Origin of the sequence: Herbidospora solisilvae (genome assembly GCF_009901565.1) — a bacterium.
Classification (GTDB): Bacteria; Actinomycetota; Actinomycetes; order Streptosporangiales; family Streptosporangiaceae; genus Herbidospora; species Herbidospora solisilvae.
This window is the reverse complement of sequence record NZ_WXEW01000013.1, coordinates 57672-112073: the sequence shown is the minus strand read 5'-3', so window position 1 is coordinate 112073 and position 54402 is coordinate 57672. Positions and strand designations below refer to the sequence as shown.

The 54402-nt window shown below is 69.2% G+C and carries 59 protein-coding genes, 5 tRNA genes and 1 pseudogene (2 of these 65 running past the window's edge); 27 read left to right on the top strand and 38 right to left on the bottom strand.

The features are described 5' to 3' along the window. The 3 genes in view from GT755_RS35955 to dusB are tightly spaced (at most 36 nt apart) and all read right to left on the bottom strand, a layout consistent with a single transcriptional unit that may run on beyond the window. Positions 1-939, bottom strand: partial view of a hypothetical protein gene (locus GT755_RS35955; protein WP_161484028.1) — the 5' portion only. Its footprint begins 51 nt before the window's first position; 939 of the gene's 990 nt are visible here — the first part of the coding sequence; the start codon lies at positions 937-939; its stop codon lies off the left edge, out of view. Between the two features lie 2 nt (positions 940-941). Then, positions 942-1274 carry a hypothetical protein gene (locus tag GT755_RS35950; RefSeq protein ID WP_161484027.1) on the bottom strand — a complete coding sequence of 111 codons (333 nt, stop codon included), beginning with the start codon at positions 1272-1274 and terminating at the stop codon, positions 942-944. A 36-nt stretch (positions 1275-1310) separates the two neighbouring features. Further along, entirely contained in the window at positions 1311-2423 is a 1113-nt protein-coding gene (gene dusB, locus GT755_RS35945) for a tRNA dihydrouridine synthase DusB (RefSeq protein WP_202610932.1), read from the bottom strand. Between the two features lie 51 nt (positions 2424-2474). Between dusB and GT755_RS35940 the strand changes: the two genes are divergently transcribed. Continuing rightward, positions 2475-3131 (top strand): ACT domain-containing protein, encoded by a 657-nt coding sequence (locus GT755_RS35940; RefSeq protein WP_202610931.1) that lies wholly within the window; start codon positions 2475-2477, stop codon positions 3129-3131. Here GT755_RS35940 and GT755_RS35935 read toward each other — a convergent pair. The 3 genes from GT755_RS35935 to GT755_RS35925 are packed head-to-tail and all read right to left on the bottom strand — an operon-like array spanning position 3119 to position 5242. Beyond that, entirely contained in the window at positions 3119-3937 is an 819-nt protein-coding gene (locus GT755_RS35935; protein WP_161484024.1) for an NAD-dependent epimerase/dehydratase family protein, read from the bottom strand. The genes GT755_RS35940 and GT755_RS35935 overlap by 13 nt on opposite strands. A gap of 14 nt (positions 3938-3951) precedes the next feature. After that, positions 3952-4599 carry an NAD-dependent epimerase/dehydratase family protein gene (locus GT755_RS35930; RefSeq protein WP_161484023.1) on the bottom strand — a complete coding sequence of 216 codons (648 nt, stop codon included), beginning with the start codon at positions 4597-4599 and terminating at the stop codon, positions 3952-3954. 10 nt (positions 4600-4609) lie between these two features. Continuing rightward, positions 4610-5242, bottom strand: a complete 633-nt coding sequence (locus tag GT755_RS35925; RefSeq protein ID WP_161484022.1) for a 4'-phosphopantetheinyl transferase family protein — start codon at positions 5240-5242, stop codon at positions 4610-4612. A 68-nt stretch (positions 5243-5310) separates the two neighbouring features. On the opposite strand from GT755_RS35925, the gene GT755_RS35920 reads away from it, so the two are divergent. Further along, positions 5311-5553: a DUF5302 domain-containing protein gene (locus tag GT755_RS35920; RefSeq protein WP_161484021.1), complete on the top strand. Its 243-nt coding sequence runs from the start codon at positions 5311-5313 to the stop codon at positions 5551-5553. Between the two features lie 102 nt (positions 5554-5655). After that, positions 5656-6321, top strand: coding sequence for a hypothetical protein (locus GT755_RS35915; RefSeq protein WP_161484020.1), 666 nt, complete (start codon positions 5656-5658; stop codon positions 6319-6321). On the opposite strand, the gene GT755_RS35910 is transcribed toward GT755_RS35915, so the two are convergent. The 5 genes from GT755_RS35910 to GT755_RS35890 form a co-directional block, all read right to left on the bottom strand. Next, the gene (locus GT755_RS35910) at positions 6279-7019 is read right to left on the bottom strand and encodes a phosphatase PAP2 family protein (RefSeq protein WP_161484019.1); all 741 of its coding nucleotides are present in this window, start codon (positions 7017-7019) and stop codon (positions 6279-6281) included. The genes GT755_RS35915 and GT755_RS35910 overlap by 43 nt on opposite strands. 34 nt (positions 7020-7053) lie before the next feature. Then, complete coding sequence (locus GT755_RS35905; RefSeq protein WP_235968150.1) at positions 7054-7812, bottom strand: phosphatase PAP2 family protein; 759 nt, start codon at positions 7810-7812, stop codon at positions 7054-7056. A gap of 37 nt (positions 7813-7849) precedes the next feature. Next, positions 7850-8449: a hypothetical protein gene (locus GT755_RS35900; RefSeq protein ID WP_161484018.1), complete on the bottom strand. Its 600-nt coding sequence runs from the start codon at positions 8447-8449 to the stop codon at positions 7850-7852. A gap of 100 nt (positions 8450-8549) precedes the next feature. After that, positions 8550-10268, bottom strand: coding sequence for an ABC transporter ATP-binding protein (locus GT755_RS35895; protein ID WP_161484017.1), 1719 nt, complete (start codon positions 10266-10268; stop codon positions 8550-8552). Between the two features lie 64 nt (positions 10269-10332). Beyond that, on the bottom strand, positions 10333-10821 hold the full coding sequence (locus tag GT755_RS35890; RefSeq protein ID WP_161484016.1) for a hypothetical protein: 489 nt from the start codon (positions 10819-10821) through the stop codon (positions 10333-10335). An 81-nt stretch (positions 10822-10902) separates the two neighbouring features. Between GT755_RS35890 and GT755_RS35885 the strand changes: the two genes are divergently transcribed. The 3 genes from GT755_RS35885 to GT755_RS35875 are packed head-to-tail and all read left to right on the top strand — an operon-like array spanning position 10903 to position 12689. Next, the gene (locus tag GT755_RS35885; protein ID WP_161484015.1) at positions 10903-11193 is read left to right on the top strand and encodes a hypothetical protein; all 291 of its coding nucleotides are present in this window, start codon (positions 10903-10905) and stop codon (positions 11191-11193) included. A 9-nt stretch (positions 11194-11202) separates the two neighbouring features. Next, entirely contained in the window at positions 11203-11682 is a 480-nt protein-coding gene (locus GT755_RS35880; protein WP_161484014.1) for a GNAT family N-acetyltransferase, read from the top strand. Further along, positions 11679-12689 carry a zinc-dependent alcohol dehydrogenase family protein gene (locus GT755_RS35875; protein ID WP_161484013.1) on the top strand — a complete coding sequence of 337 codons (1011 nt, stop codon included), beginning with the start codon at positions 11679-11681 and terminating at the stop codon, positions 12687-12689. Before GT755_RS35880 ends, GT755_RS35875 begins: the two co-directional genes overlap by 4 nt. Here the strand turns inward: GT755_RS35875 and GT755_RS35870 are convergent. The 4 genes from GT755_RS35870 to GT755_RS35855 are packed head-to-tail and all read right to left on the bottom strand — an operon-like array spanning position 12679 to position 16170. Next, complete coding sequence (locus tag GT755_RS35870; RefSeq protein WP_161484012.1) at positions 12679-14784, bottom strand: heavy metal translocating P-type ATPase; 2106 nt, start codon at positions 14782-14784, stop codon at positions 12679-12681. The two genes, GT755_RS35875 and GT755_RS35870, sit on opposite strands and share 11 nt — an antisense overlap. A 1-nt stretch (position 14785) precedes the next feature. Next, a complete protein-coding gene (locus tag GT755_RS35865) occupies positions 14786-15643 on the bottom strand; it encodes a hypothetical protein (protein ID WP_161484124.1) in 858 nt (285 codons plus the stop codon). A gap of 5 nt (positions 15644-15648) precedes the next feature. Beyond that, positions 15649-15861, bottom strand: coding sequence for a heavy-metal-associated domain-containing protein (locus tag GT755_RS35860; RefSeq protein WP_062349663.1), 213 nt, complete (start codon positions 15859-15861; stop codon positions 15649-15651). Between the two features lie 27 nt (positions 15862-15888). Beyond that, positions 15889-16170, bottom strand: coding sequence for a metal-sensitive transcriptional regulator (locus GT755_RS35855; RefSeq protein ID WP_161484011.1), 282 nt, complete (start codon positions 16168-16170; stop codon positions 15889-15891). Positions 16171-16267: 97 nt separating this feature from the next. Between GT755_RS35855 and GT755_RS35850 the strand changes: the two are divergent. Further along, a pseudogene (locus tag GT755_RS35850) lies at positions 16268-16813 on the top strand (HAD-IC family P-type ATPase); the annotation flags it as partial. Here the strand turns inward: GT755_RS35850 and glgA are convergent. Next, entirely contained in the window at positions 16783-17964 is a 1182-nt protein-coding gene (glgA, locus tag GT755_RS35845; protein ID WP_161484010.1) for a glycogen synthase, read from the bottom strand. The pseudogene GT755_RS35850 and the gene glgA overlap by 31 nt on opposite strands. Before the next feature lie 49 nt (positions 17965-18013). Here glgA and glgC point away from each other — a divergent pair, with 49 nt between their 5' ends. Further along, positions 18014-19240 (top strand): glucose-1-phosphate adenylyltransferase, encoded by a 1227-nt coding sequence (glgC, locus tag GT755_RS35840; RefSeq protein WP_161484009.1) that lies wholly within the window; start codon positions 18014-18016, stop codon positions 19238-19240. A gap of 54 nt (positions 19241-19294) precedes the next feature. Here glgC and GT755_RS35835 read toward each other — a convergent pair whose 3' ends face one another. Continuing rightward, the gene (locus tag GT755_RS35835) at positions 19295-20647 is read right to left on the bottom strand and encodes a DNRLRE domain-containing protein (protein ID WP_161484008.1); all 1353 of its coding nucleotides are present in this window, start codon (positions 20645-20647) and stop codon (positions 19295-19297) included. Positions 20648-21201: 554 nt separating this feature from the next. Here GT755_RS35835 and GT755_RS35830 point away from each other — a divergent pair. Then, on the top strand, positions 21202-21837 hold the full coding sequence (locus GT755_RS35830; RefSeq protein WP_161484007.1) for a GOLPH3/VPS74 family protein: 636 nt from the start codon (positions 21202-21204) through the stop codon (positions 21835-21837). Here the strand turns inward: GT755_RS35830 and GT755_RS35825 are convergent. After that, a complete protein-coding gene (locus GT755_RS35825) occupies positions 21834-22421 on the bottom strand; it encodes an Rv1733c family protein (RefSeq protein WP_161484006.1) in 588 nt (195 codons plus the stop codon). The genes GT755_RS35830 and GT755_RS35825 overlap by 4 nt on opposite strands. Positions 22422-22521: 100 nt before the next feature. Between GT755_RS35825 and GT755_RS35820 the strand changes: the two genes are divergently transcribed. Next, positions 22522-23148: a hypothetical protein gene (locus GT755_RS35820; protein WP_161484005.1), complete on the top strand. Its 627-nt coding sequence runs from the start codon at positions 22522-22524 to the stop codon at positions 23146-23148. Here GT755_RS35820 and GT755_RS35815 read toward each other — a convergent pair. Continuing rightward, entirely contained in the window at positions 23135-24163 is a 1029-nt protein-coding gene (locus GT755_RS35815; protein ID WP_285582382.1) for a mechanosensitive ion channel family protein, read from the bottom strand. The two genes, GT755_RS35820 and GT755_RS35815, sit on opposite strands and share 14 nt — an antisense overlap. A gap of 36 nt (positions 24164-24199) precedes the next feature. Then, complete coding sequence (locus GT755_RS40280; protein ID WP_161484003.1) at positions 24200-25126, bottom strand: Bug family tripartite tricarboxylate transporter substrate binding protein; 927 nt, start codon at positions 25124-25126, stop codon at positions 24200-24202. A gap of 129 nt (positions 25127-25255) precedes the next feature. On the opposite strand from GT755_RS40280, the gene GT755_RS35805 reads away from it, so the two are divergent. Genes GT755_RS35805 through GT755_RS35795 form a run of 3 tightly spaced genes read left to right on the top strand, consistent with a single transcriptional unit; the run spans position 25256 to position 27137 of the window. Further along, positions 25256-25642 (top strand): GntR family transcriptional regulator, encoded by a 387-nt coding sequence (locus tag GT755_RS35805; protein WP_235968148.1) that lies wholly within the window; start codon positions 25256-25258, stop codon positions 25640-25642. Further along, a complete protein-coding gene (locus tag GT755_RS35800; protein WP_161484001.1) occupies positions 25639-26517 on the top strand; it encodes an ABC transporter ATP-binding protein in 879 nt (292 codons plus the stop codon). The genes GT755_RS35805 and GT755_RS35800 overlap by 4 nt, the downstream gene beginning before the upstream one ends. Further along, on the top strand, positions 26514-27137 hold the full coding sequence (locus GT755_RS35795; RefSeq protein ID WP_202610929.1) for an ABC transporter permease: 624 nt from the start codon (positions 26514-26516) through the stop codon (positions 27135-27137). The genes GT755_RS35800 and GT755_RS35795 overlap by 4 nt, the downstream gene beginning before the upstream one ends. Here the strand turns inward: GT755_RS35795 and GT755_RS35790 are convergent. The 3 genes from GT755_RS35790 to GT755_RS35780 all read right to left on the bottom strand — a co-directional run bounded on the left by GT755_RS35790 (position 27134) and on the right by GT755_RS35780 (position 30027). Further along, positions 27134-28039 (bottom strand): aldo/keto reductase, encoded by a 906-nt coding sequence (locus GT755_RS35790; RefSeq protein WP_235968146.1) that lies wholly within the window; start codon positions 28037-28039, stop codon positions 27134-27136. The genes GT755_RS35795 and GT755_RS35790 overlap by 4 nt on opposite strands. A 34-nt stretch (positions 28040-28073) precedes the next feature. Continuing rightward, positions 28074-29411, bottom strand: a complete 1338-nt coding sequence (locus GT755_RS35785; protein WP_161483999.1) for a GH12 family glycosyl hydrolase domain-containing protein — start codon at positions 29409-29411, stop codon at positions 28074-28076. Between the two features lie 82 nt (positions 29412-29493). After that, a complete protein-coding gene (locus GT755_RS35780) occupies positions 29494-30027 on the bottom strand; it encodes a TetR/AcrR family transcriptional regulator (protein WP_161483998.1) in 534 nt (177 codons plus the stop codon). Positions 30028-30113: 86 nt separating this feature from the next. Between GT755_RS35780 and GT755_RS35775 the strand changes: the two genes are divergently transcribed. Beyond that, positions 30114-31487: an MFS transporter gene (locus GT755_RS35775; RefSeq protein WP_161483997.1), complete on the top strand. Its 1374-nt coding sequence runs from the start codon at positions 30114-30116 to the stop codon at positions 31485-31487. Here GT755_RS35775 and glmS read toward each other — a convergent pair. From glmS to GT755_RS35760, 3 genes are read right to left on the bottom strand one after another with little or no spacing between them, the layout of a single operon-like run. Further along, complete coding sequence (gene glmS, locus GT755_RS35770; protein ID WP_161483996.1) at positions 31474-33291, bottom strand: glutamine--fructose-6-phosphate transaminase (isomerizing); 1818 nt, start codon at positions 33289-33291, stop codon at positions 31474-31476. The two genes, GT755_RS35775 and glmS, sit on opposite strands and share 14 nt — an antisense overlap. A 5-nt stretch (positions 33292-33296) precedes the next feature. Further along, positions 33297-33560, bottom strand: a complete 264-nt coding sequence (locus GT755_RS35765) for a hypothetical protein (RefSeq protein WP_285582401.1) — start codon at positions 33558-33560, stop codon at positions 33297-33299. A gap of 60 nt (positions 33561-33620) precedes the next feature. After that, entirely contained in the window at positions 33621-35009 is a 1389-nt protein-coding gene (locus GT755_RS35760; protein WP_161483995.1) for an amidohydrolase, read from the bottom strand. A gap of 67 nt (positions 35010-35076) precedes the next feature. Between GT755_RS35760 and GT755_RS35755 the strand changes: the two genes are divergently transcribed. From GT755_RS35755 to GT755_RS35735, 5 genes are all read left to right on the top strand, one after another. Continuing rightward, on the top strand, positions 35077-36465 hold the full coding sequence (locus tag GT755_RS35755) for a M14 family zinc carboxypeptidase (protein ID WP_161483994.1): 1389 nt from the start codon (positions 35077-35079) through the stop codon (positions 36463-36465). Positions 36466-36494: 29 nt separating this feature from the next. Further along, positions 36495-36566: transfer RNA gene (locus tag GT755_RS35750), tRNA-Gly, on the top strand. Between the two features lies 1 nt (position 36567). Continuing rightward, positions 36568-36638, top strand: a tRNA-Cys gene (locus GT755_RS35745). A gap of 74 nt (positions 36639-36712) precedes the next feature. After that, a tRNA-Gly gene (locus GT755_RS35740) sits at positions 36713-36784 on the top strand. Between the two features lie 13 nt (positions 36785-36797). Beyond that, positions 36798-36872, top strand: a tRNA-Val gene (locus GT755_RS35735). A gap of 89 nt (positions 36873-36961) precedes the next feature. Here GT755_RS35735 and GT755_RS35730 read toward each other — a convergent pair. The 8 genes from GT755_RS35730 to GT755_RS35695 form a co-directional block, all read right to left on the bottom strand. Next, positions 36962-38143, bottom strand: coding sequence for a site-specific integrase (locus GT755_RS35730; protein WP_161483993.1), 1182 nt, complete (start codon positions 38141-38143; stop codon positions 36962-36964). After that, positions 38121-38297 (bottom strand): ribbon-helix-helix protein, CopG family, encoded by a 177-nt coding sequence (locus tag GT755_RS35725; protein ID WP_161483992.1) that lies wholly within the window; start codon positions 38295-38297, stop codon positions 38121-38123. Before GT755_RS35725 ends, GT755_RS35730 begins: the two co-directional genes overlap by 23 nt. Before the next feature lie 159 nt (positions 38298-38456). Further along, positions 38457-38621, bottom strand: a complete 165-nt coding sequence (locus GT755_RS35720) for a helix-turn-helix domain-containing protein (protein ID WP_161484121.1) — start codon at positions 38619-38621, stop codon at positions 38457-38459. Between the two features lie 169 nt (positions 38622-38790). Continuing rightward, positions 38791-40575 (bottom strand): helix-turn-helix domain-containing protein, encoded by a 1785-nt coding sequence (locus GT755_RS35715; protein WP_161483991.1) that lies wholly within the window; start codon positions 40573-40575, stop codon positions 38791-38793. Further along, positions 40572-40919 (bottom strand): hypothetical protein, encoded by a 348-nt coding sequence (locus GT755_RS35710; protein ID WP_161483990.1) that lies wholly within the window; start codon positions 40917-40919, stop codon positions 40572-40574. Before GT755_RS35710 ends, GT755_RS35715 begins: the two co-directional genes overlap by 4 nt. A gap of 51 nt (positions 40920-40970) precedes the next feature. Further along, positions 40971-41162, bottom strand: coding sequence for a hypothetical protein (locus GT755_RS35705; protein WP_161483989.1), 192 nt, complete (start codon positions 41160-41162; stop codon positions 40971-40973). A 9-nt stretch (positions 41163-41171) separates the two neighbouring features. Next, entirely contained in the window at positions 41172-41378 is a 207-nt protein-coding gene (locus GT755_RS35700) for a hypothetical protein (protein WP_137247584.1), read from the bottom strand. Positions 41379-41526: 148 nt separating this feature from the next. Beyond that, positions 41527-41883: a hypothetical protein gene (locus GT755_RS35695; protein WP_161483988.1), complete on the bottom strand. Its 357-nt coding sequence runs from the start codon at positions 41881-41883 to the stop codon at positions 41527-41529. A gap of 243 nt (positions 41884-42126) precedes the next feature. Between GT755_RS35695 and GT755_RS35690 the strand changes: the two genes are divergently transcribed. Both GT755_RS35690 and GT755_RS35685 read left to right on the top strand, forming a co-directional pair. Next, positions 42127-43158 carry an AAA family ATPase gene (locus GT755_RS35690; protein ID WP_161483987.1) on the top strand — a complete coding sequence of 344 codons (1032 nt, stop codon included), beginning with the start codon at positions 42127-42129 and terminating at the stop codon, positions 43156-43158. Beyond that, positions 43155-43718, top strand: a complete 564-nt coding sequence (locus GT755_RS35685) for an ATP-binding protein (RefSeq protein ID WP_161483986.1) — start codon at positions 43155-43157, stop codon at positions 43716-43718. The genes GT755_RS35690 and GT755_RS35685 overlap by 4 nt, the downstream gene beginning before the upstream one ends. Positions 43719-43778: 60 nt before the next feature. Here GT755_RS35685 and GT755_RS35680 read toward each other — a convergent pair whose 3' ends face one another. Next, a complete protein-coding gene (locus GT755_RS35680; RefSeq protein ID WP_161483985.1) occupies positions 43779-44414 on the bottom strand; it encodes a hypothetical protein in 636 nt (211 codons plus the stop codon). Positions 44415-44802: 388 nt separating this feature from the next. Between GT755_RS35680 and GT755_RS35675 the strand changes: the two genes are divergently transcribed. Further along, positions 44803-45084 carry a winged helix-turn-helix domain-containing protein gene (locus GT755_RS35675; protein WP_161483984.1) on the top strand — a complete coding sequence of 94 codons (282 nt, stop codon included), beginning with the start codon at positions 44803-44805 and terminating at the stop codon, positions 45082-45084. Between the two features lie 9 nt (positions 45085-45093). Further along, on the top strand, positions 45094-45693 hold the full coding sequence (locus tag GT755_RS35670; RefSeq protein WP_161483983.1) for a hypothetical protein: 600 nt from the start codon (positions 45094-45096) through the stop codon (positions 45691-45693). A gap of 167 nt (positions 45694-45860) precedes the next feature. Here GT755_RS35670 and GT755_RS35665 read toward each other — a convergent pair whose 3' ends face one another. Then, on the bottom strand, positions 45861-46508 hold the full coding sequence (locus tag GT755_RS35665; protein ID WP_161483982.1) for a hypothetical protein: 648 nt from the start codon (positions 46506-46508) through the stop codon (positions 45861-45863). Between the two features lie 402 nt (positions 46509-46910). Between GT755_RS35665 and GT755_RS35660 the strand changes: the two genes are divergently transcribed. The 3 genes from GT755_RS35660 to GT755_RS35650 all read left to right on the top strand — a co-directional run bounded on the left by GT755_RS35660 (position 46911) and on the right by GT755_RS35650 (position 52725). Beyond that, a complete protein-coding gene (locus tag GT755_RS35660; RefSeq protein WP_161483981.1) occupies positions 46911-48434 on the top strand; it encodes an ATP-dependent nuclease in 1524 nt (507 codons plus the stop codon). A 183-nt stretch (positions 48435-48617) separates the two neighbouring features. Next, positions 48618-48702, top strand: a tRNA-Leu gene (locus GT755_RS35655). 546 nt (positions 48703-49248) lie between these two features. Continuing rightward, positions 49249-52725, top strand: a complete 3477-nt coding sequence (locus tag GT755_RS35650) for a phosphodiester glycosidase family protein (protein WP_161483980.1) — start codon at positions 49249-49251, stop codon at positions 52723-52725. Between the two features lie 125 nt (positions 52726-52850). On the opposite strand, the gene GT755_RS35645 is transcribed toward GT755_RS35650, so the two are convergent. Beyond that, a complete protein-coding gene (locus tag GT755_RS35645; RefSeq protein ID WP_161483979.1) occupies positions 52851-53192 on the bottom strand; it encodes a hypothetical protein in 342 nt (113 codons plus the stop codon). A gap of 36 nt (positions 53193-53228) precedes the next feature. Here GT755_RS35645 and GT755_RS35640 point away from each other — a divergent pair, with 36 nt between their 5' ends. Beyond that, positions 53229-54281: an STM4015 family protein gene (locus GT755_RS35640; RefSeq protein WP_235968144.1), complete on the top strand. Its 1053-nt coding sequence runs from the start codon at positions 53229-53231 to the stop codon at positions 54279-54281. A 5-nt stretch (positions 54282-54286) separates the two neighbouring features. Here GT755_RS35640 and GT755_RS35635 read toward each other — a convergent pair whose 3' ends face one another. Then, positions 54287-54402, bottom strand: the 3' portion of a protein-coding gene (locus tag GT755_RS35635; protein WP_161483978.1) for an SRPBCC family protein. It continues 313 nt past the right edge of the window; 116 of the gene's 429 nt are visible here — the last part of the coding sequence; its start codon lies off the right edge, out of view; its stop codon occupies positions 54287-54289.

Here is a 54402-nt window from a genome sequence, read left to right as displayed (position 1 = left end):
GTAGCTCAGCAGCCGGTCGTCGGAGGCGGGCACCGGGATCGCGATCCCCCCGGCCTGCACCCCCTTGGCGGGCAGCGGCTTCACCCCCAGGTCGGCCACCTGCCCCGACACGAGGTCGTAGAGCCCCGCCCACAGCTCCCCCGGTCCCGCCAGGGTGCTGGAGGTGACGAAGCGGTCGCGGGCGGGGCGGGACACCGGCGGGTCGGTCAGCTTGGTCGCCCGCAGCCCGGCCCCCGAGCGCGCCGACGCCAGCCGGTCGGCCGACACGCACAGGTTCACCCCGCACAACGAGCCGGGACGGGTCTCCCGCCGCTCCCCCGTCTCGGCGTTGACGGCCGTGGTGAACGCGCGGGCGGGCGAGCCCACCCACGGCCACTTCAGCACGTGTTGCCCCTGCGTCCCGGCCACCTCGGACGGCCTGCCGCCCGCATAGGGCACCCGCCACACGCCCCCGGCGTCGGTCGACCACACGACCCCCTGCGGAGTCGGCTCCAGGCCGGTGACCGTCCCGGTCAGCGCGAAGGCGGCGACGGCGACCGGGTCGCCGCCCTCCACGGGGACGGTCCAGATCTCGCCGACGCGTCCGGCGCCGTCGCGGCGGGCCGTCCACCACACGACGTGGCCCGACCCCGCGGCCACGCCCGAAGGATGGACCACGGTCCGGGGCGGCACGGGGAGCTCGGCCAGTTCGGCGGTCTCTCCGTTCGCCAGCCGGTACGACACCAGCGCCTCCGACCGCTCGAAGCCCTTGGCCGCGGTCGCCAGGAGGGTGTCGTCGTCGAGGAACAGGCGCGGGGTGATCGTGCGGCCGTCGGGGAGCACGGCGGGGATGACGTGGACGGCCTGCGGCCAGACGGTCTGCACGAGCGGGGGGCGTTCCACGAGGGTGGTGCCGTTCAGGGTGCCGGTGAGGGCGAGGGCGGCGAGCAGGACGCGCACGATCAGCCCCCTACCGCGCCGCAGTCGGACACGAGGGAGCCCTGGCGGCGGCAGGTCTGGAGGGCCACGCCGGGGACCGTCAGGTAGTGCCTGACCACGGTGCCGGCGCCGCCGGTGTTCTCGTCGTAGCCCTGGCCGACGCCGCCGACGCCGATGTAGGTCCGGACCGCCTGGCCGTCGGCCTCGGTGTCCCACACGTCGAGCACGCCCTGGTCGTGGATCGCCTGTCCGCCGGTCGGGGTCAGGGTCGTCACCGGGCCGCCCGCCGCCGCGCTCGCGGGCGCCGCGAACAGGGCCACCGTGAAGACGGCGGCGACAGCCGATCTGCGACGCATGCAAGCACGATAAGTCACGAATCCATAAAGTGCCCGTCAACCGCCGGAAAGCGCGTCTTCGACCTCGGGGACCGCGAAGTCGTCGGGGTCGTCGAGCCAGCCGTGCGGCAGCAGGACCTTCTGCCGTTCGCCGCTCTTGCCGCGCGGGCCGTCGGCGGCCTCGCCGGGCCACGGCTGGTCGAGGTCGAGGCCCGACAGGCGCTCGCGCAGCTCGTCGAGCGAGGCGGCCTGGGCGGTCAGCCGCCGGGTCTCGGCGCCGACCGAGAACGCCTTCAGATACCACCCGACGTGCTTGCGGAAGTCGGAGACGCCGTGCTTCTCGTCGCCCATCACCTCGACCAGGAGCTCGGCGTGGCGCAGCAACATGGTCACCACCTCGCCGAGGCGGGGCTCGGCGCGCTCGGGCGAGCCGTTGAACGCGTTCTCCAGGTCGCGGAACAACCACGGGCGGCCGAGGCAACCACGCCCGATCACCACGCCGTCGCAGCCGGTCTGGGCGACCATGCGCAGGGCGTCGTCGGCCGTCCAGATGTCGCCGTTGCCCAGGACCGGCACCGAGTCGGGCACCGCGTCGCGCAGGCGGGCGATGGCGTCCCAGTCGGCGAAGCCGCCGTAGTGCTGGATGGCGGTGCGGGCGTGGAGGGCCACGGCCTGCACGCCCTCCTCGGCGGCGATCAGGCCGGCGTCGAGGTAGGTCAGGTGGTCGTCGTCGATGCCCTTGCGCATCTTCACGGTCACCGGCAGGGGGCCCGCGTTCGCCACGACCTCGCGGATGATCGACCGGAGCAGCCGCCGCTTGTAGGGCACCGCCGCGCCCCCGCCGCGCCGGGTCACCTTGGGCACCGGGCAGCCGAAGTTGAGGTCGATGTGGTCGGCCAGGTCCTCATCCGCGATGATCTTCGCCGCGCGGCCCATGACCACCGGGTCGACCCCGTAGAGCTGGATGCTGCGCGGCGACTCGGTGGGCCCGAAGCGGATCATCTCGTAGGTGAGCGGGTTGCGTTCGACCAGCGCCCGCGAGGTGATCATCTCGCACACGAACAACCCGCCGCCCTGCTCGCGGCAGAGCGTGCGGTAGGCGCGGTTGGTGATGCCGGCCATCGGGGCGAGCACCACGGGGGGCCAGACGTCGAGCGACCCGATTTTCATCCACTCATTGTCGTCCACGGCCGGGAGTGACCGGTGCACTAGCCTGGTCGCATGCTGCTGCGGTTGCGGATCGCGCTGCCCGACCGTCCCGGCGCCCTGGGCGCCGTCACGCAGGCCCTCGGTGTCGCGGGGGCCGACATCATCCAGGTCGTCGTGCTCGACCGGGGCGAGGAGCGCGCGGTCGACGACTTCACCGTCTCCTGGCCCGACGCCGCGCCACGCGAGCATCTCCTCCGGACGCTCGACGAGATCCCCGACATCAAGGTCGAGGGGGTCTGGGCGACCCGGGAGGCGCCGGGCACCTACCCGGAGCTGGAGGTGCTCAAGTTCCTGACCACCGCCGGAGACCGCGCGCTGGCGACCCTCGTCGACGCGATGCCGGTGATCTTCAGCGCCGACTGGGCCGCCTGCGCGGCCGACGGCAGTCACGACGTGGTCTGCGCGAGCTGGCGGGCGCCCGAGTCGATCAGGTTCCCCGACCTCGTGCCGGCCCGGCCGGTGGCCGCGACGCTGGAGTCGGGGGTCCACGTCGTCAACGCGCCGCTGCCGCCGCTGGCGCTGACGCTGGTGCTGGCCCGGGTCGAGGGGCCCGCCTTCCACCGGATCGAGGTGGCCAGGCTGACCCGGATCCTCGACATCTTCCTGCTGCTGCCGGCGATCGAGCAGAGCGCGGAGAAGGCCTTCCGGTCGGCCTCTCAGCCCACGTGATCGCGCCAGGAGTGCCGGGGGTCGTAGCCCAGCACCTTCCTGGCCTTGTCGATCGACAGCAGCGTGCCGAACTCCCCCACGTCGTGGGTGAGCTCGACGCCGGGGAACTCCTCGCGCAGCAGGTCGGCGGAGGGCCGGTTCATGATGGTGTCGGCCGCCGCGATTACGAAGCTCTCGGCCCCGGTGACCTCGGCGGTCAGGCCCAGGCGGCAGCTCTGGGCGACGTCGCGCACGTCGACGTAGCCCCACAGGTTCCAGCGCCGCGAGGCGGCGTCGGCCCAGTACGACGGAACGTTCGCGTAGTCCTCGGGCAGGTGGATGTTGGACAGGCGCAGGGCCACGAACGGGATGCCCGACCACGCGGCGACGTGCTCGGCGGTCGTCTCGGTGACGACCTTCGACAGGGCGTAGGTCGAGGTCGGCACCGGGTAGTGGGCCTCGTCGACGGGGGCGTAGCGGGGGGCGTCGTCGAAGGGCAGGCCCAGGGTGGTCTCGCTGGAGGCCCAGACGACGCGGCGCAGCTTCAGGGTGGCCGCCGCCAGGAACACGTTGGCGTTCATGGTCACGTTGCGCTGGAAGGTGACCGCCGGGGTGGCCAGGCCGGGGGCGGGGATGTTGGCCAGGTGGACGACGGCCGAGCAGCCTTCGAGGACCTCGATCGCCTGGCCGTGGTCGGTCAGGTCGGCGGCCAGCACGCCGGGCCCGCCGAGGTCGGTGGCGACCACGTCGTAGCCGTGTTCCCGCAGGTCGGCGACGACGGCCCGGCCGGCCTTCCCGGCGGCGCCGGTGACACAGATGCGTTCCATGGCACGGAAGCCTTTCACATCCGGGCGAGCCGGTTGATACCGGTCGCATATAGGATTTTCGGGGCTTTTGCTCCGCGCGCGAGGGCGAGCATGGCCCGGCCGATCGCCTCGGTGGTGGTGACCATCCGGGGGAACAGCCGGGTGAAGACCGGCCAGATCGGCGTGCCGATCATGTAGAGCACCCGGTAGGACCGGGTCTTGCTGGTCGCGCCGTGCATGGCCCGGATGAAGCCGGGGCGCAGCGCGAAGGCCCGGTCGAACCGCTCGAACAGCGCGTTCTCGGTCTCGCCCTTGACCCGGGCCCACATCCGGCGCCCTCCGGCGTCGGCGCCCTGGCCCGAGACGTACACGAACGTCACGTCGCGCCGCAGCGTGCGGGCGACGTCCATGGTCATCGTGTACGTCACCCTCCGGTAGTCGGCCTCCGACATCCCGGCCGAACTGACCCCGACGCAGAAGAAACACGCGTCGAAGCCCTGGAGGAACGCGGTGTACTCGGCCGGTTGCCCGAGGTCGGCGATCACCTCGGTGAGTTTGGGGTCGGTGACGCCGGTGGGCGTGCGCCCGACGACGAGCACCTCGGACACGTCGGGGGCGAGCAGGCACTCCCGCAGGACGCCCTGCCCGATCATCCCGGTCGCCCCGAACACGATCACGCGCACATAACCGACATTACGCCTGCACGACCACAGAGGTGACGAGGAGTCCGCCCTCGGCCGCCCAGCGGCCCTCGAACACCGGTAACGGCGAGTCGACGAGGATCCGGGCGCTGAACACACCGTCCCCGAAGGTCACATGGGCGTCCTCGAACCCCAGCCAGCGCCCCGTGATCGGGAACCACGCCTTGTACACCGACTCCTTCGCGGAGAACAGCAGCCGGTCCCAGGCCACCACCGGACGGTCAGCCAGCAGCCGCCCGACCGCCAGCTGCTCCTCGGGCGAGGCGACGGCGCCGAGCACCCCGTCGGGCACGGGCTGGTCGGGCTCGGCGTCGATGCCGATCGAGACGACCACGTCGCCGGAGGCCACGGCGGCGGCCCGGTAGCCGTCGCAGTGGGTCATGCTGCCCACGATGCCCTCGGGCCACAGGGGTTCGCGCTTCGGGCCGGACAGGATGGGCGTGTCGGCGTGCCCGAAGGACGAGAGCGCCTGGCGGGCGCACCAGCGGGCGGTCGCGAACTCGGCGCGGCGGCGCGGCACGGCCCGGGCGACCAGAGACTCCTCCTCGGGGAGGGGCCGCACGCCGGGCGGGTCGCTGAAGCTCTCGTGCCACACGACACCCGGAGGAAGCACCGATCCCAGCATGAAAGCCCCTTTCCGGCTGGACCTTACCGCGTGAACGGGAGCGGTAAAGTGACAGCCCAGGAGGTCCGATGTCTGACAGCACACCCGATTCCGCCGTCGAGGCGGAGCCGACCGACGAGTCGACCGACGGGGTCGCCGAAGAGGCGAGCGCGGAAGACGAGCTCAAGCGGAAGTTCCGCGAGGCACTCGACCGTAAGCGCCAGGCGCAGTCCGACCGCAACGGGAAGGGTGCCCGGGGGTCGTCGAAGATCCACGGCACGCATGAGGCCGCCGGCGGCAAACGTTCGTTTCGCCGCAAGAGCGGGGGCTGACATCCGCTGAAAGGGGCCGCCGTCGGAGGGGGGCCTTCCGATCCGCGTGATCCGGGCGCACTATGGAAAGTGACATCCTGGGCGAAATCGCATGGAGCGGCTGTGCAAGGTCACCTTCCGGCGGCGGTCCCGCTGCTGTCCCGAGGCAAGCACCGCAACCCGCGCAAGGGTGCGTGTTTCATGGAGTTCGCGTCCTACCTGGCCGGTGAGCGCTGGAGCGACCACCCGGCCTGCACCCACCCGCTTTTGGCGGCGATGGCGCGGCTCGTCAACGACTACACGACCGACGCCAACCGGCAGCGGCTCGCGCCGCTGATCCCGTCGGTGATCGGACTCACCACCAACGATCCACGGGCCGACGTCCGGATCGCGCTGCGCGCGGCCACGACGGCGCTGCCGGTGGTCGCGGCCGAACGGCAACTGGCCCTCGCGGTCTCGGTGCTGGCGGCCGAGCACGTCCTGGCCGACCTCGAAGGCCGCGAACCCGGCCTCGAACCGGCCAGCCAGGAGGCGCTCGACCTGGTGCCCGACGCCGCCCGCTGGGCCTACGGCTTCCGCAGCGGGGTCAAGGTGTCCCGCCGCGGCTTCCGCCGCTACGCGGCGCCGAACACGGTCCAGCTCGCCGTACGGGGCGTCTCGCAGGCCTGCGTCGACGATCCCGACCTGATCCTGCGGGAGCTGCTCACCTCGTCCATCGACGAGGTCAGGGCGCTGGTCGGCGACGGTCAGGTGGAGACCCGGCCGCTGGCCTTCAGAGCGGGCCGGTAGAGGGCTCCACCGGCGAGGATCGCCACACAGGCCGCGCCGAGCATGAAGCCCCAGCTCACGTCGGTCAGGTGGTGCATGCCCCGGTAGAGGCGCGCCCCCGCGATGGCGAGCGGGACGGCCAGGCCGATCGCCAGCAGCACCCAGCGCAGGATCGCGTGCCGGTGCGTGTGCAGGGTGAGCACGGTGGCGAGCCCGAAGTAGAAGGCGACCCCGGCGCTGGTGTGCCCGGAGGGCCAGCTGGAGGTGGGCGGCGCCGGGTCGAGGTGGGCGACCTCGGGCCGGGGCCGCTGCGACACGACCGTGGACGCCAGGAAGATCAGCGACTGCGACCACACGGCGAAGATCAGGAAGACCGACTCGCGCCAGCGCTTGTAGGCGATCCGGAACCCGATCGCGAAGATCGCCGTGGCGACGACGATCACCGGCGTGTCCGAGAACGACGACACGACGTCGGTCACCCCGTTCCAGAACGGCGACCGCTCCCCCGCGACCTCCCGGCTGACCGCCTCGTCCCGCTCGATCAGCCAGGTGTCCCCCAGCACGTTGACCAGCAGCAGACCGGTGCCGAGCGTGGCGATCAGCAGGGCCAGGAGGGGTAGCAGCACCCGCCGCCCGACTTCCTTGTAGTCGACCCGCTGCCAGGGCCGCTGATGACCGCGGACCGTCACGGGGGTCTCGGCGGGACGTGTCGTCACCATTGGGGGCTCCAATCTTGGGCTTTCATCGAAGCCGTCATCGGGGTTCGCCATTGCCGTTCGGGGCGGCGAACTCGGGTTCGACGCCCTCGATGTGGGGTTCGACCGGCCGCCGGCCCATCCGCCGCCGCCACGCCTCGAATCCGGCGGCCGTGGCGGCCACCACCGCCAGCGCGAGGATCAGCCCGGCCACGACGTCGCTGAGCCAGTGCACGCCGAGGGCGACCCGGGTGAACGCGACCGTCAGCGAGGCCAGCGCGGCCAGCACCCAGGCGACCACGCGCCAGACGCCGTGCAGCACCGGCAGCAGCAGGAGGACCAGCGTGACCGCCCCCAGCGCCGCATTGAGGGCGTGGCCCGAGGGGAACGACCAGCCGGGGGCCCAGGAGACCGGGTCGGGCAACATCGGCCGGGCCCGCTCGACGGCGATCTTCACGGCCAGCCCGATCAGCCCGCCCGCGGCCACGGTCGTGATCGCCCAGATGGCGAGCCGGGGCGCGCCGCGCAGCAGCGTGTAGACGGCCGCCGCGCCGACCAGCACCCGCCAGGTCTCCGGGGCGAGCGCGTCGGTGATGAACTCCATCGCGCGGGCGAACCCGGGATTGCTCAGGGCGTAGGAGTGCAGATCGGCGGCCACCCCCTGGTCGAACCGGTTCAGGGGCGGGAAGGCGCTCTTCACGAGGACCAGCAGCAACATGAACGGGACCAGGAGGATCGCGGCCGCCAGGGTCGCGGCGGTCAGCCGCGCGCCCAGGGCGCCGTCGGGTCCCAGCAACCATCGGCGCATCTCCGTCATGCGCCGCCGTGCTACCCCGGCGAGGGCCCGATGAACATCAACAGCCGGTGCGCAGCGGCACCTTCGCCGACCATCGGCCGGACGTCACGTCCTGGGCGCGGGCGTAGGCGTCGGGGGCGCCGGAGCAGTGCGGCAGGCCGGTCTTCTTGCCCCAGCTCCCGCCGGGGTAGCCGGGGAACTCGGCGGCGGCGATCACGCCGCTCCAGACCAGGTCGCCGCCGGAGCGGCGGACGTACAGCTTGACCTGGCCGACGTTGTAGTGGGAGCCGTTCAGCTTGACCACGTGGCCCTCGGTGGTGATCCACAGTTTGGCCAGCATGCGGCGCGACTCGGCCGCCGCGTTGTCGGCCCTGGCCTGGGCGCGGACCGAGGGGATCACGCAGACGTCGTCCTCGTGGAAGGCCTCGCGCCAGACGTAGCCGTCGACGCAGGCGTGGTCGTCGTCTGCCCAGCGGGTGGCCTTGAGGGCGTTGTCGGCCAGGGTGCGGGCCCGCGTCGCCGGGGTCACGCAGACCTTGTCGGCGGGGCGGGCGGCGCGGAAGACGAAGCCCTCACGGCAGAGCTGCGGGGCGGCGGAGGCGGGGGCGGCCGTGGCGCCGAGCAGGAGGGCAGCGGCCGTGAGGGTGCGCAGGATCATCGGTGGAGCTCCAGAAAGGCGCGGGTGTTGCCCTCCCTTATGCACCGGGCCGCCTGCAGGATCCTTGCAAACCCGTGTCAGACACGCGATCAGGCCTGGATCAGGCCGACTGGAGCAGGGCGTAGGCGCCGCCCGCGCGGACCAGGTCGTCGTGGGAGCCGGTCTCGGCGACGCGGCCGTGCTCCATGACCACGATGCGGTCGGCGTTGCGGATCGTGGACAGCCGGTGGGCCACCACGAGGACCGTCCGGCCGGCCACCAGGCGGGCCATGGCCTGCTGGATCAGCTTCTCCGAGCGGGTGTCGAGGGCCTCGTCGAGGATCAGGATGCGAGGGTCCCTGATCAGCGCGCGGGCGATGGCCAGGCGCTGCTTCTGGCCGCCCGACAGGCGGGCGCCGCGCTCGCCGACCACGGTGTCCCAGCCGTCGGGGAGCCGGTCGACGAACTCGGCGGCGTTGGCGTCCTCCAGGGCGCGGCGCACCACCTCGCCGGGGACGTCGCCCAGGCCGTAGGTGACGTTCTCCCTGACGCTGCCCTCGAACAGGATCGACTCCTGCGGCACGACCGACACGAACCTCCGGTAGGTGCGCAGGTCGAGGGTCTCCATGTCGACGCCGTCGAGCAGGATGCGGCCCTCGGTCGGGCGGAGGAAGCCGATGACGAGGTTGAGGACGGTGGACTTGCCCGCGCCGGAGGCGCCGACGAGGGCCACGGTCTCCCCGGGGCGTACCGACAGGGAGATGCCCCTGACCCCGTAGGTGTAGGCGACGTCCTGGAAGTCGAGGCGGCCCGTCACCTTCGTGACCTCGGCCTTGCCGTCGTTGTGCTCCAGGTCGGGGGCCTGGAGGACCTCGCCGATCGAGCGGACCGACTCCAGGCCCTTGCTGATGATCGGGGTCAGGCTCATCAGCGAGGTGACCGCGGTGGTCAGGGTGGTGAAGAAGGTGCTGAGCATGACGACGTCGCCGGGGGTCAGCGCGAACACGCGGTAGTACGACACCAGCGCGGCCCCCGCCAGGCACACCACGCCGAGCGTGTTGAGCAGGATCCAGGCGAGCGAGCCGAACCTGCCGTTGACGAGGTCGAGCCGCAGCCCGGTGCGCAGGACGTTGCGCAGGGTGCCGTCGACGCGGTGCAGGGCGTCCTTCTCCAGGCCGTGGGCGCGGGTGATCGGGATCAGGTGCGTCATCTCGGTCACCCGGGACGACAGCCGCTCGACCTCCAGGCGGAAGTTCTCGTTGTCGGTGCGCAGCCGATCGCGCATCTTCATCACCAGGATCGCGGCGGCCGGGACGACGACCAGGAAGACCGGCAGCGCCTGGGGCACCTTGACCGCGATGACGGTCACCCCGCCGGCCAGCATCACGATCGCCGACAGGCCGATGTCGCCGGCCTGCTGCGACATCGTCTCGACGCTCTCGACGTCGCGGATGACCTTGGTCTGCAGCACCCCGGCGCTGACCCGGGCGTGGTAACCGATCGACAACTGCTGCATCCGGGCGCAGAGCGAGGAGCGCAATCCCGTGCTCACCTTGCGGATGGTGCCGCTGAGGTGGCGTACGTAGAGCAGGTGGAAGGGGTAGTTCAGGGTGAGCAGCACGCAGAGCACCCCGGCGTTGAGCCAGATGCCCGAGACCGGTCCCCCGTCGACCAGGACGTCGATGATGTTGGCGGTGACCAGCGGCAGCACCCACGTGGGGCTGTGCTTGAACACGAAGGCGACCACCGCGATCAGGAGCGATGCGCGGTGGTCGCGATAGAGGTAGGCGAGCGTCCGGATCGGATGTTCGCCCCGGTAGCGGTGGTCCAGTTCACCCATCGATGTCCTCAGCGCAAAATATCTACAGATTCAGGGTAGATCTTCGCACCCCAGGATTAACGGGTCATATCGTGGCGTAAACCACCTTCCACACACCGCCGTAGAGGCACTGGTCGGACACCTTCGTGTGCTTGGCCTCGGAGCAGACCTTGAGCTCGACCAGGGTGGCCTTCTTGTACGTGAAGCTGTAGGACGCCGGCGTCTTGTAGGTGCAGTCGCGGAACGTCTTGTGCGTGAAGGGCTGGGTGCCGCCCTTCTGGTAGGTGATCCGGAAGATCGCGTAGCCGCAGGCGGAGCCCTTGGTCAGGTCGCTGATCCGGCCGCTGACCTTGATGTCGGCGTTCTCGATGACGGCGCCGGGGTTGGTGATCACCCCGGAGACGGAGCCCTTGGTGTAGGCCCGCTTGCCCGAGCTGTAGCGCTCGAACTTCTTGGCGGGGGCCTGCTGGGCGAGGTCGGTCTTGGAGGCGACCGGGGGGTTGTCGGCGAAGGCGGGGGCGGAGGGGACGAGGACGATTGCGAGAGCTGCGACGAGGCCGCCAAGGAGGCGCACGGCTGGTTCCCTTCGGGGGGTTTTCGCGGTTTGTGGTATTACCATCTCGGAATCGCCTTGCACGACGCTTACGATCCGGTTATGAAGGCCCTGAACGCCCGGCGAGTCGCCTGGGAAGCCGCGCGTGTCCTCGTCGAGGCGTCGACGGCGGAGACCTACTGGTGGCTCAGCGACATGGTCAGCCGCTACTTAGGCGTCATGTACCAGCTGAAGCTGGCCGAGACGCGGCTGCGTCTCATGGAGAACGACGAGCTCACCGTCGCCGAGACCGGCACCTGGCGGGCCCGCCTCGACGAGCTGCTCGGCGACCGGCCCGACCTGGCGCCGATGCTGGCCGATCTGACCAGGGAGACCGCCGCCCGGCTTCCCTAGGCTGACCGCATGACCATCCGCGCCGTCCGCCCCGACGACCTCCCGTCGGTCGCCGCCATCTACGAGCACTACGCGCTCACCACCGTCATCACCTTCGACGAGGCCGGGCTCGACCCGGCGGCGTGGGAGGCCAAGGCCGGCACCGGGTGGCCCTTCCTGGTGGCCGAGGTCGGCGGGGTCGTGGCGGGGTTCGGGTACGCGGGGCCGTACCGGCCGAAACCGGCCTATCGCCACACGGTGGAGGATTCCCTCTATATTTCCCCCGAGCACACCGGACGGGGGCTCGGGCGGGCACTGCTGCGCGAGCTGATCGTCCGGTCGAGGGAAGCGGGGGCCAGACAGATGATCGCGGTGATCGCCGACGCGCAGCCCGCGTCGGTGGGCCTGCACGTCGCCGAGGGGTTCACGGAGGCCGGGCGGCTGCGGGACGTGGGGTTCAAACTCGGCCGCTGGGTCGACACGGCCCTCTACCAGAGGACGCTGGCATGAGGGCGGTCGTGTACGACGCCTTCAAGGCGACGCCGCAGGTCCGCGAGGTGCCCGACCCGGTCGCCGGTCCCGGCGAGGTGGTCGTAAGGGTCATGGCCACCGGCCTGTGCCGGAGCGACTGGCACGGATGGCAGGGCCACGACGCCGACATCCAGACCTTCCCGCACGTCCCCGGGCACGAGTTCGCCGGCGTGATCGCCGAGGTCGGGCCGGGCGTCACCGGCTGGGCGGCGGGCGACCGGGTCACCGCGCCGTTCATCCTGGCCTGCGGCGAGTGCGGCGAGTGCCGGTCGGGCAACCAGCAGGTCTGCCCGGCACAGACCCAGCCGGGCTTCTCCCACTGGGGCTCCTACGCCGAGTACGTCGTCGTGCGGAACGCGGCGGTGAACCTCATCGCGCTGCCCGGCGACCTGTCGTTCGGGGCCGCCGCCGCACTCGGCTGCCGGTTCGCGACCGCCTTCCGCGCCGTCGTCCACCAGGGCCGGGTGCGCCCCGGCGAATGGGTTGCCGTGCACGGTTGCGGCGGGGTCGGGCTGTCGGCGGTGATGATCGCGGCGGCGGCCGGGGCGCGGGTGGCCGCGGTCGACGTCCACCCCGACGCCCTGGCGCTGGCCGCCGCGGCCGGGGCCACCGAGACGCTGCCCCCGGGCCGCCTCGACCGGCTGCACCAGGTCACCGGCGGCGGCGCGCACCTGTCGATGGACGCCTTCGGCAGCGCCGCGACCTGCCGGAACTCCATCGCCAGCCTGCGCAGGCGGGGGCGGCACGTGCAGATCGGGCTGCTGCCCGGCGACACCGAGCTCCCGATGGGCCGGGTCATCGCCTGGGAGCTGGAGCTCCTCGGCAGCCACGGCATGCCCGCCCACGCCTATCCCGAGATGCTCGCCCTCATCGAGAACGGCTCGCTGGCGCCCGAACTGCTGATCACCCGGACCCTCTCCCTGGACGAGGCGGCCGACGCGCTCGTCCAGGGCGGGAAACCGGGTGTGACGCTGATCAGCCCTTGAAGCCGCGCAGCCGCAGGCTGTTGGTGACCACGAACACCGACGACAACGCCATCGCGGCCCCGGCGATCATCGGGCTGAGCAGGCCGAGCGCGGCCAGCGGCAGGGCGGCCACGTTGTAGGCGAAGGCCCAGAACAGGTTGCCCTTGATCGTGCGCAGCGTCCGGCGCGACAACCGGATCGCCGCGGCGGCCACCCGCAGGTCGCCCCGCACGAGCGTCAGGTCGGCGGCCTGGATGGCGGCGTCGGTGCCGGTGCCCATGGCCAGCCCGAGGTCGGCCTGGGCCAGCGCGGCGGCGTCGTTGACGCCGTCGCCCACCATGGCGACCACGCGGCCCTCCGCCTGGAGCCGTTTGACGGCCTCGACCTTGCCCGCCGGGAGCACCCCGGCGATGACCTCGTCGATGCCGACCTGATCGGCGATGTCGCGGGCGACCGCCTCGTCGTCACCGGTCAGCAGGACCGGCCGCAGCCCGAGGGCGCGCAGCTCGGTGATCGCCGCGGCCGACGACGGCTTCAGCACGTCGCTGACCGTCATGACGGCGGCCCGCGCGCCGTCGATCGTGACCGTGACGCCCGCCTCGCCCCGGCCGACGGCGACCTCGTGTCCTTCGACGACGCCCCGCACGCCCTCACCGGCCGTCGCGACGAAATCGGTGACCGGCGGGAGGTCGGTGTGGCCCTTGACCAGGGCGCGGGCGATGGGGTGTTCGGAGGCGTGCTCGACGGCGGCGGCCAGGCGGCGGACCTGCTGCTCGTCGAAGCCGTCTTCGGCGCGCACCTCGACCAGCGTCATCCGGCCCTCGGTGACCGTGCCCGTCTTGTCGAGCACGACGGTGTCGACGCGCCGGGTCGACTCCAGGGCCTCCGGGCCCTTGATCAGGATGCCGAGCTGCGCGCCCCGGCCGGTGCCGACCAGCAGCGCGGTCGGGGTGGCCAGGCCCAGGGCGCACGGGCAGGCGATGATCAACACCGCGACGGCGGCGGTGAAGGCCGCCACCGGGCCCGCGACCGGCAACCAGAAGCCGAGCGTCGCCACCGCCAGGGCGATCACGACCGGCACGAACACGCCGGAGATCCGGTCGGCGAGCCGCTGCACGCGGGCCTTGCCGGTCTGGGCCTCCTCGACCATGCGGGCCATCTGGGCCAGCGTGGTGTCGGCCCCGACGCGGGTGGCCCTCACGACCAGCCGCCCGCCGGCGTTGACGGTCGCGCCGGTGACCGCGTCGCCGGCCCGCACCTCGACCGGCATCGACTCGCCGGTCAGCATCGACGCGTCGACCGCCGAGGCGCCCTCGTGGACGACGCCGTCGGTGGCGATCTTCTCGCCGGGCCGGACCACGAACAGGTCGCCCGCCTTGAGCAGCTCGGCCGGGAGCCGGGTCTCCCTGCCCTCGCGCAGCACCGCGACGTCCTTGGCGCCGAGCTCCATCAGGCTGCGCAGGGCGTCTCCGGCGCGGCGCTTGGCGCGGGCCTCGAAGTAGCGCCCGGCCAGCAGGAACGCCGTCACGCCCGCGGCGGTCTCCAGGTAGATGTTGCCCGAGCCGTCGCTGCGCTCGATCGCGAACGAGAAGGGGTGGACCATGCCGGGCTCCCCGGCCGTGCCGAGGAACAGCGCCCAGAGCGACCAGCCGAAGGCGGCCAGGGTGCCCAACGACACCAGCGTGTCCATGGTCGCCGCGCCGTGGCGGAGGTTGGTCCAGGCGGCCTTGTGGAAGGGCCACCCGGCGTAGACGACCACCGGGGCGGCCAGGGTCAGCGAGAGCCACTGCCAGTAGGTGAACTGGAGGGCCGGGATCATGGCCATCGCGATCACGGGGACCGCGAGCACGACGGCGGTGATCAGCCGGTTCCGCAGCGGGTCGCTCTCGGCGGCCTCCGTGGTCTCCTCGGGCAGCGTCGCGCTGTATCCGGCCTTCTCCACCTCTTCGACCAGGGCGCGCACCGACACGCCGGGCGCGAAGACGACGTTGGCCTTCTCGGTGGCGTAGTTGACCGTGGCGGTCACGCCGTCGAGCCGGTTGAGCTTGCGCTCGATCCGGTTGGCGCACGAGGCGCAGGTCATGCCGCCGATGGAGAGCTGGATCAGGTTCGACATGTCATCCCTCCAGCGTGAACGACGCCGTGCGGACGGCGCCGCCGTGGTTGAAGTCGAAGAACAACCGGTAGGCGCCGCCCTCGCGGGGCGCCTGGGCCATGAAGATCAACCCGGTCATCGGGTGGACGTGGAGGTAGGCCAAGTCACCCGCGCGCAGCATCACCAGATGGCCCTGGGCGCCCAGATAGGGCTCCGGGTCGACCTTCTCGCCGTCTTTGGTGACCGCGAGGGAGAGCGGCGAGGGCTGGCCCGGGTTCATCTCGCCCTGGAGCGTGACGGTGTAGCCGTCGACCGTGGACGTCCGGCTCGTCGTGGGGAACGGGTCGGGATCGAAGTCGCCCGGGGCGGTCAGGTCGGCGCCGAGGGTGAGGGCCGGGCCGCCTTCGGGGGCGAAGTCGGCGTACACGCGGTAGGTGCCGGGCTCGGGCAGGGTGAGCGGGGTGGTCCAGGTGCCGTCGGAGGCCAGCTCGGGGTGCAGGTGCTGGAAGCCGCCCAGGTCGCGGGGGGCCACGATCAGGTGGAGCCTCTTCTCGTGGGCGACCTGGTAGGCGGTGACCGGTTTCCCGTCGGGGCCGACCACGTGGAAGGCGAAGTCGTGGCGCTCGCCCGGTTCGAGCGTGGTGGTCTCCGGACGGAGGCGGTAGCCGTCCTGGGAGATCTGCAGGCCGCCCGGCACGCTCGCGGCGGTCTCGCCGGTCTCCTCGTGGGCGTGGCCGCCGTGGGCGGGCTCTTCCTGGTCGCCGGTGGCCGTGTAGTCGGCGTAGCGGCGCGGAAGGTCCTCCTCCTGGGTGACGCCGACCGCATAGGCCCCGCCGAAGACGACGGCGAGGCCCGCGGCGAAGACGCCCAGCCTGGTCATGGCGTTCACGCCGGGCCCACCAAGGTGTAGCCGGCCTCCTCGACGGCGGCCTTGACGGCGCTCTCGTCGACCGGGCTCTCGCTGGTCACGGTCACCGTGCCGGTGGGCACGTCGACCTTGACGTCGTTGACGCCCGCGATGGCGCCGACCTCCTCGGAGACGGAGCTCGCGCAGTGTCCGCAGGTCATGCCGGTGACGGTGTATGCGGTGACGGTCATGGCGGTCTCTCTTTCAGGGTCGAGTCGTCAGGAACGGACGAGCCGGGCGATCGCGTCGGAGGCTTCCTTGATCTTGGCGTCGGCCTCGGGGCCGCCCTTGGCGGTGGCCTCGGCGACGCAGTGGGCCAGGTGCTCTTCGAGGAGCGCGAGGGCGAACGACTGCAGCGCACGGTTGGCGGCCGACACCTGGGTCAGCACGTCGATGCAGTACTTGTCTTCTTCGACCATGCGCTGCAGGCCCCTGACCTGCCCCTCGATCCGGCGGAGCCGCTTCAGATGGTCTTGCTTTCGATCGGTGTAACCGTGCATCGCGACCTCCCCGGGCCTTCGTCCTTGCTAAATAGTACCCCTAGGGGGTAGTGGTATGAAAGATAGCATACCCCCCGGGGGTTTCGACAAGGGAGGGCGCCACGGTTCTGCGCAGGCCGTCCGGGACCTCGAGGCGCGGGGCGCCGAGGTGGTGATGATCACCGGAGACGCCGGGACGGTGGCCGCCTCGGTCGCCCGGGAGCTGGGGATAGCGCGCTACCACGCCGGGGTCCGGCCCGAGGAGAAGGCGGGAGCCGTAAAGGAACCGAAGGACGAAGGACGGCGCGTCGCGATGGTCGGCGACGGGGTGAACGACGCGCCCGCGCCGGCGCGGGCGGACGTCGGGATCGCCATCGGGGCGGGCACCGACGTCGCCGTCGCGTCGGCCGGGGTCATCCTCGCCGGAGACGACCCCCGGGCCGTGTCGTCGGTCATGGAGCTGGCGCGGGCCACCTACCGGAAGATGAAGCAGAACCTCTGGTGGGCGGCGGGTTACAACCTTATTTCGGTCCCCCTGGCGGCCGGGGTGCCGGCGCCGTGGGGGTTCGTGCTGCCGATGTCGGTCGGCGCGATCCTGAGGTCGGCCTCCACGGTCGTGGTGGCCGCCAACGCTCAGCCGCTGCGGCGGCTGAGGCTCTCGTAGAGGTCCCTGGTCCGTTCGGCGATGGCCGGCCAGGAGAACTCCGCCACCGCGCGGGCCCGGCCCGCGCGGCCCATGCGGGCGGCGAGATCGGGGTCGGCGAGCAGCCGGTTCACGTCGGCGGCGATGGCGTGCGCGAAGACCTCCGGGTCGCGCGGCTCGCCGTGCTCGCCCGCCTCGATGGGCACCAGCAGGCCGGTCTCGTCGTGGGCGACCACCTCGGGGATGCCGCCGGTCGCGGTCGCCACGACGGCCGTCTCGCAGGCCATCGCCTCCAGGTTCACGATGCCCATGGGCTCGTAGACCGACGGGCAGACGAAGACGGTCGCGTGGGTGAGGATCTCGATGATCTCCGGGCGCGGGCGCATCTCGGTGATCCAGACGACCCCCTCGCGGGTGGCCTGGAGCTCCTCGACCAGGGCGGTGACCTCGGCGGCGATCTCGGGCGTGTCGGGCGCCCCGGCGCAGAGCACGAGCTGGGCGGCCGGGTCGAAGTCGCGGGCGGCCCGCAGCAGGTGGGTCAGGCCCTTCTGGCGGGTGATCCGGCCGACGAAGACGACGTAGGGCTTGCCGGGGTCGATGCCGTGCCTGGTCAGGGCCTCGGTCGACCGGGCGGGGGCGTACTCGTCGGTGTCGATGCCGTTGTGGATCACGGTGACCCGGTCCGGGTCGATCTCCGGGTAGCAGGTCAGCACGTCGCGGCGCATGCCGCCGGAGACCGCGATGATCGCGTCGGCGGCGGCCAGGGCGGTGCGCTCGGCCCACGACGACAACACGTAGCCGCCCCCGAGCTGCTCGGCCTTCCAGGGGCGGAGCGGTTCGAGGCTGTGGGTGGTGGCGACGTGCGGGATGCCGTAGAGCATCTTGGCGACGTGGCCCGCAAAGTTGGCGTACCAGGTGTGGGAGTGCACGAGGTCGGCCCCGGCGCAGCCCGCCGCCATCTCCAGATCGGTCCCGAGCACCTGGAGCGCGGCGTTCGCCGAGGTCAGGCCGGGTGGGGTGGAGTAGGCGTCGGCGCCCTCGCGGGGCGCGCCGAAGCAGCGGACCCGCGCGTCGAGGAGCCGTCGCAGCTCCCGCGAGAGGTATTCGATGTGCACGCCCGCGCCCCCGTAAACGTCCGGCGGGAACTCACGGCTCAAAAGATCGACACGCATATGCGCAGCCTAGTGTTTGCGACCGTTTTGACGGGTTAAGGTCTGCGTCATGAGGGTCATGGCAATTGTGCTCGCCGGTGGTGAGGGGAAGCGGCTGATGCCGCTGACCGCGGACCGGGCCAAACCGGCGGTGCCGTTCGGCGGCATCTACCGGCTGATCGACTTCGTCCTGTCGAACCTGGCCAACGGGCACTATCTCCAGATCGTGGTCTTGACCCAGTACAAGAACCACAGTCTGGACCGGCACATCTCGCGCACCTGGCGGTTGTCGGCGATGCTCGGCAACTACGTGACGCCGGTGCCCGCCCAGCAGCGGCTGGGGCCGCGCTGGTTCTCGGGGTCGGCCGACGCCCTCTTCCAGAACCTGAACCTGGTCTACGACGAGCTGCCCGACCACGTGATCGTCTTCGGCGCCGACCACATCTACCGGATGGACCCGCGCCAGATGGTCGAGCAGCACATCGACTCGGGCGCCGACGTGACCGTGGCGGCGATCCGCCAGCCGCTGGCGCTGTCCGACCAGTTCGGCGTGATCGAGACCGACCCGACCGGCCGCCGCATCACCGCGTTCCGCGAGAAGCCGAAGGACGCCGTCGGCCTGCCCGACTCCCCCGGCGAGATCTACGCCTCGATGGGCAACTACGTCTTCCGCACCCAGGCCATGATCGAGGCCCTGCGCGAGGACGCCATCGACCCCGCCAGCAAGCACGACCTGGGCGGCAACATCATCCCGATGATGGTCAAGGCCGGCAGCGCCGAGGTGTACGACTTCAAGGACAACAAGGTGCCCGGCTCGACCGAGCGCGACCGGGGCTACTGGCGCGACGTGGGCACGCTCGACGCCTACTACGACGCCCACATGGACCTGATCTCGGCCCACCCGGTCTTCAACCTCTACAACGACCGGTGGCCGATCTACACCGGCCACGACCCGCTGCCCCCGGCCAAGTTCGTGCACAACGACGGCGACCGGGTCGGCCGCGCGGTCGACTCGCTGGTCTCGGCCGGCGTGATCATCTCGGGCGGTCTGGCGCTGCGCTCGGTGCTGTCGCCCGGGGTGATCCTGCACAGCCACGCCCAGGTCGAGGACTCGGTGCTGATGGGCAACGTCAAGGTGGGCCGGGGCGCGATCGTGCGCCGCGCCATCGTCGACAAGAACGTCGTCATCCCCGACGGCGCCCGCATCGGCTTCGACCTCGAAGAGGACCGCGAGCGGTTCGCGGTGACCAACGACGGGGTCGTGGTGATCGGCAAGAACGAGATCATCGACCGCTGACGCGCCGTTCCCCGGCGTCGCCCGGCCTTGGGCGACGCCGGGGCTCCGGGCCGTCTACATGTCGAGGGTGAGCTTCTGCCATTCCGACCAGCCCGACTGGAACGGCCCGCCGTAGGCGCCCACCCGCCAGCGGACCTGCAGGCCGCCCTCCACGAGGCCGTCGGGCACGGTCACCACCGCCTGGCCGCCCGAGGGAACGTCCAGGACGGTCTTCTCCCAGATCAGGCCGGTTCCCTGTAGTGGCGCGTCCGGGTCGTAGGCCATCTGGAACACCACCCGCGTGGAGTCGAGGAGCGGGTGCGTCACCGTGGCCCGCAGTTCGGGGGTCAGGCCCATGCTCACCGTCGAGTACTCGCTCTCGTACGACGGGACGACCTGGCGGGCGGTGATCTGGGCGACGTCGGCGGCCACGGTGCCGGGGTTCCACGCCGACCAGGCGGAGACCGTGCCCGCCGTCAGGTTGTGGGCGCGGACCCGCCAGCGGATACGCCAGCCGTCCTCCAGCAGCCCTGAGGGCACCACCACCGACGGCCTGCCGAAGCTGGACACCGGGGCGGAGGTGGCGGTCCAGATCTGCCCGCCGCCCTGACCTGGGGCGGCGGGATCGTGCTCGACCTCGAACTCGGCGGTCAGGCTGCCGCCGGCGGGGTCGGCCACCTGCGACTGGATGCGGGGCGTCAGCCCCGCCACCCAGGTGTCGGGGCCGTCCTCATGAGTCGCGATGGACGACGCTCGGGTGTACGGAGCGGAGGGCACGTCCATGGTGACCGTGAGCACGGGCACGACGTCGAGCGGGTTGATCCACGAGGAGAAGGTCCAGAGACCGTCATCGGTGCTTTCGTCCGGGGACTGGAGCACCAGGCCGTGGTTCTCCGCTCCGGCGGCCCAGGCGTTGACGATGTCCGTGACCGGCCACTCCACCTTGTCGGGGTGGACCGCGCACTGCTGGGTGACCCCCTTGGTGGCGATCTGGGCGCCTTCGCCGGTCGAGGCGGGCTTGTTGCCCCAATGGAGGAAGTCGTCGGACCAGGGTTCGGTGACGCGGCGCACCTGGACGCCCTCCCCGACCTCGGGGCCGCAGGCCGGCGCGTCCAGCCCGGTGAGCCGCAGGGTGGCCGACCGGATGACGCCCTGCGGCAGATAGGACATGTCGAACCGGAGATAGCTCCGGGCCGTCACACCGTCCTTGGTGCCCGACAGGAGGGTCTCGTCGAGCCACGACGCGGGGGACTGCTTGTCGTGCGCGGAGGTGACGGGGATGGTGGTCCGCTGCAGGAGATCCTGCACGACGACGAGCGTCGGCACGTCGGCCGAGGCGGTGGACGGGACGGCGGCCGGCCCGGCCGCCGTCACGACGGCGGTCATCAGGGACAGGGCCCTCCTGCGCAGCAGGGGCGGCACGGACATCATCGAATTCCCTCGGACGTGGAGATGATCACGAAGGGACGTTAACAAATCATCCGGCAAATCGAAATATTGACAATTTCGATATGACTTTTGATATGACCGACAAAATCCGCCCATTGCCGACAAAGACCGTCTATTCATCACCCAGACCGCTCTCCCGCCATGAGGACAGGTCACTGACCTGGGCGGCAGCCAGCCGGAATGAAATGCCGCCGCACTCTTCCGGTGACGTTCTTCCGAAACCGAGACGGGCATTCTGTTGACGGCCGGTGCCCGCCGGGTGGCCTCAGCCGGAAATCGCCCTGAAGGATAATCCGTTCCGTCCATCCGCAAGATCGCGGACCGGGATATGGACCCGTACTGCCCGTGGCGGGCCGGCCCCGACGACGTCCGCCCACACGTCGGTCGATGGCCACCGTCAGCCGGCCCGCACCTGGATCCGCAGGCCCACGAAGACAACCCGGTCACCTCTCCGGCCTCAACGGCCCGTGAAGGCGGGTCGAGGAGCGCCTGAACCCCGCCACGCGCGGCCGGCCGGACGTCAGACTTGAGCCATGGACCTGCTGTTAGCGGAAGAGCTCCTCCTGCTCGCCTACAAGTCCAACGGCTCGCCTCTCGTCGAGCTGGAGAGCCTGGACTACCTGCTCAGCGCGGCCGTGCTCGCCGAGCTGGCCGTCCGGGGGCGACTGGTGTTCCGGGACGGCCGCCTGGAGGTGACCGACCCCACGCCGGTGGAGGAGGACGAGCTCGACCGGACGCTCGGACGGCTGGCGGCCTTCGAGGAGGCGCCGGGGTTCGGCGACTTCTGGACCGCGATGTACACGCCCGACCGGCGGGCGCGGCTGCTGCGCAGACTCGCCGAGCGGGGTGCGATCACCCATGAGAGACGCCGCCTGCTCAAGCTGATCAGGTACGAGGTGTTCCCCGAGGCGGATGCCGCCCTGCGGACGTCGGTCCGCGAACGGGTGCGTGACGTGCTGGGCGGCGCGGAGCCCGACGCGCGCACGGTGGCGCTCATCTCACTGGGCCACGCCGGCAAGGTGATCCAGAGGGCGTTCCCCGGCACCGGCCGCAAGCGGGCCGCCGAGATCGCGGCGCGGGACCCGATCGGGGTCACCGTGGCGGCGGCGTTCAAGGCCGCCGTCTCCGAGCACATCGCCAAGGTCGCGACCGGAGGGGCGGCCTCCTAGCGCCCGTTGATGCGCCAGGTCGGCTCGACGACCGTCCAGGCGTCGGCCCACTCCCGGCGGACGCGGCGCCACACCAGCATCCGGGTCACGCCCAGCAGGGCGCAGCTCGCCACGATCATGGCCAGCGGCACCCCGGTGCCCACGGTCAGCGCGGCGACGACGGTGGTCTCCCGGTCGCGTGGGCGCTGCACGGGCTCGCCCTTGGCGTCGGTGTAGATCGTGATCTTCTGGCCCTTCACCGACAACACCGGGGCCTGGACCAGCCCTTGGTGATCTCTGCCGTCGGAGCCCTTCCAGGCGGCCATGACGGTCGCGGTGGCCGGGCCGTTCACGGTCGCGTGCACGCGCGCGTCGTCGAGCAGCGTCGCCTCGGTGGCGTGCCGGGCACGTGCCTGTTCTTGCTCTGCGCGCACCCCCTCGCCGTAGGCCTTCATGCCCAGCATCAGCCCGCACACCACGGCGGCGAGCGTGACGAGGACGACCAGCCGGCGGACCGCCGCCTCGACGCGGTCGCACGGGCGGCGCAACGGGTTCCGGTCGAATCCCAGCCAGCGCCGGAACCGGACCAGAGGATTTGCAGCCATCTCCCCACCTCTAGGGATCCCTACCACTTCACATCCGGTTTATGCCTATTTCCGGACATGTGACCTGGGAGTTCGGCCGCCGGGCGTTACGCTCGGGGGCGTGCGTTCAGCCCTCATCGCGCTCTCGGCCCTGCTCTTACTCGCGGCCTGCACCAAGCCGGTGCCCAAGCCCATCCCCGGCACCGAGGTGCCCGAGGGTTTCCACCGTGTCGGCGGGGTGGCCACCGGCGTCTCGATCGGCGTGCCGACCGCCTGGAAGGTCGTCGACCTGTCGAAGTCGGGCTTCGAGGAGCAGCTCGCGGCCACCGGCCTCACCGGCGCGGCCCTCGACCAGGCCAGGCAGGGCCTGAAGGCCCTGCAGAGCGCCAAGGCGGTGTACGCCCTCGACCCCGCCAGCCAGAAGGAGTCGAAGCAGGGCTTCGTCACCAACCTCAACGGCTTCTGCCAGCCCAGTGTGGGCGGCTCCAACGAGGCCCTCCAGCAGCAGGCCGAGCAGCAGCTCGCGACCGTCGGCGCCACGGTCTCCGACGCGGGCGTGGTCAAGATCGGGCCCGCCCAGGGGGTGCGCATCCGCTACACCCTGAAGATGCCGGCCGGGCCGGTCCAGGGCACCCAGTACTACGCCCATTCGGGCAAGGGCACGACCTGCGTGGTGACCCTGACGACCGACCTGCCCGGCAAGGAGACCCTGTTCGAGCAGATCGGCTCGACGATCAGGCCTCTGTGACCCGCAGCCGCGGCAGGCTCTCCGGGTAGTTCTCCCTGATCCAGGTGACCAGGTGTTCCCGCACGTCGCACCGCAGGTCCCAGGCGCTGGCCGAGTCGGCGGCCGACATGAGGGCGCGCACCTCGACCAGGCCGCCCGGGGTGATGTCGGTGACCTGGAGGGTCCAGTCCTTCTGGTCCCAGAGCGGGTTGTCCTTGATCGCCCGGTGCAGCTCGGCGCGCAGCTCGGGGATCGGCACCGTCCAGTCGACGCGGAGGAAGACGGTGCCGAGGATCCGGCTCTCGTGCCGGGTCCAGTTCTCGAACGGGTTGTTGGCGAAGTGGGAGACGGGCAGGATCAGCCGCCGCTCGTCCCAGAGCCGCAGCGACACGTAGGTGAGGGTGAGCTCCTCGACCCGCCCCCACTCGCCCTGCACCACCACGACGTCGTCGAGCCTTATGGCGTCGGAGAAGGCGAGCTGGAGCCCGGCCAGCAGGTTCCCCAGGGTCGACTGGGCCGCGATCCCGACCAGCACCCCGGCGATGCCCGCCGACGCGAGCAGCCCCGCTCCCAGCGCTCTGACCTGCGGGAAGGTGAACAACATGGCGCCCAGGGCGAGCACGATCACGACGGCGGCGCAGACCCGCCGCACCAGCTCGATCTGGGTCCTGATCCGACGCGCCCGCCGGTTGGCGTCTCCCTCGACGCGCACCAGCCGTTCGAGCACGACGTCGGTCACCGCGTAGGCGGTCTGGATGACGAGCCAGGTGGCGCAGAAGATCAGCGCGATGGTGGTCAGGTGGCCGACCCAGCCTTCGGCCTCGGGCGGGATCAGGCCCCGGTCGTAGACGGCGGCGGCGGTGGCGAGCGCGGCGGTCACGAACCCGGGCCAGGTGCAGCGCCGGACCAGCGGCCCGGCCAGGGCCCAGCGTTCCCCGACGAGCCGTGAGCGCAGGATGCGGCGGACCAGCTCGACCGCGATGAGGGCGGCGAGCACGGCGATGGCGAGGGAGATCCAGTTCCATGCTTCCGTCACGGACTGAGACCACCACATTTAGGGCTTTTTGTCAGATTATTGCTTGAGGCCCAGGTCAGTGAGGACGTCGCGGGCGCGCGTCGACTCGACGCGGAGCCAGTCGTCGAAGTCGGGGCCGTCGAGGTAGAGCTGCGCCCAGCCGTGGCGGCGGCAGGTGGCCGACCACTCGGCCGAGGCGCCGACGCCCCGGCAGACGTCGAGCAGGTGGTCGCGGTCGTCCTCCCGAAGGGACTCGGAGGCCAGCAGGCCGCGCCAGTCGGCGTGGACGAGGCGTACCCCCGACTCCATGAGGGTCGGCGCGTCGACCTCCGGCAGGCGCTCGGGCGACGAGACGGCGAGGGCCCGGACGCGGCCCGCGCGGATCTGCGGCGCGAACCGGGCGACCCCGCCGACCCCGGCGGCGACGCGGCCGTCGAGGAGCGCGCCGAGGAGGCCGTCCTTCTCCGGGAAGGCGGCGTAGTCGACCAGGCGCGCGTCGGCCCCCAGGCCCTTGGCGAGCAGGCCGCACAGGACGTGGTCGGCCCCTCCGTGGGCCCCGCCGCCCATCAGCACCGAGCCGGGGTGCTTGCGCAGGGCGGCGGCCAGCCCGTCGAAGTCGCGCAGGCGGGAGCCCATCGGGGCGAGGACCACCGACCACTCCCCGGCCATCCGGGCGAGCGGGGCGGTGCCCGCCGTGTTGACCAGCGCCGGCCCGGCGACCAGCAGCCGGCCGCGGCTCGCCCCCTGGGCGAAGTCCTTGATCGACGTCCTGTCGCCGTCGCAGGTGGTGACGACGGCGGCGCGGGCCAGTCCGCGCCGGGTGACGACCCTCCGCAGCTCCTGGGCGAAGAGGTCGTCGTGGCCGCCCACGACGGCCGGCACGACCAGGGAGAGCGGCACGCCCAGTGGACGTGGGTCAGCCCCGCAGCCGGCGGCCAATGCGGCGAGCCCGGCTCCCCACAGGAGGAACTCCCGACGCCGCACTCCGCCCTCCCCTCGGTCGTACACGTTGAGCATATGACTAGTTACATGGAGTTATGTCACCGGGGTCCGGGTTGACGGCGGGGCTCTCCATCAATTAACTAATGCATTAGTGGAATCATGGGAGCGACGTTGATCGAGTTCTCTCTCGACAAGAGGTCGGGCGTGGCGACGTACATGCAGATCGTGCAGCAGGTCGAACAGGCCATGCGGCTCGGCCGGCTGACCCCCGGCGACCGGCTGCCGACGGCGGCCGAGGTGGTGGGCCGGCTGGCGATCAACCCCAACACGGTGCTGCGGGCCTACCGCGAGCTGGAGTCCCGGGGGCTGGTCGAACCCCGTCCGGGCCTCGGGACGTTCGTGCGGCGGTCGCTGGCCCGGCCGCGTGACCCCGTGCTGGAGCAGCGGCTGGCGGCGTGGGTGCGCGAGGCGCGGGCGGCGGGCCTCGGGCCCGACGACATCCGGGCCCTGGTCGAGTCGGCCCTGGCCGGCGGGCTGGCCGGGGAGGCGACGGCATGAGCGGGGTGCCCGCTCTGGAGGTGACCGGGGCCGGTCTGCGGTACGGCCGGACCTGGGCCCTAAGGGGCTGTTTCGCCAGTGTGCCGCAGGGACGGGTGGCCGCGCTCGTCGGGCCGAACGGAGCCGGCAAGTCGTCGCTGATGCGGCTGGCCGTCGGGCTGCGCAGGGCGGACGAGGGCGAGGTGCGGGTCTTCGGGCAGCCGCCGCGGGGCGCGAACCTGCCCCGGGTGGCCTTCGTCGCGCAGGACAAGCCGCTCTACCCCGAGCTCACCGTCGCCGAGACGATCAGGGCCGGGGCCGGGCTGAACCCCCGCTTCGACGTCCAGGGCGCGCGGAGGCGGCTCGACGACCTGGGCGTCCCGCGGCGCAAGCGCATCCGCCAGTTGTCCGGGGGCCAGCGGGCCCAGGTCGCGATCACGCTGGCCGTCGCCAAACGGGCCGACCTCGTCGTCCTCGACGAGCCGCTCGCCAACCTCGATCCGCTCGCCCGCCACGAGGTCATGGAGGGTCTCATGTCCGCCGTCGCCGAGCGGGGGCTCACCGTGCTGCTCTCCTCCCACGTCGTCGCCGAGCTCGCCGAGGTCTGCGACCATCTGATCCTGGTCTCCCGGGGACGGGTGCAGGTCGCGGGCGACATCGAGGAGCTGGTGTCCGCGCACCGGTTGCTGGTGGGCCCGTCCGGTACGACCCCCGCCGGCTCCTACGACGTCATCGGCAGAAGCGACACCGAACGGCAGACGACCCTGCTGGCCAGGGTGCGGGGGCCCGTCCACGACCCCCGCTGGACCACCCGCGAACTCTCCCTGGAGGACATGGTGCTCGGCTACCTGCGTGCCCCCGAGGCCGTCCTGGCTCCCCGGCCGGTGGCGCTGTGACCTGGCTCGCGATCAGGCTGCACCGCGTCCGCATGGTCAGCATGGCCCTGGTGGTCGTGTTGTGGGCCGGGTTCGTCGCCGCCGAACGGCTCTATCCGGGCATCAGGGGCATCTCGGCCGGCCTGTTCCCCTACCTTCCCCTGGTCATGGGGGTGTTCCTGGGAGCGCCGTTGCTCTCGCGCGAGTACGAACGCGGCACCCACCAGTTCGCCTGGACCCAGTCGATCAGCCGCAGCCGCTGGCTGGCCCCCCAGATCGGCACCGCGGCCGTCCTCGCCCTCACCACAACGGGGCTGGTCACCGCGCTGATCTGGTGGTCGCTGAGCGACCTTCCGCCGGAGCTGACCGGCGTGCTGCCCTTCACCTGGGCGCTCTTCGCGCTGGCCCTCGGCGCCTTCTGGAGCGCCGTCACCCGGCGGACCACCGTCGCGATGGGGTCGGCGTTCTTCGGCGTCGCCGCCTGCCAGCTGATGGCCGAGGGGCTGCGCAACCGGGCCGCCCGCGAGCTCGGCTGGTCGTCCGCCGCGCTGGGCGCGGCGGAGGCCGCGATCACGGCCGGGCTCGCGGGCGTGCTCGTCGCGGGCGCGTGGTGGTTCGTCACGCGCCGCGACCCGGGCTAGACGTCCAGCGCGGCCAGCTCCGCCGCCCCGAGCCGCGGCGGGTCGAGCAGCTCGTCGAGCTGGGCGACCGTGGAGGGCCCGATGATGGGGCTGACCCCCTTGGCGAGCAGCCAGGCCAGCACCACCTGGTTCCGGGTCGCCCCGAGACCCTCGGCCACCTGGGCGAGCGCGGCGAGCCTCCGCGTGGTGTCCGGGTGGTCGTAGGCCTCGGGGAAGGGGCGCTCCGGACGTACATAGGAACCCGAGATGAGCGGCGTGTACGCCCACAGGTCGAGGCCTTCCGAGGCCACGTAGTCGAGGGTCTCGTCGGTCACCCACGCGAAGCGGTGGTTGACGCCCTCGACCCGGGTCCAGGGCCGGGGGGTCAGGTACGAGTAGCGCAACTGCAGCGCCGAATAGGGGGCGCCCAGGGCGCGGGCGCGCTCGACCCGCCACGTGGGGTGGTTGGAGACGCCGACACGGCCGGTGAGACCGTCGGCGACCAGGCCCGCGAGCGCCCCGGCCGTCTCCTCAAGGGGGACCGACCGGTCTTCCATGTGGGTCCAGAACAGGTCCACGTGGTCGATCCCGAGGCGGCCGAGGCTCAGCGTGAGCGCCTCCTTGAGGGCCGGGGCCGACAGGCCCTCGCGGCTGGCGGGCCACTCCCCCGGGCCGACCGGCTCGGCCCCGGCCTTGGTGGCCAGGGTCAGCCGGTCACGCAGGCCCGGACGGGCGGCCAGCCAGCGGCCCAGGAGCCGCTCGCTCTGGCCGCCCCGGCCGCCCGGGTCGTTCCAGAAGGCGTAGCAGTTCGCGGTGTCGATCACCGTGCCACCGGCGTCGACGAAGCGGTCGAGCAGCGCGAACGACGTGCGTTCGTCGGTCAGGGTGCCGAAGTTCATGGCCCCGAGCACGAGAGAGGTCATGACCTGAACCATGAACCCTGGAGTGCACTCCAGGTCAAACCTGCGTGCATCCGGGGATGGACGGTACCCCGCTGCTGCCCGGCCGAGCGGCCTGGAAGCCGAAGTTGGTGCTCTGGCCCGAGCTCAGGCTGGCGTTGTAGCCCATGCCGGTGATCGTCACGTTCGACCCGCTGACCGAGACCTGCGAACTCCAGCTCGACGTGATCTGGTGACCCGAGGGCAGCGTGAACGGCAGCGACCAGTTCGACGCCGGGCCGTTCAGCGTGAACTGGGCGACGTAGCCGCCACCCCACTGGTCGAACCTGACGGTGCAACTGCCGCCCGTGCCACCGCCCTGCGTGGTCAGCGAGACCGTGTTCGACTGGCCCGACACGTTCCCGGCCGCGTCGTAGGCGGTCACGTAGAACTGGTAGGTGGTCGAGGCGGCCAGGCCCGTCGCGGCGTAGGAGGTCGAGGTCGAGGTCGCGACCTGGCTGAACGACCCGCTGGTGCCCTGCCGGCGGAAGATCCGGTAGCCCGCGACGCCCACGTTGTCGGACGAGGCGTTCCACGACAGGTTCGTGCCGCTCGCCGTCAGGTTCGAGGGCGCGCTCGGCGCGGTGGTGTCGGTGGGGTTCTGGCCGCCGCTGGTGGTGTACGTGAAGTTGTTCAGCGTCAGCCCGGCGCCGCCCACCCACGGCTCGAACCCGGCCTGCACGCTGGTCAGATACCAGGAGCGCTGCGCGTAGCCACGGTTGACCGCGTCGCTGTAGAAGGTGTTCACGGCGAAGTCGATCGAGGAGGCGGCGGAGGTCCGGACGTACGAGATGACGTTCCAGCCGATGTTGCCGAACCAGACCTGCCAGGTCCCCCCGGCCAGGTTCACGGTGCCGACCTGGCTGCCGACCGGCTGGACGGAGCCCCGGTGGTTGAGCCAGATCATGATCTCCGCGCCGGTGTTCTGGCCGTCGGTGCGCGGGGTCGGGTCGAACCAGATGTCGTAGGCGGCGTCCCACGTCCCGGTCGACGGGTAGCTCATGCTGACGCTGGTCCGGACGTTGCCGAAGTTGCCCGAGCTGGCCTGCATGGGCAGGTTGCTGCCGGTCGAGCAGTTGGCGTAGTGGCACCCGGCGTAGATCGCCGGGTAGGAGGCCGGGGCGCCGTTGGTGGCGTTGTTGTGGTTGGCCGACTGGATGGTGAAGCCACCGGCCTGGTTGACGTCGATGCACTGGGAGGTGCTGGCGCCCCACACGTTGTTGATCACAACGTAGCGGCCCGACTGGACGGTCGTGGAACCGTACTTCTCACAGATCACGGGTGCGGCCTGCGCGGGGGTGACGCCGAAGAGCACGAACCCGCCGAGCAGCGCCGCCACGAGGGCGATGCGTCTCATGTCACGGACGCTAGGACGGGCCGGGGAAGCCTCCTACGAAAGTTCGCAACGTAACGCGGTTACCTGCGAAAACGCCTGAAACTTACACCAGCACGCCTTCGAGGAACAGGTCGAGCAGGCGCTCCTGCCGGACCGGGTCGCTCTCGCACGCCCACGCGATGCCGTGGACGATCGTCGCCAGGTCGGCCTGGGTGAGGTCGGGCCGCACCGCGCCGGTCTCCTTCGCCCTCCCGAGCAGGTCGTGGGAGACCGAGAAGAGGGCCTCGCACTGTCCGTGCAGGGGCGACTCGGGGTTGTTGACCGCCACGGCGAGCTCGGCGGTGAGCCCCCGGGTGGCGGTGATGTGGTGGAGCTGGGCCAGCAGCCACTCGCGCAGCGCACGGCCGGGGTCGTCGCAGGTCAGGTCGCGCGCGGTGGCCGCCATCGCCTCGAAGCGGTCGCGGAGCACGGCCAGGATCAGGTCCTGCCGGGTCGGGAAGTGGCGGTAGAGCGTGCCGACGCCGACGCCGGCGGCCTTGGCGATGTCTTCGAGCGACGCCTCGGTGCCCTTCTCGCCGAAGGCCGCCCCGGCCTCGGTCAGCAGGCGCTCGTAGTTGCGGCGCGCGTCGGCCCTCACGACAACTCCCTTGCGTAAGCGGAGGCAGCCTCCGTATATTTACCGGAGTCGGCCTCCGATTATTTTATCGCCTGAAGGGCCTCCCCATGAACCCTCGCCAGCGCGTCACGCTGCTCGTCATCGCCCTCGCCCAGCTCATGCTGATCCTCGACGGCACGATCGTGACCGTCGCCCTCCCCGGTATCCAGGAGGAACTCGGTTTCAGCCCCGGAGGCCTGTCGTGGGTGATGAACGCCTACATGCTGGCCTTCGGCGGCCTGCTGCTGCTCGGCGGCCGGGCCGGCGACATCCTGGGCCGCCGCCGCGCCCTGACGGCCGGGGTGCTGATCTTCACCCTGGCCTCGCTCCTCGGCGGTTTCGCCCCCGGCCCCGAGGCCATGATCGCCTCCCGGGTGCTCCAGGGCGTCGGGGGCGCCCTGGCCGGACCGGCCGGCCTGGCCCTGATCACCGGCAACTTCCCGCAGGGCCCGCTGCGCGACCGGGCCATCGCCGTGTTCACCTCGGTCGGCGCGGCGGGGGCCGCGATCGGGCTGCTCGCGGGCGGGGTACTGACCGACCTGGTGTCGTGGCGGTGGGTCATGTTCGTGAACGTCCCGATCGGCCTGGCCATCCTGGCGCTGACCCCGGTCTTCGTCCGCGAGACCGACCGGGTCCCCGGCCGCTTCGACCTCGCCGGAGCCGTGACCGCCACGACGGGCTCCTCCGGCCTCGTGTACGGGCTGGTCCGCGCCTCCGAACGGGGCTGGGACGACGGGTGGGCGCTGGCGTCCCTGCTCGGCGGCGTGTTGCTGCTGACGCTGTTCGTCCAGGTCGAGCGGCGAGCCGCGCAACCGGTCATGCCCCTGGGCCTGTTCGCCGAGCGCTCCCGGGTGGCCGGCTACGCGGCGATGCTGCTGCTCCCGGCCGCGATGATGGGGACGTTCTTCTTCCTCACCCAGTTCGTCCAGCTCGAACTCGGCTACTCCCCCATGCAGGCGGGCCTGGCCTTCCTCCCGCTGGCGCTGACCATCCTGGCGCTGTCGCAGCTGGCGGGCCGGATCCTGCGGGTGGTCCGGCCGCACACCGCCGCCCTCGTGGGCATGCTGCTGATCCCGGTCGGCCTGGTGTGGTTGTCGCGCATCGACGCGACGACCTCCTACTTCCCGGGCGTCTTCGTGCCGCTGGTGATCATGGGCGTGGGCGCGGCGGCGGCCCTGGTCGTGATGAGCATGCGCATCATCAACGGCGTCCGGGGCGACGACGCGGGCGCGGCCTCCGGGCTGCTCCAGGCGATGCAGCAGACGGGCGGGTCGCTGGGGCTGGCGGTGCTGGTGACCGTCCACGCGTCGGCGGGCCTGACGGCGACGTTCCTGACGGCGGCGGGCTTCTCCCTGCTGTCGCTGCTGATCGTGACCGTCCTCCGGCCCCGGCAGGCGACGCCGGAGCCGGAGAACGCGGCCACCGCGGTCACTCGACGGTGACGCTCTTGGCCAGGTTGCGGGGGCGGTCGACGTCGCGGCCCAGGGCCACCGCCGCGTGGTAGGCGAAGAGCTGGAGCGGGATCGACAGCAGGATCGGGTCGAGCTCGTTCTGGTTCTTCGGCACGATGACGCAGTCGTCGGCCTGGTCGGTCTCGCGGTGGCCGACCATCAGGATGCGGCCGCTGCGGGCGCGGATCTCGCCCAGGGTGGTGAGGTTCTTGTCGAGCATCTCGTCGTCGGGCACGATCGCCACGGTCGGCATCTCGGGGCCGATGAGGGCCAGCGGGCCGTGCTTGAGCTCGCTGGCCGGGTAGGCCTCGGCGTGGACGTAGGAGACCTCTTTGAGCTTCTGCGCGCCCTCACGGGCGACCGGGTAGCCGCGGACCCGGCCGATGAACATCATCCCGGCCGACGTCGCGTACTTGTGGGCCAGCTCGCGGATGTGCTCCTCCTGGGTGAGGATCTCCTTGATCTGCTCGGGCAGGGCACGCAGGCCCTCGCAGATGCGGCGGCCGTCGGCGGGCGACAGGTCCCGCACCCGGCCCAGGTGCAGGGCCAGCAGGGCGAAGGCCGCCGCCGTGGAGGTGAAGGCCTTGGTCGAGGCGACCGAGACCTCGGGGCCGGCGTGCAGGTAGACGCCGCCGTCGCACTCGCGGGCGATGGCCGAGCCGACCGTGTTCACGATGCCGAGGACGCGGCCGCCCTTGCGCTTGAGCTCCTGGACGGCCGCCAGGGTGTCGTAGGTCTCGCCCGACTGGCTGATGGCGACGTACAGGGTGTCGGCCTCGACGACGGGGCTGCGGTAGCGGAACTCGGAGGCCGGTTCGGCGTCGGCGGGGATGCGGGCGAGCTCCTCGATGAGCTGGGCGCCGATCTGGCCCGAGTAGTAGGCCGAACCGCAGCCGATGATCTTGACCCGGCGGAACGAGCGGGTCTCGCGGGCGTCCATGTTCAGGCCGCCCAGGTGGGCGACGTGGAACCGGTCGTCGAGCCGGCCGCGCAGGGTGCGGGCGATCGTGTCGGGCTGCTCGGAGATCTCCTTGAGCAGGTAGTGCTCGTAGCCGCCGGTGTCGTAGTGGCCGGTGTCCCAGTCGACCGTCAGCGGCTGCTTGGCGGTCTCGCGGGCGTCGCCGCCGAAGGTGTGGAAGCCGTCGGCCTTCAGCACGGCCAGCTCGCCGTCCTCCAGGTGGACGACCTGGCGCGTGTAGCGGACCAGCGCGGCGACGTCGGAGGCGGCGAACATCTCCTTCTCGCCGATGCCCAGCACGATCGGGCTGCCCAGCCGGGCCACCACGACCTCGCCGGGGCGCTGCGCGTCGACCACGGCGATGCCGTAGGTGCCGACGACGCTCTTCAGCGCCCGGCGCACCGCGTCCTCAAGGGTGTCGGTCTCCTCGACGGCGCGGGCGATCAGGTGGGAGAGCACCTCGGAGTCGGTCTCGCTGAGGAACTTGACGCCCTCGCCCTCCAGCCGCTGCCGCAGCGCGTCGGCGTTCTCGATGATCCCGTTGTGGACGACCGCGATGCGCTCGTCGCTCGACAGGTGGGGGTGGGCGTTCACGTCGCTCGGCACGCCGTGGGTGGCCCAGCGGGTGTGCCCGATGCCGGTCGCGCCCTTGAAGCGGGCCGGCACCGCCGCCGCCAGGTCGGCCACGCGGCCCTTGACCTTGCGGGTCTTCAGCGCCCTCGACGCGACGACGGCGACGCCCGCGGAGTCGTAGCCGCGGTATTCGAGCCTCTGGAGCCCCTCCAGCAAGATGGGCGCGGCGTCCTTGGGCCCGACGTAGGCCACGATTCCGCACATAGAGTTCACCCTCCGTAGATGATCCGGCGGAGCTGGCGCTGTGACAGCTCCGGTGCCGCGACCCGGCGCGCGGGCAGCTCTGCGGCCACCCGGCGGAAGATCTCGTCGTTGCCGAGCCCGCGTGCCCGCATTTCGGCATGCCTACGCCTGACGAAGGCCTCGGCCGTCTCGCCGAAATAGCTGAGCACGTCGGCGACCACCCGCGCCGCCTCACCCGGGCCGAGCGAGGTCGTCCGCATGAGGTGGGCGATGAGGTCGTCGTACGGCACAGAGATGGACCTTACGGAGGAGGAACCGGGAATACCAAGAATCCTGCCCGATATCGGGCATCAAACCCCGTTTTTGTACGTCCACCGCCCGGCGAGCATCGTCCCGAGGATCTCCGGGTTCCGCAGATCGCACAGGTCGCCCACGATGACGAGGTCGGCCGGGTCGCCGGCGTGGACGCCGGTCCGGCCCTGGGCGGCGGCGGCCAGCGCGGTGGCGAGCGGGATCGCCTGCTCGGGATGCCAGGCCGGCCGGTCGTCGTCGGTCCGGGTCACGGCCGAGGCGATGCCGTCCCACGGGTCCAGCGGCGACACCGGGGCGTCGGAGCCGATCTCGATGGTCGCCCCGGCGGCCAGCAGGTCGGCGAAGGCGTAGGCCCGGTCGGTCCGTCCCGGCCACTGGAGGTCGGCGACCTCGCGGTCGTCGGGCTGGTGGGCGGGCTGCACGCCCGCGACGAGGTCCTCCAGGGCGAACCGCGGGAAGTCGGCGCGGGAGACGAGCTGCGCGTGCTCGATCCGCCCCGGGCAGCCGAGGGTGTGGAAGGCGTCGAGGGCGATGGTGACCGCGTCGTCGCCGATGGCGTGCACGGCGGGATGGATCCCGTTCTCGCTGGCCGCCTTCATGGTGCCGAGCAGTTCGTCGGGCGGCAGCTCCAGCAGGCCGCGCGAGGCGGTGCCGGGATAGGGGTCGGCGCAGTAGGCGGTCCGGGTGTTCAGGGACCCGTCCACGAACATCTTCACCGGCCCCACCCGGAGGAACTCGCCGATCTCCATTCCGGTACGCAGCCCGTTGGCGATCGCGGTGTCGAGCCGGTCCCGCGGGATCGAACAGGCGACCCGCACGTCGGTCCGGCGGCGCTGCCAGTCGCTCACGTTGTCGGCGTACTCGAAGTCGATGACCCCCGTGACCCCCCGCGCCGCCGCGGCCGTCATCGCCTCGGCCACCCATGCGTCGACCACCTCGGCGGGCGGCGGCGGCAGCGCGGCCAGCCCGCGGAAGCAGTCGCCCTCCAGGAGCACCCCGGTGGGGTGGTCGCCCCGGCCGATCAGCGAGAGCGCGGCCTGGCTGAACCAGGCCGTGTGGAGGTCGTTGCTGACCAGGACGAAGGGATGCTCGACCGGCAGCAGGTCCTTGTGCATCTCGTCGGCCCAGAAGGCGTCCCGGAAGCCGAAGCCCATGGTGGGCTCCCCCGGTCGTACCGCCTCCAGGATCAGGGAGACGGCGTGCGCGGCGGAGGTGGCCGCGGACAGGTCGGCACGGCGGCGGTTCTGCGCCCACTGCACGGAGTGCACGTGGGCGTCCACGAGACCGGGCAGCACGGTCGCGCCCTGGAGGTCGACGATCTCGTCGGGGGTGACGTCGCCGGGGGCGACGACCTGCCCGGCCGAGATCGCGAAGGCGGTGAGCGGCCCGCCGATCCCGGCTCGGGCGTTCCTGAACAGGAGAGACATGCCCTGAACCTTATTTGTCAGACTTTGTGTCTTTATAGGGGGTATGGTCCGTGTGCAAACTTAAGGGATGCTTGCTCCAGACCTGACGCGTGAACTCGGCACCGTCCCCGAGTACGACCGGTTCGCCACCGTCGACGAGGTCAACGAGTACCTGACCGGCCTGGCCGCCGCCCACCGCGACCTGGCCACGATCGAGCGGATCGGCACCTCACGCCTGGGCGACCCCCTGCTGTGCCTCACCATCGGCGAGGGCGACCGCGACGTCGTCGTGGCCGCCGGCCCCCATCCCAACGAGCCCATCGGCGGCCTGACGGTGATGCACCTCGCCTCCCGGCTCTGCGCGGACACGATGCTCCGCAACGGCGCCCGCTGGCACATCGTCGGCTGCCTCGACCCCGACGGCACCCGCCTCAACGAGGGCTGGTTCGCCGGGCCGTACACCAAGGCCCACTACGGCCGGCACTTCTACCGCCCCGCCGGGGACGAACAGGTCGAATGGACCTTCCCGTTCACCTACAAACGCTCCTACTTCGACCGGGTCCTGCCGGAGACCCTGGCCCTGATGCGGCTGATCGACCGCACCCGCCCCGCCTTCCTGACCACCCTCCACAACGGCGAACTCGGGGGCGTCTTCTACTACCTGTCCCGCCCCGAACCCGAACTCCAGACGGTCCTGACCGAACTCCCCGGCCTGTTCGGCCTCCCCCTGCACGTCGGCGAACCCGAACACCCGGCCATCGGCCAGTTGGCCCCCGCGATCTTCCTCACCCCCCGCATGGAGGAGACCTACGACTACGTCGAGGCCCTCGGCCAGGACCCGACGGAGGTCATCACCGGCACCGCCTCCGACACCTACGCCGCCCGCTGGGGCACCCTCTGCCTCACCGCCGAACTCCCCTACTGGGTCGACCCCGCCGCCGGCGACACCTCGGAGACGGAGATCGCGTACGGGGAACTGATCCGCACCCAGGCCGCCCACCTGCGCGAGACCGCCACGATCCTGGAGGAGACCCTCACCGGCGTCACCGCCGACCTGGTCAGCTCCTCCCCCTTCCTCCGCGCCTCCCGCTTCTTCATCCCGATGCTCGCCAGCATCGCCGCCACCGACGAGAACCGCTCGACCGCCCCCGGCGCCGCCCGCCCCGCAACCGCCGCCGAGGTCTCCTCCTGCCGCGACCTCGTGCACAGCTACCGCCTCCGCTTCGGCGGCATGCTGCTGCGCGCCCTGGAAGGCGAGATGGCCATCGGCAACGGCACTCCCGCCATCCGGCGCGGCTGCCGGGCCCTGTCGCAGACGTACGAAAAGTGGTGCGTGGACGCCGAAAACGAGATGTCCGACCAGACGATTCCGATCGCCCACCTGGTCGCCATCCAGTACGGAGCGATCCTCGCGGGCGCGCGGCACGCGCTTGGTGCGCACGAGCACCCGGGAAACACGCTAAAGTCTTCTTCGTGAGGCCGACCCGGAAGGGAACGGCGGATCACGCGGAAGTGGCTCAGGGGTAGAGCATCACCTTGCCAAGGTGAGGGTCGCGGGTTCGAATCCCGTCTTCCGCTCGGTGGAGTGGCCGAGAGGCGAGGCAGCGGCCTGCAAAGCCGCGTACACGGGTTCAAATCCCGTCTCCACCTCGAGGTCGTCACGGAGTCTCGTGAAGTCCGCTAGAGTAAGACAGGTGTCGCGGAGGTAAATCCGAGGCGACCACGCGGAAGTGGCTCAGGGGTAGAGCATCACCTTGCCAAGGTGAGGGTCGCGGGTTCGAATCCCGTCTTCCGCTCGGAAGTTTGCTTGGACGATTAGCTCAGCGGGAGAGCGCTTCCCTGACACGGAAGAGGTCACAGGTTCAATCCCTGTATCGTCCACCAGATAGCCGCAGGTCACTAAGGGTTCCGGAGATTATCCGGGGCCCTTTTTTGATCTTAGAAGGTCGCGGGGAGCCAATCCGGGAGCCAACTCAGGCGGACTTCTCCCGACTACCGAAGATCTCGTTCATCGCTTCCGCGCCTTGGGTGATCTCCGGGCTGAGCTGGAGTCGGTAGACGGACTCTGTGACACGGGTGCCGGCGTGGCCGACAAGATCGGCGATCGTCTCGATACGGACGCCATAAGCGCTCATGATCGAGACGAAAGAGTGGCGGAGTTCGCGTGGGGTCCACGTACCGTCGAGGCCGGCGCTCGCGGTGATGCGCTGGAACGACTTGCGGACGTTGGCGGCGTCCTTCGGGGTTCCGGTGCGGGTGGAGAACACCACGCCGTGTTCCTGCCACGCCTTGCCCGCGCGGAGCTTCTGTTTGGCCTGTCGTGCGTGGTGCCGTCGCAACGCGGCCCCAACCTGAGCGGGGACTTCGAGCGTGCGGCGTGAGGTGGGGGTCTTGGTGTCTCCCCCGACGCGATCGGCCCGCCACACGTAAATGGCGAACCGCTGGTGGTCGAACCCGACCTTGGTAACGGGCTGCCAGCCCTCCCCCGGCACCCACGCGACGACGTGATCCCATTGCAGCGCGCGGGCCTCTTCGGTGCGGACGCCCGTCATGAGGCTGAGCACGATGTAAGCGTGCAAGCCCGACGATTCCGCCGCTTCGAGGACGGCCGTCGCCTGAGCAAACGTGAGCGCCTTGCTCGGACGGCCCGTCTTTCCCTTCGGTGCGGTGACCAGTTCGGCGACGTTCCTGCCGACCATGTCTCTGGCCTCAGCGTGCCGGATGGCGCGCTTCAGGATGGAGTGCACGCGGTGAATCGTGCTCGTCGACAAGACGGCCTTGAGCCCTTCTAACCACTTGTCGACGTCATCGGCGCGGAGCGTCTTGAGTTTGGCCTTGCCGATCTTCGGGATGACGTGCTTTTCGGCGAGGCGGCGGAGGGTGTCGACGGTTCTCTCGCTCTGGTCCTTGAGTCCGCTGGTCAACCAGTCGGTGACGGCCTCGCCCACCGTGTAGCGCTCGGGGCTCTTGATGCCAAGCTCCAGGTCCTTGACGGCCTCAATGAGCTTGTCCTTCACATCGGTCTTCGTCTTGCCTTTGCGCTTGAGTCGCTGGCGACGGCCGTCCGCGCCGAACCCGAGGGAGACGGCTCCGGTGAAGCCGTTCCCCTCGGGATAGATGGTGCCCTCGTACTTACCGATCATGATCTTGGACATGTGATGCCTCCTCGTGGCTCGTGAGGTACTCCTCGATCGCCTTCCGGATCACCCACGACACGTCGCGTTCCTGCGATTCGGCGTAGCGGGTGAGGCGCGCTTTGAACGCGGTCCCGACCCGCACGGCCGGCAACGTGGTGCGGTCGCTCGACATGAGATGCCTCCTCTCGTGGTTGCGATGGGGTGCGTGCCGACGGAGCTATCTATGGCCTCTGACCTCGGGACTTTCCGGCCGGTCTCCGGTCGGCGCGTCAGGGGGTCTGTAGCGCAACGTAGCACAGCGGTATGGCGCTGCATACTGCTCTATACCGCTTCACTCTTCGAGTGAGGAGATGAAGTCGGAAAGGTGCTGGTCGGTGATGCGGCGGAGCTTGCCGATCTTGATGCTGTTGAGCTGCTTCGTACGGAGAAGCGCGTAGACCTTGTCGCGTCCGATGTTGAGGATCTTGGCGACCTGTTCGACCGTGTACGCCTGCATATTGATCACCTCCTCTCCCCCGGGCGTCACCCCGAGGTGTCTGGTTGTCGTCTGGCGATCACCTCTCTTGGTTACTGTGTGTGTTTGTCTCACGGGTTCGTCTCAGCGTTCGTCTCACGCCTATGTGCAGACGCGCGCGAGACGATGAGACATTGAGACGTTGAGACGATTACGGGTTGTGATGACTGTCGGTCGCGCGCCAGCGTCCGCGTCTGGTCTGTCGGGCGCGTCCCTCGTCTTCGAGTTGGGCGAGACGGCGGTAGAGCGTGGCGCGGCTCATGCCGGTCGCTGACAGCAGATCCGCCAATCCGATTCCCTCGTCGGGAGCGTCGTGCAGGGCGGCCAGCAGAGCCGCGTCGGCGTCGTGGGCGCTCTTGCGGTTGGGCGGTTCGCGCGGCTCGTCGGGGTGGACGTTGTCGAGCGCTTGGCGCGAGATCTCGTCGAGGGCAGGGCGTCGGTCGGCGTGACGTTGTGCGGCGCGTTGAACGGTGTCGTCTTCGAGGAGGTAGCCGCGTGCGCGGCGTGGGATGTCGTGTTCGGGTGAGCTGATGAGGAACTTGCCGGGGGCGTCGAGCTTGTCGGCGTGCCAGCCGGCCTTGTGCATGCCCTGTCCAAGGATCAGGTCGACGTCACGGCGTTCGCGGACGCGGTAGCTGACTCTGATGTCCATCTGGGATCGGACGGCGCTGTTGCCCATGGTCTTCTGGGATGGGCGTTGGGTGGCGATGACGAGTTGGACGGCGGGGGCGCGGCCACGTCGGGCGATGGAGTCGGCGTGTGCCAGTGCTATGGGTGCTTCGTCGGACAGTTCGGCGTACTCGTCGGTGACGATGACGAGCGCCGGCGCGTCGGGGGTGGGTTCCCAGACGCGTAACCCCTGCATGGCGAGCATCTCGGCGCGGCCGTCGAGGATGGCCACGGCATCGCGGAACAGGGCTTCGGCTTCCCGCGGAGTGGTGGCGATGCGGTCGAGGCAGGATGCCCACGGGAGCAGCTCCATGCCGCGTTTGAGGTCGACGCCCCACACGATCGTGTCGGCGCACGCGGTGAGGTTGCCGAGTAGGACGTTCTGCCCGCCGCTCTTGCCCGATCCGGAGACTCCGCCGAACAGGCCGTGCCGGCGGAGGAACGAGACCCGTACCGGAGTGCCGTCTTCGAAGACGCCCAGTTCGATCGGGTCGTTGATCGAGGTGACGGACGGGCCGGTCCAGCCGATGGCGTCGGCGTGCGGGTCGGTCTCGATCACCCGGATTTCCATCCGGTTGGCTCGCTCGGGTATCGGCTGGACGCGGACGGCACCACGGCGGGTGCCCAACGCTGACTCGATCTCGGGGATGCGTCCCATGGCGTGTTCCACGGTCTGGCCCCGGGCGAGGCCGATGCGGGCGCGGTACCCCCACAGGTCGACGAACGCCGATTGCACGCGGGAACCGGTGAGGCCGATGGCGTGGGAGATCTCCGGCCACGCGGCCAACGTGCGTTCAACGCGCACCCGGGTACGGCGGCGACGATGGACCCACCACGGCAACGCCAGGAGCAGCGTTCCCGCCGCCAGGAGTGCGGGCATCGGCGGGTTGAACGGGCCGTACGCGCCGGCGAAAGCGACCCAGCTACCGACGCAGGCGACGGTGAGCGCCGCGTACACGCGTTCGCTGACGCGTAGACGAAGCGCCGTACCTCCGAGCATGGCGACCAGGGCGACGGCGACGCCGGTACTGACGATGATCGGTTGAGCCCATTCCGGACGGGTGACGTGCACGGTGGCACCCGTGAGCACGGTCAGTCCGGAGATCAGCAGCGGGCCCAGTTCCGAGCGTCGTCGCCACAGCCACGAGATGACGAGCGTGATGGCGAGGGGCCCGAACTGCATGTTCGCGTCGATCATCAACATGGGCTCGACGCCGTACCGGCGCATGCGGCGGACCTGGGAACGGGACAGGTGACGGGCCCTCATAGAACCTCGCCACACTGAGCCGACAGTTCGTCCCGCACGTAGTAGAGCGGATCGTCTTCGCCCTCGCGGTGGGCGGCGAGAGTGGCGCGGACGGCGGCGATGAGGTTGTGGTGGTCGAGGCGGAGGGCGGTCAAGGTCTCGCGGAGTCGCTCGATCTCGTCGCACAGGTCGGGAACGGCGATGAGGACGCTGGCGAGGGCCGACCCGTGGGGAGTGGTGAGGAGAGCGGAGACGAAGGGGCGCGCGGACGGTTGGTCGGCGAACCGGATGAGGTAGGCGTGGTGGTCGCGGACCTCCTGAAGGTCGGTCTGTCGGATGGGCCGTGTGGTCGACGTGATGACCACCCCCTTTCCTCCCGGGGCGCGTGGCCCCGGGAGCGTTGACGATGTGGACGTTCAGCCGATGAGGAGCTTGAAGACTCTGGTGAGCGTGCTCATGACGTTCTCGAACTCGGGCGTGGCGACGGACTTGCCGAGACAGAAGCCGAACGCCACGCTCACCGCCGCGTGCCAGAGACGGAGCCGGGTGTAGCGGAGCGCGATCAGCAGGGCGACACCGAGCAACAGCACCAGGGAGACGGAGACCACCAAAGGGATTCACCTCCTCCTCAGGGCGGCCGGCGACGGGTCGAGGACGACCAGACCCGAGACTCGGCGCGTCATGGCGCAGGGAGCGGAGTCCGGGGCGTGGTGGATGCTGACGCGGGTGCGGTCGTCGCGGCGGATCTCGGCGGACATGCACAGCACGGCCACGACGGCGGTCACGAGGCCGACCGCGCCACCGAAGGCGATGATCAGGAACACGGGAGGTCCTCCTCTCCGGGGTAGGGGGCCTTGCGACGGCGCCAGCGGTAGCGGGCGAGGCACTTGCGGCAGACGATGGAGCCGAGATCGGCGACTCCTCCGCAGCGGCATCGGTGGCCGCGTGTTCCGGGGATGCGCATCGGGCTCGTCACCACGCGTCCGCGTCGGTGGGGTGGATCGAGCCGTCGTAGGACATGAGGGCGTCGTGTCGGGCGCGGGCTCTGGTCGAGATGGCCACGGCCGTGTAGCTGACTCCGCCGAAACTCTTGCTGGTCCGGCAGTGCCCGCTTCCGTGATGGTCGTGGTGGACCTCGCTCCGGAGGGCGGCACCGATCCGGGTGACCTCCGCGCAGCGTGCTTCGTCGGTCTCGCCTCGCGGGAAGACGATCATGTCGACGTTGAGCGGGGAGGGGAGGGCGCGATTCCTTTCGAGGAAATACGCCAGCCGGCGCAATCCGGAGACGAATTCGCGGGCCTGGAATTCATTGGGGTCGTAGTAGGTCATTTTCTCGGATCACCTCCTGAGGTTCGCCAGCCCTTCTGTCTGGCGTGCCTCAAGTTCACCGAAATCCCGCGAAAACCCCCATCACTAATCCCTAGCCCGGTTCTTAGCCTTGGCGTCTAGCGGGCTTATACGCGAACTAGACGAGTTGGGCGTTCCTCTAGCTTGCGCCTATGTCGGCCCGTAGTATCGCGGCTGCACTTCCGATCATCCCGAGTAGCGGTGACCTACAGGAGGAACCGGCGGATGCAGGTCAAGCATGCTGGGTGGCAGCCGTCCAAGCTGCGCGAACATCGCGAGGCTGCCGGGCTGACGCTCGAAGCGGCCGGCGAGCAGTTGCGCAACATCGGTGAACAGCACAGTTGGAACCTCGCGGCCAACTTCCAGACCATCGGGAAGCACGAGCGCGGGGAGAGCTATCCGCACGTCCACTACCGGCGCGCGTACTCGCTGCTCTACCAGAGCGACGAGTTCACGTTGGGATTCCGGGCCCAGCCTGCCGACGTGTCCGGTGCGGTTCCGGTGCTGAACGTGCCGGGGATCGTGTCGGAGCCAGCGTTCCAGAAGGAAGCTCAGCGGGCCATAACCGAAGCTCTGGAGCGCATCGCGAGCGGTGTCAGCGAGGGCGACGGGACCATGCGGGCCGTGCTCGAATCGCGGGTGCTCGACGCGTGGGGGTCGCGGTTCGTCGTCGGCGCTTCGCAGAAGAAGACACTCACCCTGGTCGGCGGGTATGCCGGATCGGGGAAGACGGAGTTCGCGCGGTTCCTCAGCGATATCACCGGGTGGGCATTCCTGGACAAGGACTCCATGACGCGGGGAATCGCTGAACGACTTCTCGTTTCACTCGGCGGCGATCCGAATGACCGGCATTCGGAGCTTTATCTGAGTGAGGTTCGGCCGTTGGAGTATCGGTGTCTGATGGAGACCGCTTACGACAATCTCGACTGTGGTGTGTCCACGGTTCTCTCCGCGCCGTTCATCTCCGAACTCAAGCAAGAGGCTTGGTTGAAGAGGCTGGAGAACCGGTGCGCGGCCAAGGGCGTCGAGGTTGCCGTGATCTGGGTGCGGTGCGACGTGGATTCCATGCGTGAGTACATGGAGTTCCGGTCCGCGCCGCGCGACACTTGGAAACTTCAGAACTGGGATGACTACGCGAAATCCATCGACACGGAGAACAGTCCGCCCGGGGTTCACGTCACGGTGGACAACCGCTATGGGATGGCGATAGCTACCGCCGACCGTACGCGCGAGACGTTGCGCCGGCTGCTCCCATGACGCTGCGGGCGATCATCCTCTATGGGCCCCCGACCAGTGGCAAGGACTCGATCACGGCAGCGCTATCCCAGATCGACGGGCGGTTCACGTACCTGAGGAAACTCAAGGTCGGTGGTGGCCGGTCGGTCGGGTATCAGCCGGTGAGCCGCGAGCAGCTCGACGAGTTGCGCCGGGAGGGGCGATTAGCCGTCGAGACTCGGCGATACGGCAACGTTTACGCCGTCGACCAGGCCGACGTCACGGCCATGCTCACGGGTGGGGCGACGCCCGTTGTCCACATGGGGAACATCCCGGACGTGCGGGCCCTCAGCGCGAGCGATCCAGAGACGTGGTTCCGGGTGCGGCTGAATGTTCCCCGGGAGGTCTGCGAACAGCGTTCCCGGCAGCGGGGGGACGTTGACACCCCTGCACGCTTGCGGGCGTGGGACGAGACCCTTGCCGATCTCCAGACCCACGACGACGGGCACACGTTCCATCTCTGCGTGGAGACGCACCTGATGGATGTCGAGACCGCCGCGCAGACGATCATCACTGCGCTCAAGATCACGAATGATCATTGATGATGTGGTGCTCCGGCGGGGCTGCCTGAGCGGTGACCTCGAAGCGGCCCCACCGGAGGACTATTGGACCCGCCAGATAGGCGTAATTTCGCTCATGGACACCACGAGTCGGTGAGCGACGGCGTACGACAGAAGATCGCTCCCTGACAGGGGAAGCTCAACGTTGTGTTCGCCGGTGAAAGCCGCGTAACCGTCTCCTGCGGGCGTGTAGACGTGGGCCTGGACGCTCACCGGGGTGGCCTTGCCCACCATGTAGACCGCCGGCGCGTCACGAAGGTGAGGGCAAAGGGACAGCGCCAGAGGCATGCAGTCCAGACAGGTCGGCGGCGTGGCGGTCTGGCCGTAGTCGATCCCTGTGCGGCGGAAAACGTCGTCGGTGACGAGCCAAGGAACCTTGCCCGACCTGTCGTCCGTGGCAGGACAGCCACAGACTTGGCACAGAAGCTTCTCCATGCAATCCCATTGGCGGCGTGCGTTGGGTGATCCCCAGACGGGCCGGCCTTCACGAGATTGACCGGCGCGAGCGCGGAGCACTCCGAGCCGTCTGTCGTCGTCACGCTGGTGCTCGTAGGCAAGCCGCAGCGCGCCAAGGTGGTTCTTGGTGAAAACGAGCGGCGAAGGGTCGGTCTCGCCTGAGTACGCGGTGATGTAGGGAACGGGCATCGTCGAAGCGTCGCCGGGTTGTTGGAGCTTCATCGAGATCACCTGCTCCCGATCGCTGGTGTAAGGGCTTCCGCAAGGACTTGGGCGAGGCGGGCGAGCGTGGGGCTGTGCAGAGTGCGGCGGCACTCGCAGAACTGAGCCGGGCAAGCACCCGTCGCGTACCAGATGCCGCCCAGCTCCCAGATCGTCCACTCCGGGTAGTGCTCTCTGAGCTGGTCAGGGGTCATGCGTCACCATGCCGGGCGGCCCGCCGACCTTGGGTGACGCCAGAAGCCGACGGGCCTGATCAGGTGGAAGTGCGGACCTTCCAAGGGCTCGTCACCGCCCGCCGCAGAGCATAGACCGGCATATAGAGCGGTGTATAGCGGTATGCCGCGTCATGCACGTCTATGCAGCTCAGGGGCGTTCTAGGGTGATCAGCATGAGTGTTGTGCCGCCGTACGACCCTGACGCACCGGGGCCCGCTATGTACGTCTACGCGCGAGTGGCCGACCACATCGCAGCACGGATCGCGGCTGGCGAACTGGTGCCGGGCTCGCGGCTTCCTGGAGAGCGAGATCTTGCCGCCGAGTACGGCGTTGCCCTCGGAACCACACGACGCGCGATCGAAGAACTTCGTGATCGCGGGCTCGTCGTCACACTTCCAGCCAAGGGAACCTACGTCGCCCGTCCAGAAGACATGCCGTCACAAGTTGCGGAGTAATATCTCGCCTTGCTGAATCTCCATGCTCCCGTGATGCCATCACCCATGCCAACGGTCACGATCACGCAAATCGTCATCGTCCCCACTTCCGCCCCCACCCCCATTATTACCTTTACGCCTCAGCCAGCGGACATGACATGGCAAGACATCGCACTCGGCGATTTCGGAGCTGGAGTCATCGGGGCATGCGCGGCGCTTCTCGGCGTGTACTGGCTTATCTCCCGCGAAACCAGAGCACGCGCCGAGCAGGCCATCCTCTCGCAGGCTTCAGTTCTTCTAACTTCGATCCGAAACTTCGAGCGCACACTCGAAGCCGGACCCGCCGAGCGTGGTCATGCGCTATCCGACGTGACCGTAAACGCATTGCTTCTAATCGCGTTTCGCGAGGTCAAAAAACCTGGCGTGAAAGAACGCGTATGGGAATGGGTACATGACATAGCTGCGTGCATCGATGCATACGACCACGTTGACCGTCTGCCTGTTGATGCTGCACAGCGCATTATCAATCTGTGCGGGGACGTGGTTTATCAGATAGCAGAGTGGCTAGAGAATCCACTTGATAGAGAATTGGGCACTGCGAAGCCAACCGGACCTCCTACAAAGGTTTGAGCAGAAAGGCCGCCTCAGAGAGCGGGTGCCTCCCAGCCCGAAAAATCACCACTCCATGATGACTTGATCTAGCTAGCCGTGGATCAAACGTGAAGTCTCCATGATAGAAAGGAGGCTCCCACAATTTGAATCAGCTACCCTTCGCGCGAGGTTTCCGATATGCGACGCTAGTCACTCAGGGGGCCTGGCCTCTGGTCCCGCATGGCGACATCGAGATCTCGCAACTCGACGGAGTCGGTCCCGATTTCATGCATCTCTGTTCTGGCGTCTTTAAGCGCTCGATATGCTCGCTCAGCCTTCACGGCTTCCGCGCGCCCGTCATACCAGGAGGTTTGGACTTTTGGCCACCACTTGCCCAGTTTTTCGGGGTTCTTAAAAAAGTAAACAATAGCCGTTACACCTCCCGTGCCCAGCACAGTCGTCGCTATTGCTTCGATTGTAAGAGGTGAGTGCATCGACATATGCATGACAAGTAGGGGCGCGGAGTCTCTCGGCACTCCTATTCTGAGTTGCTCTCTAAGGTAGCCCGACATAGCATCATCATCACCTACCTCCCGCTCAGCCACTGCTGCACCTTCTAGGTGCAGCGAACTGGCTCCATAGATGCTCATTCGGCTCTTTAGCAGATAGGCCGCAGCAATCCTTCTGCTCAGAGCGTTCAAGGTACTCAAGACCTTCGCAACCGAGCCGAGAGTTACTCCAGACCCGAGAGGTGCTTCAGCACTCTCCGAGAGCCGTACAGCCGGTAACCCCGCGATCACTACTGCAAGGCCGGCGGGACTCTCCGCATACATGGCGTCAGGCAACTCCGTCACAGATTCAGATCGTAATGGTGGCACCCGGCCTTTGAAGAGCGATCGCCGTTGCGGTCTGATCACTGCACGGGCTACCTCCACCCGCGCCTGGGCCTTGACTCCTAGACATAGCTCACTCGCTACATGGAAGTATCTGCGGAGAACAACAAGCTGGCCTTGCCTCACCTTGGTCATCGATCAGTACACCGGCCATTGCACCGACCTAAGCGACTCAGTCCGGGAATGTCATAGAGCCACGCTTACCAATCGAATGCGCAGGATCGACCCGCCCCGAAACGCCAATATTGCAGTTTGGGAACTTCGCGCCTCAATGCGCCCTTTTGTACACAATGACAACTATGGAAGCAGGTGTCCGATTTCGAAACGGCCCGCTAACTTAAGCGCCGACCGTAGGATAGACACATGAAGATCAGCGCAGCCAGAATGATCAACTACAAATGCTTCGCCGATACAGGCGACGTCTCCCTCGACCGGATTAATATTTTTGCAGGCAAGAACAACGCCGGTAAATCTGCATTCATCCGAGCTATCCACCTAATGCAAGGTGGCGCCGACACCACAGGACGCGATCTCCGAATCGGGCAATCTAGTGGCGAGGTGCAAATACACCTTGACGATATCGACTTTCGACACTTTGAGCGCAGCATAAAACAAGAAATTTCGGGCACACTTACAATTAGGTTAAACAGAGGGCCCCAGGATCAGCTGATAATTCCAACACCCGGCCTCAAAGTCGGCCCAACAAATGAAATGGGCGTAGGATTTTCCCCTCAAGCCGAACCCGATAATTTCATCTACACATACCTTTCGAAGCGAAAGGTGGCTCGTTTTGAAGAACTGGTCAATCGATCACGAGCTACGGCCGTTACTAGCGACCTTCGCTATTTAACATCCAAAGTAGACCGCCTCGCCAACATTGATCACCCGAGATCCGAAGAATACAGTGCCCTCTGCAAAAAGGTGCTCGGTTTCCGCATCAGCACCTTCGGCTCTGCGAATGGTCATCAGTCTGGAATATCAGTCGGAAATTTCGATTATATTCCAATCGAAGCAATGGGTGAAGGTGTCTCCAGCCTGCTCGGCCTCATCACTGACCTCTGTGTAGCCGATGGCAACTTGTTTCTTATCGAAGAGCTGGAGAACGACATCCATCCTGAAGGCCTCAAGACAATCTTGCAGGCCATCATAGAAAAGTCGCAGAAAAACCAGTTCATCATTTCTACTCACTCAAATATAGTCACCAAATATTTGGGTGCAGCTCCGGGAAGCAAGATCTTCGTTGTCGAGTCGGACTACCGGCCCGCCCAGGTACCAACGTCTTCGATTCGCGAAATTGAACCGACACCTGCGGCCCGCATAGAAGTGCTACGGCAGCTCGGCTACGAGTTGTACGACTTTGATCTTTGGGAAGGTTGGCTCATCCTAGAAGAGTCCACCGCTGAGGCTATAATCAAAGATTATCTAATTCCTTGGTTTACGCCGAAGCTCTCAAGAATACGCACTCTTTCTGCCGGCGGAACAAGCAAGGTGCGTCCGACGTTCGAAGATTTTCGTCGACTATTTCTTTTCACGCACCTAGAAGAGCAATACCGATATCGCGCTTGGGTACTGGTAGATGGGGACGACACAGGACGAGCCGCAATCGAAGAGCTTCAACAAATGTACGGGAGAATGTGGCCGAAGGATCACTTCCGGACGCTGACGGCAGCTGACTTCGAATCCTATTACCCAGCCAACTTTGCAGACGAAGTTACCCAGATGCGATCTCTGGGTCATTCCGCCAAGCCTTCCGCAAAGAAAACCCTTGTAAACAGAGTTAAACAATGGTGCGACAAAAATGAGGAAGAGGCGAAGATTGGCTTCGCGAAGTCCGCAGCCGAAGTTATCGAAATCTTGAAGGAAATCGAATCCAAGCTATTTGACTAGAAAATGGCTAGTCAGATCTACTTGGCTGTTGACGTCTGGCAGATGAAATCATTGGCCATGACTCATCTTGCCGTTTCCCTGCATGAGGGAGCCACGGGAGCCAGTTTTGGGAGCCAATGCCATCCGACTTCCCGAGACCCACCACGACCCCCTCAGAGCGTTGATGCAGGTGAGAGATTCCGAGGATGACTAAGCCCGACTTAGATCGACCCGCGAAATTTCCCTGACACGGAAGAGGTCACAGGTTCAATCCCTGTATCGTCCACCAGGAGACGGGAGACCTGTGGTTGATGCCCTTTGGGCATCTGCCACGGGTCTCCTTCCTTTATACGGGGGGACGACCCCCCGAACCCCCCGCTGTCAGGGGGCTTCGCCCCCTCACGCTCCCCCGGCCCGCTTCGCGGTCCCGACGTCGCTGGCGCTCCGGGTCGCTCTCGCTCCTTGCGAGGGGCTCCGCCCCTCGCGCTCCCTCGACAGGCCTCGCTTCGCTCGGTCGGCTCTCGCTTCGCTCGGATATCTGCTCGCTTCGCCTTGTTTGCGATCAATCTCATCGAGGGGGGTGAGACGGGGTTCCTGGCTGGCGTCAACCTTGCCGCCAACCTGGTGGCCCTGTTCTCGGATCTGTCGATCTGTGCGCCGCCGGTCATCTGCAGCGATGCCGGCCGACGCCTCTTCCGCCAGGCTTCATTGCCTGCTCGTAGTGGCGTCACCAGGGCTTCTTCGGTGATCTCTTCAATCAGGTGCTTGTGCCCTTGATCCAACTGGGCGCAGCGGGGGGTGTTTCCCCCGTGTCATCACTTGACCCGAGGTACCGATGAAATCGATGGTCTCGAACCATCCACGTACGAAGCTGCTGCTGGTGGCGCTCGCCGCGGCGACCACGCTGACGGTCGCGCCTGCCGCCGCTTACGCGGACGGCGGTCCGCCTGCGCCGGTGACCGGCGGAATTCCCCTGATCAACACGACCGAGAGGATCGGTCCGGGGATCGAGTTACAGCATGTTAAGGCGGTCGACCAGAAGGGCTGGTACGACGCGCAGTTCCTCACCGTGGACCTGTCCAACAGTGCGGTCGGCACCGATCTGCTGACCGCCGGGCCGGTCGCGTTCGGCGGGCCGCTCAGCGTGGCCGCCAACAAGGCCGGGGCCGTCGCGGGTGTCAATGGCGAGTTCTTCGACATCGGCAACTCCAACGCGGCGCTCGGTGGCGAGATTCAGGACGGGCAGCTCGTCAAGACCGCCGACATCGGCGGCCGGCAGCACGTCGGCGTCAGCAGGGACGGCGTCGCCCAGCTCGTGAACCTCATGGTCGACGCGGCCGCGAACTTCGCGGGCGCGGACCACACGGTCCTGTCCGTCAACGCCGCCAACGGCGGCGGGGTGCCCGCGGACGGCCTGATCGCGTTCACCTCCGCGTGGGGCGACTACAGCCGTAACCGCGGCCTGACGGGCGTGGCGAACGACCAGATCGCCGAGGTGCTGGTCCAGAACGGGTCCGTCGTGTCGGTCACGCCCGCTGGTCCTGCGGGGTCGGGGACGATTCCGGACGGCGGCTTCGTGCTGGTCGGGCGTGGTGCCGCGGCGACGGCGATCCGGGCGCTGCGGCCCGGCGATCCGGTGACGCTCAGCTACGCGCTCGCTGACGACGTCGCGAAGACGATGAAGTTCGCGCTCGGCCACGGCGGCACCATCGTCACCGGCGGCCGGGTCGTCGGCGGCCTTGATCCCTCGATCGCCCCGCGCACCGCGCTCGGCTTCAAGGACGGCGGTCGCACGCTCGTGCTCGCCACCTGGGACGGGCCGGGCGGCACCGGCAAGGGCGGCGTCGGGATCGACAAGGAGGCGCGTGACCTCGTCGCGATGGGCGTGGAGACCGCGGTCAACCTCGACGGGGGCGGCTCGACCACGATGGTCGCCCGCGCGCTCGGCCGCGACGAGGCGACCGTCCGCAACGTCCCGTCCGACGGGCGCGAGCGCAACGACCCGAACGGCGTCGGCGTGTTCGTCGCGAAGGGCGACGGCAGGCTGCACGAGCTCCTCATCAGGCCCGCGCCGGGTGCGGCGTCGGCCGACGGCGGCCTGAAGGTCTTCCCGGGGCTGCGCCTTCCGCTCGTCGCGGACGGCGTCGACGACCATCTGACGCCGGTGAGCGTCGACCCGGAGTCCGTACGGTGGTCCGCCAACGGAGGGTCCGTCGAAGGCGGGACACTCGTGGCGCCGGCCGAGCCGAACGGCCGGATCACGGTCGACGCTCGGGTGGGTCCCACCGTGGCGCGGCCCGCGAAGGTCACCGTGCTCGACCCGGTCAGCAGCGTCGAGTTGTCGTCCCAGCGACTCTCGATCGCCGAGGCGACGCCCGCCAACGCGGTCACCGTCTCCGTGACCGGCCGTGACGCCCAGGGGTACACGGCCCCGATCGACCCGCGGGACCTCGCGCTCGACTACGACCACGACGTCGTCGACATCAAGCCCGTGGACGGCAAGCTGAAGATCACCCCGCTGACCGCCGCGGGCACGATCCTCACGGTCGCGGTCGGCGGCACGTCGGTCCAGCTGCCGATCACGGTCGGCGTGGAGACCAAGACGGTCTACGACTTCGACGACGACGTGCTCGCCCGCTGGCGCAACAACAGCACCGCGGCCACGACGTTCTCGGTGGATCCCGACGGTCTGCGGATCGACTTCACCGCGATGCGCAACGTGGGCATCACGGCGGCGTCGGCGGCCCGGCGCGTCGGCGTGCCCGGCCAGCCGCTGCGCCTGCGGATGCGGATCAAGTCGAGCATCAGCGTGCCGAACGGCCTGACCTACCTGGCCTACACCGACGCGACCGGCAAGGGCACCGGCGTCTACGGCACCGCCCTGACCGCGAGCGACGACTGGCAGTACGCGTCGTTCACGCTGCCGGCGAGCACGCCGTTCCCGATCTCGGTCTCGGGCTTCCAGGGCATCAACACGAGCGTCCCCCAGCAGAAGGCGGGCACGTTCGTCCTGGACCGCATCGAGGCCGACGTCCCGACGTCGATCGACCTGCCCGCCCAGCCCGGCCTCAGGCCCGACCCGCTGATCTCCGACGACGGCTCGCTGCCCGAGGGCCCCGGCACGTGGCGGTTCGCCACGCTGTCGGACGTGCAGTTCACGGCCGACAACCCGGCGCTGACCCAGGTCGCGACGGCGGCCGTCAAGCGGATCCGCAAGACGGAGCCGGACCTGATCGTCCTCAACGGTGACATCACCGACCGCGGCCTGCCGCAGGACCTCACGCTGGCCCGCCAGGTGCTCACCGACGCCGGGTGCGACCTCGTCCCGGTCGGGCAGGAGCCGTCGGAGGACAGCACGCCGGACCCGGACGCCGGCTCGATCCCGTGCTACTACGTGCCGGGCAACCACGAGTCCTACGGCCTCAACAACGTCCAGTCCGACCTGACGAACTTCACCAACGAGTTCGGGCGGCCGTACCGGACGTTCGACCACAAGGGCACGCGGTTCATCCTGCTCGCCAGCTCGCTCGGCTCGCTGCGCTCGACGGCGTGGGACCAGCTGCCGATGCTGCAGAAGGCGCTCCAGGACGCCGAGAATGACGCGTCGGTGCACAACGTCGTGGTGTTCGCCCACCACCCGGTGGACGACCCCGCCGAGACCGATTCCAGTCAGCTCGGCGACCGTGACGAGGTCGCGCTCGTCGAGCACATGCTCACGGACTTCCGCGACTCCACGGGCAAGGGCGCCGCGATGGTCGGATCCCACGCCCAGATCGCCGACGTCCACCGCCTCGAAGGCGTGCCGTACATGGTGCTGCCGTCGTCGGGCAAGGACCCGTACGGCACGCCGGACCGCGGCGGTTTCACCGGGTGGGTCAACTGGTCCGTCGACTCGCGGCGGGACGCGGACAAGCAGTGGCTCGAGGCCGAGGTGCGCGCCTTCGCGCAGTCCATCACGCTCACCACCCCGGACTCGCTCGAGGTGAACGAGACGGCGCAGCTCTCGGGCGGCATCGTGCAGCCGGCGGGCGTGTCGACGGGCACGCGTGTGGTGCCGCTGCGGTACCCGATGTCGGTCGGCTGGAGCGGCTCGTCCAACCTGGCGATCGGCAGCGGGCAAGATGCCATCGACACGGCCCTCCGCAAGGGCAGGGTCGCGATCCTCGACCCGCGCACCCGGACGCTCACCGCGCTGAACCCCGGCACGGTGACCGTGACGGTGACGAACGACTCGATGCGCGCCTACACCGACGACAGCTCGCTCGCGCCGATCACGACGTCGAAGACGATCCAGGTCGTGCGCGGCAGGTGACCCTGGCCGCGACCGCCGCGGATCGGCTCCTGAGCGGTCCGACGCACCGGGCGGCCTGACTGAGGGCGAGCACGTTAGGTGCTCGCCCTCAGTGTTGCCCGGCCGACTCACCCGCGCACCTGCGCTCAGTAGAAGTCGCTCCAGCTGTACCACTCGCCCCGCAGATGTTCGAAGGTCGAGGCGGCGCCCCCGTTGATCTCGTGGGCCGGTGGTCTCTCCGGGCTCCAGACATAGCCAAAGGGGTCCACTCCCTCCACGGCCTCGCCCGTCACGAAGTAGACGCGGTCGCGGAAGCGGTAGACGTCCAGGAACTCGATCCCCGCGATCGTGCGCTTCCCGGAGGCGTCGGGGCCGATCGTCCTGGCCACCCGCTCCAGTTCGGGAAGAGAGCGCAGGACGAGATCCTCATGGCTGGGCCCGCAGGCCACCAGCGTCAGCAGGGCGGCGCAGACGGCCAGTCTTCTCACCGTCGAATTGTCGGCCATTCCTGGTAAGGATGGCGCATGATCTTCCAGGGCGACGAGATATACGCCGACGACCGCGAATACGACCGATATCTCGACGCGCACTATCGCGGGAGAGCGGCCGACCCGCGCGACTGCGGGGAGACGTTCGTGCCTGAATCCGGGTTCTACGACGTCGACAGGATGGGTGCCCACCGGGAGACCTTCGCCGGGCTCCCCGTCGCCGGATATCGGCTGCTCGACGGCCGCGTCAAAGCCGATCCCGCCCTTGTGGCCTGGCCCCTGCACGGCGCTGAGATGTACGAGGAGGCCGACGAGGCCGGATACGCCGCGGGGCTGGAGGATCTGCTCGCCGTCGCCGACGGGTCGCGAATCGGGGCCATCGTGGCCCCCGGGATCAGCGCCCGCCACGCGCCGGCGGTGCTCGCCGCCAACGCCCACCGGCTCCCCCGCTTACGATCGTTGTTCCTCGGCTGCACCGATCCCGAATACCAGATCTCCTGGATCGCCCAGGGCGACATCACGCCGATCCTGGAGGCCTTCCCCCTGCTGGAGCGGCTGGACGTCCGGGGCGGTGAGGGTCTTGAGCTGAAGCCCGTCAGCCACGCGTCGCTCAGGATCCTGCGGTTCGAGACCGGGGGGCTGCCCGAAGGGGTCGTGCGGGCGATCGGAGACAGCGAGCTGCCCGCGCTGGAGCACCTGGAGTTGTGGCTCGGCACGCCCGAATACGGCGGCGGCGCGACGCTGGGCGACCTCGCAGGCATCCTCGACGGCACCGGCCTGCCCGCGCTGCGGCGACTGGGCCTGTGCGACTGCGAGTTCCAGGACGAGGTGGCAGCCGCCCTCGCCGCCGCGCCGGTCGTCTCCCGGCTGGAGGAGCTCAGCCTGGCCATGGGCAGCCTGACCGACGACGGAGTCGAGGCCCTGCTGACCGGCCAGCCCCTCACCCACCTGCGCCGGCTCGACCTGCACCACCACTTCGTCTCCGAGCCCATGGGCGAACGCCTCCGCGCCGCCCTGCCCGGGGTCGAGATCGACCTCTCCGAACCGCACGACCGCCGGGCGGGACCGTACATCTCCGTCGCGGAGTGACCCGGTCAGGGGGTTCGGTTCGCCAGCGTGTCGTGGAGGGCCTCCAGGCCGTCGCGGTAGATGGTGGTGAACAGGTCGACCACCTCCCTGTCGCTCACTCCCTCCGGGGTGAAGCATCCGG

Excerpts from the sequence above, each read along its gene's own strand:
- GT755_RS35950 (WP_161484027.1), bottom strand. The coding sequence starts at position 1,274 with ATGCGTCGCAGATCGGCTGTCGCCGCCGTCTTCACGGTGGCCCTGTTC.
- dusB (WP_202610932.1), bottom strand. The coding sequence starts at position 2,423 with ATGAAAATCGGGTCGCTCGACGTCTGGCCCCCCGTGGTGCTCGCCCCG.
- GT755_RS35940 (WP_202610931.1), top strand. The coding sequence starts at position 2,475 with ATGCTGCTGCGGTTGCGGATCGCGCTGCCCGACCGTCCCGGCGCCCTG.
- GT755_RS35935 (WP_161484024.1), bottom strand. The coding sequence starts at position 3,937 with ATGGAACGCATCTGTGTCACCGGCGCCGCCGGGAAGGCCGGCCGGGCC.
- GT755_RS35925 (WP_161484022.1), bottom strand. The coding sequence starts at position 5,242 with ATGCTGGGATCGGTGCTTCCTCCGGGTGTCGTGTGGCACGAGAGCTTC.
- GT755_RS35920 (WP_161484021.1), top strand. The coding sequence starts at position 5,311 with ATGTCTGACAGCACACCCGATTCCGCCGTCGAGGCGGAGCCGACCGAC.
- GT755_RS35910 (WP_161484019.1), bottom strand. The coding sequence starts at position 7,019 with ATGGTGACGACACGTCCCGCCGAGACCCCCGTGACGGTCCGCGGTCAT.
- GT755_RS35905 (WP_235968150.1), bottom strand. The coding sequence starts at position 7,812 with ATGACGGAGATGCGCCGATGGTTGCTGGGACCCGACGGCGCCCTGGGC.
- GT755_RS35900 (WP_161484018.1), bottom strand. The coding sequence starts at position 8,449 with ATGATCCTGCGCACCCTCACGGCCGCTGCCCTCCTGCTCGGCGCCACG.
- GT755_RS35895 (WP_161484017.1), bottom strand. The coding sequence starts at position 10,268 with ATGGGTGAACTGGACCACCGCTACCGGGGCGAACATCCGATCCGGACG.
- GT755_RS35885 (WP_161484015.1), top strand. The coding sequence starts at position 10,903 with ATGAAGGCCCTGAACGCCCGGCGAGTCGCCTGGGAAGCCGCGCGTGTC.
- GT755_RS35880 (WP_161484014.1), top strand. The coding sequence starts at position 11,203 with ATGACCATCCGCGCCGTCCGCCCCGACGACCTCCCGTCGGTCGCCGCC.
- GT755_RS35875 (WP_161484013.1), top strand. The coding sequence starts at position 11,679 with ATGAGGGCGGTCGTGTACGACGCCTTCAAGGCGACGCCGCAGGTCCGC.
- GT755_RS35870 (WP_161484012.1), bottom strand. The coding sequence starts at position 14,784 with ATGTCGAACCTGATCCAGCTCTCCATCGGCGGCATGACCTGCGCCTCG.
- GT755_RS35865 (WP_161484124.1), bottom strand. The coding sequence starts at position 15,643 with ATGACCAGGCTGGGCGTCTTCGCCGCGGGCCTCGCCGTCGTCTTCGGC.
- GT755_RS35860 (WP_062349663.1), bottom strand. The coding sequence starts at position 15,861 with ATGACCGTCACCGCATACACCGTCACCGGCATGACCTGCGGACACTGC.
- GT755_RS35855 (WP_161484011.1), bottom strand. The coding sequence starts at position 16,170 with ATGCACGGTTACACCGATCGAAAGCAAGACCATCTGAAGCGGCTCCGC.
- glgA (WP_161484010.1), bottom strand. The coding sequence starts at position 17,964 with ATGCGTGTCGATCTTTTGAGCCGTGAGTTCCCGCCGGACGTTTACGGG.
- glgC (WP_161484009.1), top strand. The coding sequence starts at position 18,014 with ATGAGGGTCATGGCAATTGTGCTCGCCGGTGGTGAGGGGAAGCGGCTG.
- GT755_RS35835 (WP_161484008.1), bottom strand. The coding sequence starts at position 20,647 with ATGTCCGTGCCGCCCCTGCTGCGCAGGAGGGCCCTGTCCCTGATGACC.
- GT755_RS35830 (WP_161484007.1), top strand. The coding sequence starts at position 21,202 with ATGGACCTGCTGTTAGCGGAAGAGCTCCTCCTGCTCGCCTACAAGTCC.
- GT755_RS35825 (WP_161484006.1), bottom strand. The coding sequence starts at position 22,421 with ATGGCTGCAAATCCTCTGGTCCGGTTCCGGCGCTGGCTGGGATTCGAC.
- GT755_RS35800 (WP_161484001.1), top strand. The coding sequence starts at position 25,639 with ATGAGCGGGGTGCCCGCTCTGGAGGTGACCGGGGCCGGTCTGCGGTAC.
- GT755_RS35790 (WP_235968146.1), bottom strand. The coding sequence starts at position 28,039 with ATGACCTCTCTCGTGCTCGGGGCCATGAACTTCGGCACCCTGACCGAC.
- GT755_RS35785 (WP_161483999.1), bottom strand. The coding sequence starts at position 29,411 with ATGAGACGCATCGCCCTCGTGGCGGCGCTGCTCGGCGGGTTCGTGCTC.
- GT755_RS35775 (WP_161483997.1), top strand. The coding sequence starts at position 30,114 with ATGAACCCTCGCCAGCGCGTCACGCTGCTCGTCATCGCCCTCGCCCAG.
- glmS (WP_161483996.1), bottom strand. The coding sequence starts at position 33,291 with ATGTGCGGAATCGTGGCCTACGTCGGGCCCAAGGACGCCGCGCCCATC.
- GT755_RS35760 (WP_161483995.1), bottom strand. The coding sequence starts at position 35,009 with ATGTCTCTCCTGTTCAGGAACGCCCGAGCCGGGATCGGCGGGCCGCTC.
- GT755_RS35755 (WP_161483994.1), top strand. The coding sequence starts at position 35,077 with ATGCTTGCTCCAGACCTGACGCGTGAACTCGGCACCGTCCCCGAGTAC.
- GT755_RS35730 (WP_161483993.1), bottom strand. The coding sequence starts at position 38,143 with ATGTCCAAGATCATGATCGGTAAGTACGAGGGCACCATCTATCCCGAG.
- GT755_RS35725 (WP_161483992.1), bottom strand. The coding sequence starts at position 38,297 with ATGTCGAGCGACCGCACCACGTTGCCGGCCGTGCGGGTCGGGACCGCG.
- GT755_RS35720 (WP_161484121.1), bottom strand. The coding sequence starts at position 38,621 with ATGCAGGCGTACACGGTCGAACAGGTCGCCAAGATCCTCAACATCGGA.
- GT755_RS35715 (WP_161483991.1), bottom strand. The coding sequence starts at position 40,575 with ATGAGGGCCCGTCACCTGTCCCGTTCCCAGGTCCGCCGCATGCGCCGG.
- GT755_RS35695 (WP_161483988.1), bottom strand. The coding sequence starts at position 41,883 with ATGACCTACTACGACCCCAATGAATTCCAGGCCCGCGAATTCGTCTCC.
- GT755_RS35690 (WP_161483987.1), top strand. The coding sequence starts at position 42,127 with ATGCAGGTCAAGCATGCTGGGTGGCAGCCGTCCAAGCTGCGCGAACAT.
- GT755_RS35685 (WP_161483986.1), top strand. The coding sequence starts at position 43,155 with ATGACGCTGCGGGCGATCATCCTCTATGGGCCCCCGACCAGTGGCAAG.
- GT755_RS35680 (WP_161483985.1), bottom strand. The coding sequence starts at position 44,414 with ATGAAGCTCCAACAACCCGGCGACGCTTCGACGATGCCCGTTCCCTAC.
- GT755_RS35675 (WP_161483984.1), top strand. The coding sequence starts at position 44,803 with ATGAGTGTTGTGCCGCCGTACGACCCTGACGCACCGGGGCCCGCTATG.
- GT755_RS35660 (WP_161483981.1), top strand. The coding sequence starts at position 46,911 with ATGAAGATCAGCGCAGCCAGAATGATCAACTACAAATGCTTCGCCGAT.
- GT755_RS35650 (WP_161483980.1), top strand. The coding sequence starts at position 49,249 with ATGAAATCGATGGTCTCGAACCATCCACGTACGAAGCTGCTGCTGGTG.
- GT755_RS35640 (WP_235968144.1), top strand. The coding sequence starts at position 53,229 with ATGATCTTCCAGGGCGACGAGATATACGCCGACGACCGCGAATACGAC.